The following is a 45,508-nucleotide window of genomic DNA, read 5'->3' as shown; positions in this document are numbered from 1 at the left end:
CTTGGTAGAGAAAACGGTATTGATGCCATCAAAGAATACTTACAAGTAAAAACAGTATGGATTAACAATGGGGCAGTAAGTGGCAACCCCTTTGTGATGAGATGATGAAAGGGTAGTTTTAAGCCTTAGGGTCCTTATTAATAATTATTCGATCTTAGGATAATCCATTAGATAAAAAGCCCCTTTTAGGGGCTTTTTCTTCTCCACAAAATCGTTCTAACTATTCCTAATTAATCCTAAGCTACTTGCGCTCAAGGTATTTTCATTGATTTTATTACTATACTTGTGAACTTCAGTACTCCTGTAGTATAGTAAAGTTACTGGGAGAGTAAATGAAGCAACAAATAGCAAAAACACAAATAGCCCTTGAATACATAGGGAAGGGGATGACTGCTGCCCAAGCAGCTCGAAAACTAGAGATATCGGAATCTGGTGTGTATGCGGCATTAAGAAAAACCAAGGCTAAAGATCTTGGTTGTTGTCCAACATGTGGATATAAATTAAGGAAATAAGATGAAAAAAACTTTATTGGCCATTGCTTGTATTTCTGTAGCGGCATTGGCTTATGCCAATAACGTATCTGACTCCGCAGAGCTCGTTACCCAGCAATGTAAGATCTCAGCTGAAGCAGTGGGGACCTTGAAGCACTTACGATATGGCAATACCGCCATTCGAAAAGATGTTGGAATGTTGATTCATCAGAGTCTTAAAACAGCCGAAAACAGAGAAATTGCCAATAAGACCCTAAACCTGATGGTCGATGACAAGCTGAGTGATGTCCGAAGTCTAGAGGGTAAGTATTGTTCTTGAGCTTATTCAGTGCTGATGGTCAAATTAGTCATTCGGTTTGTATCAATTAAACTCTAGTAGCAATAATTGACAATGCTATATCAGTGATTCCTATTGAAAGAGTAAATGAGTAGTGATTATTTAAAAACAGTAGCGTATGTAACAGTATGAAGTTACTGATTTCTCTGTATTTCTTTATATTAGCCATTATTCAGGCTGGACTACTGCTTGGTGTCTTCTTTTACTATCGCGCAAAACTGACAGTACGTCCTGGACAATTTTGGATACCCTCCTTATTTTTTAGTGTACTAGCACTGACCACCTTTGGCATCGGCATCCTCTGGGTTGAAGATGTGATGAATCCCCAATTTAACTTTACCGTCTCCAATACCCTTTTTTATATCGCTGCAGCTTTACAGGCCTTATTCTTTTCATCTCTGAATAGGGTAGTTTCTAAAAAAGAATTTATTGCTTTTGGTATTTCGGCGCTCATATTTTTTGGTACTTTTGAAGCCATGAGGGTAGCCGGAACTTATGAGAGTCGAACGATATTTCTAGCATCAATAATGTCACTTCTTTTTCTGTGGCAAATTATTCAGCTAAAAATTAAGAGAAAACGCAATCCATCCATTGCGCTTCGCCTATTACAGTATTTAAGTTTTATTGAAATGGCGCTGAACCTTTATCGCATCTTCTTTTTATTTTCATCTTCAACAGTCATCAGCATGGTTTCTGAAATTCCTCAGATATTGATCTTAATCACTGTAGGAATTTTGTTAATTAATACCCTTTCATATATTTTTACTATTGCATATTGGGCTGAACGTATTTCAATCGATAACTATCAAAAGAGGGTTGAAAATACGGAAATTAAATCTCTTTTGGATGAGCGGGAGCTATTAATAGCATCTTTGCTAAAAGCGAATAAAACATCAGTCACTGGTGCATTGTCTGCCTCCATTGCGCATGAGTTAAATCAACCGCTAGCTGCTACTAGTTTAAATATTCAGTATTTGCAGAAGAAATTAGCTGATGGTGATTTAAGCACCGCAACGCAAGTAGAAATTTTAAATACCTTGATGGTTGACAATCAGCGATCTGCAAGCATTATTCGCTCTTTGAAGGGAATTTTTTCAGATAAGAAGGTTGGTGTAGAAAGATTTATCTTCCCCAATCTGATGGAATCCATCGCTAGCATCCTTAAGCCTGAACTTACGGCCCAAAAAATTCAACTGAAACTCAGTTTAGATCCTGAATTTAGAATTCAAGGGAATCGTGACGAGTTGCAGCAGGTCATGTTGAATTTGGTGGGTAATGCGATTCAGGCGCTAAACACCAATAATCAATCTCCAAAGATTATTTCCATTAAAGGGCGGTACATTTCCGAGGGTACTGAAATCTCTGTCACTGATAATGGAATGGGTGTGCCCCTATCATCTCAAGCGCATCTTTTTGATTTGCTTACTGGCAGTAAATCAAAGGGGATGGGTTTAGGGCTTTGGCTTTGTAAACATATTATTACGCGTCATGGTGGTAAGATTTTTTATCAGGATGCAGAAAATGGTGGAGCGCAATTTGTGATACGGCTCTCCTTAAAATCTCCTCTTTAGCCAAGCTCTTTAAGGAGTAAAAGCTCCGCCAGCCTCAAGGGCACTAATAGCCTCAGTTGTGATCCCTAGCTCTGCCAATATCTCACTATTATGTTCACCCAATAAAGGGGGGTGTCTGCGCACCTGTTGAGGGGTGCCATTCATTTTTACGGCAAATCCAATATTGGGGACTTTGCCTTCAATGGGGTGATCGATTTCCATCCGCATTTTGCGATGTTGCCCATGATCACTATCAAATGCCTGAGGATAAGTGTTTATCGGCCCTGCAGGAATACCTGCAGCTAACAACAGATCTACCCATGCTTCACTGGTTTTTTGAATAAAGGTTTTTTCTAATTCAGCAGCTAACTCTAAGCGATTGGCTAGGCGCAATGGATTTGTTATAAAGCGCGCATCCTCAAATAAATCTGGACGATTAATTTTTTCGCACAGGAGCTTCCATAGTTTTTGATTGGTTGCCCCCATCACAAAATATCCGTCAGCAGATTTCATAGCTTGGTAGGGTGCACTCATATGATTTGCAGTACCAAGCTTATAGGGTTCAACGCCAGTACCCCAGTATTGAGCGGTATCCCAAATTGAAAACGCTAATGCAGAGTCAAATAAGGAGGCGTCGATGAATTGACCTTCGCCGGATTTTGTTTTACCGATATAAGCAGACAAGATGCCGTATACCGCAAATAGGGCACAACCAATATCAGCTACTGGAACCCCCGCTTTTACAGGTGGGCCATCAGGGTAGCCAGTCACGCTCATGATGCCTGACATCGCTTGTGCCATTAAATCAAAGCCTGGACGATCTGCCCAAGGTCCAGTTTGACCAAAGCCGGAGATGCTGGCATATACCAAGCCAGGGTTGATGACTTGAAGAGTAGGGTAGTCAATACCCAGTTTTTTCATGACACCAGGTCGATAGTTCTCAACCAAAATATCCGCAGTTTTGACTAATTCAAAAAACACTTTTTTACCGGCGTCAGTTTTTAGGTTCAAGGTAATACTGCGTTTATTGCGGTTCATATTCAGAAAGCCCATGCTATCTGAACCTTTCATCTTGAAACCCATCGCCCCTCGGGTTTGATCTCCTGTACCAGGAGGCTCTACCTTAATAACATCTGCTCCTAGATCGGCTAGGAGCATGCAGCAATATGGCCCTGCCATGACCTGACTGACATCCAATACCCTCACTCCAGCAAGAGGTAATGGTGGTTTTATCTGATTTATAGGTGTTTTCATCATTGTCTCAATGGTTTATATATGTTTAGAATGGTCTTCGAATAGTATCAAACACAATGAAAAAAATTGGAGACTCTATGTTGCTGATTGCGCCGAAGTCCACGGCTCGTATTCTTCTAGCGCTGATGATCAGCGCTTTTCCTTTACTCTCATTTGCACAGACAAACTATCCTACTAAGCCTATTCGTTTAATTGTTGGCTTTGCTCCTGGTGGTGGAACTGATATTGTGGCGCGTGCAATCGCCCCTAAAATGAGTGAGATTTTGGGACAAACTATTGTGATTGAGAATAGGTCAGGCGCCGCAGGAACTATCGGAGCTGATTTAGTCGCTAAATCAAACCCTGATGGATATACCCTTTTAATGGGGCACTCTAATTCCAATGCCATATCGCCTTTTGTTCTCACAAATGTTCCTTATAACCCAGCTACCGATTTCACACCCATTACCTATTTGGGATATGTGCCTAATGTTTTGGTTGTCAAATCATCATTGCCAGTGAACACCGTAGCGCAACTGATTTCTTTGGCTAAATCCAATCCAGGGCAAATGACATACGGTTCATCTGGTATTGGTAGTACGCAACATTTAGCAGGCGCACTATTTTCAAAGATTGCTGGTATTACGATGAATCACGTTCCCTATAAAGGAAGCGGTCAAGCGATTATCGATTTACTCGGTGGTCAAATTACGATGAACTTTGATACCTTGCCACCAAATTTGCAGCAAATTAGGCAAGGTAATTTAAAGGCTTTAGCGATCTCTACACCAAAACGTTTAAGCCTACTGCCCAATGTGCCCACATTTAATGAAGTAGGTATTGTCGGTTTTGATGTTACCAATTGGTATTCCGTGATGGGGCCAAAGAGCATGGACCCTGCAGTAGTCAATAAAATTGACCAAGCAGTTAAAGGTGCAATGAATGATCCTGAGATTAAGAAAACGCTTGATTCACAAGGGTTACAGCCAGAAGGGCCTACAACTCCAGCAGCATTTAGTCTCTTTTTGGCAGGTGAGCTTACTAAATATCAACGCTTGGTGAAAAGTTTAAATATCAAACCTGAGTGAGCCATCATTCATGAGCTCTCAAGAGCATCAGGATAAGCTTGCGCAAGTAGTCTTGGAGGTGCGCGGCAATATTGCCTACATGACCTTTGATCATGTAGTTGCCCGCAACGCTATGACGGTGGGTATGTATCAGAGCCTTCAGACCCTATGCATGGATATTGCGAAGAATCCAGAAATTCGGGTTCTGGTTCTGCGTGGCGCTGGAGGAAAGTCTTTTGTAGCCGGTAGTGATATTGCTCAGTTCGCAGATTTTCAAAGCGGACAAGACGGAATTCACTACGAAGAGAGAATCGATCAATACCTGGCTCCCTTAGCAATGCTGCCCATTCCAACCATTGCGGTGATTGAGGGCATGGCTGTAGGTGGTGGTTTGGCAATCGCCACCTGCTGTGATTTTCGCATTGCTACCCCAGATGCACGCTTTGGAGTTCCGATTGCTAAAACGCTGGGAAATTGTTTATCGGCTAGTAATTTAGCGTGGTTAGTCAGTCATTTAGGTGTTCCGATCGTCAAGCGCATGCTGCTATTGGCAGAAATGATTTCTGCGCCAGAGCTATTGAAGCAAGGATATTTATTCAATATATGTGAAGCGAAAGATCTCGATCAAGAAGTTCATGCATTGGCTGAGCGCCTTAGATCTTTAGCCCCAATCACACAAAAATCCTCAAAGCTCATGCTGGCAAGACAAATTGCTAATCAAGCAACTGATTGTCAGGATTTAATTAGTGAGACCTATGCGAGTGCTGACTTTAAGCATGGCGTCGCATCTTTTTTGAGTGGAGTTGCTCCAAGATGGACCGGAAAGTAAGTTAATCTAAAAATAGTTCTTGAAGATTATTCAGATACCTTAATCCCTGAGGGGTTCCTTTTAGAACTGTGGGATCGGGATCAAGTAGACCCTTTTTGCTCGCCTCATCCAATCCTTTGCTAATCGTATTTAGCGGAAGTCCTGTACGCTCAGTGAAGGTATTAGTAGCTACACCATCCGTTAGCCTCAAGGTGTTGAGCATGAATTCAAAAGGAAGATCAGCCGCAGGAATATCTTTAGACTCTATCAACGCATTGCCTTTTTGTTCGATGGCCTGCATATAGGTTTCTGGATGGCGTTCACGAACCTGACGAGTAATTTTGTCAGGAAAAGAAATTTTTCCATGAGCACCAGCGCCAATACCAATGTAATCACCAAAGCGCCAGTAATTTAAATTATGTTTGCACTCCATACCTGGCTTGGCATACGCAGATATCTCATAACGCTTCAATCCCGCTTTAGTCAGCAGGTCTAGGCTTTGCTCAAAAATAGCATCCACGACATCTTCGCTAGGCAGCTTAGGTGGGAAGTTAGCAAAGTAAGTATTCGGTTCAAGTGTAAGGTTATAAAAAGATAGGTGGGGCGTCTTAAAGGCTAAAGCCGTTTCCACATCCCGTTTGGCATCATCCAAGGTCTGCATGGGTAGGCCATACATTAAGTCTAAATTGACTGATTTGAAATGTTGTAAAGCGATTTCAATAGCACGCTTTGCTTCTGCTCCATTATGAATGCGTCCTAGGGCTTTGAGCTGTGGATCTTGAAAACTTTGAATCCCTAAAGAAACCCGAGTAATGCCAGCTTTAGTAAAACCAGCAAACTTTTCTGTTTCTACTGAACCAGGATTGGCTTCCATCGTGATTTCAGCATCGGGTTCTAGATGGATACGCGCGCGTATGGCAGACAGCAAACTATCCATCCCCTGGGCAGAGAGTAGGCTAGGCGTACCACCACCAATGAAGATGCTGTGAACTTGTCGGCCCCAAATACGAGGAAGCTCAGTCTCTAGATCTGCTATCAATGCATTGATATAGCGCTCTTCATCAAACCCAGATGTAAGGCTTGCACCTTCTTTAATTTGATGCGAATTAAAGTCGCAATAAGGACATTTTTTTTCACACCAAGGAAAGTGAATATACAAAGACAATGGCGGAAGTGCAGTGAGCACAATTTTGTTGGCATTGCTGCTAATCGCCATCACTTGGCTCGATCTTGTAATTGAAAAATTAATTCTCGTAATGCTTTGCCGCGATGACTCAGAAGATTCTTTTGCTCAGGAGTGAGTTGGGCTGCAGTCATTTGAAGATCAGGTAAGAAAAAATGAGGGTCATAACCAAAACCATGAGAACCGACAGTTTCATCTAAAAACAAACCATGCCAACGTGTCTGCATAATCAATGGTTCAGGATCATTCGCGTATTGCACCATCACTAGAGCGCAAACATAATGCGCCGCTCGATCTTCAATGCCATGCAGAACGGCAATTAATTTTTGATTGTTGGCAGCATCATTAGCAGATTCACCTGCATAGCGTGCTGAGAAAACACCTGGCTGACCGCCTAAGGCTTTGACGCAGATGCCTGAATCATCAGCAAGTGCCGGCATACCACTAGCAGCGCTTGCATGACGTGCTTTGGTTAAAGCATTTTCCACAAAAGTATGATGTGGTTCTTCGCTCGCAGGAATCCCTAAATCTCCTTGAGGAATGACCTCAAAATGAAGGGGCGCTAATAGCTCTTGAAATTCTCGCAGTTTGCCGACGTTATTAGAGGCTAAGACTAGTTTTTGCATGCTTTACTGATTATTTTAAGGACTGGATTTGCATTTGGGTTAACTCGCCAATTCCTTGTTCTGCTAGATCCAAAAGAGCATCTAGTTCAGCTCTAGAGAAGCTTGCTCCCTCAGCGGTACCTTGTACTTCAATCATGCCGCCTTGACCTGTCATCACTACATTCATATCAGTATCGCAAGAGGAGTCTTCGGGGTAATCCAAGTCCAGCACAGGAATTCCTTGAAAAATACCAACCGAGATTGCCGCAACACTATCGATGATGGGATCTTTGGTCAGTGCGCCGCTGTTGAGTAATTGGTTTACTGCATCACGTGCAGCAACATAGGCACCAGTAATGGAGGCAGTACGTGTACCGCCATCAGCCTGCAAAACATCACAATCTAAGTGAATCGTGCGCTCACCTAAAATTTTGAGATCAAAGACGCTGCGCATGGCACGCCCAATGAGGCGTTGAATTTCTTGGGTACGTCCAGATTGTTTGCCGCGTGCCGCTTCACGATCACTGCGAGTATGGGTAGAGCGGGGTAGCATGCCGTACTCTGCTGTAACCCATCCTTCACCAGATCCTTTTTTATGGGGAGGCACCTTTTCCAAGATGCTGGCCGTACACAGCACCTTGGTGTCACCAAAGGCAATCAGTACAGAGCCTTCAGCATGCTTAGTAAATGCTCTGGAAATGCTGACAGGGCGTAATTGCTTAGGAAGACGTCCGCTAGGGCGGCTCATATTGGCTGGATTTGTGGCGCTCATGAAATTTGGTCCTATGGGTTAGCTATCAATCTACAATGTTCCTATGATATCGAGCATGACTGGTTATGGCAGCGCTTCCCGCCAAGTCTCCCTAGGAGGTGGTGTGGTTGCTGATCTGCAGGTGGAGTGTCGGGCTGTTAATAGCCGCTTTCTGGATTTAGGCTTTCGTCTTCCGGACGAGTGCCGTGGGGCTGAACCTGCCCTTAGAGAAATGGCGACTCAAGAGTTGTCTCGCGGAAAAGTGGAGTTTAGAGCTGCTTGGCGGGTTAACGCAGGAGCTGCTTCTAGTAGTAAAGCGAACTCACATGTTTTGGGGGCACTTAATAAAGAGCGTCTCGATGCTTTATATACCCTTCAAGAAAAAGCACAGGAAGCTTTTCCGAAGGCAACTGAGATGACGATCTCCGATATCTTGCGCTGGCCTGGAGTCGTTTCAGAACCGCGTGGCGAGGAAGATGGTTGGATTGCTGCCACAGTCGAGGCTGGACGTGCCGCTCTAACTTCATTAATAGAGAGTCGCCGCGCTGAAGGTAAATCCTTGGTTGGCGTGCTCACCAACATCACAGGCAAGATGCGCGATATTGTGGCTGTCATCGAACCTAAAGTACCTCTTTACGTGACGCAGTATCAAGAGAAATTAACAGAGCGCTTGTCTGAAGCCTTAGCCGCTCAAGAGCAATCTAAGGGTGGCCCAGAACTGATGGATCGGATACGACAAGAGGTAGTGCTCTATGCCGTCAGAATCGATGTAGCAGAAGAGTTTGCCAGACTAAAAACCCATTTGGACGCAGTAGATAAAGCCTTGATAGGTAAAGGCCCTGTAGGTAAACGCCTGGATTTTCTGATGCAAGAACTCAATCGCGAAGCCAATACACTGAGCTCTAAGTCAGTATCTGAAGAATGTACTCAAGCTGCATTAGAGCTTAAGCTTTTCATTGAACAAATGCGTGAACAAGTCCAAAACTTAGAGTAATCCTTACAATCACTTTATGACTAGTCCGATTTTGTCTCCCTCCTATCAAGGCAGTATGTTGATGATTGTGGCCCCTTCAGGTGCTGGTAAATCATCGTTGGTTAATGCTTTGCTGCAAGATGACGCTGGTTTGAAATTATCCCTTTCAACAACTACTCGTGCACCTCGCTCAGGAGAAGTCGATGGAAAAGATTATCGCTTTGTCACAAAAGAAGATTTTATACGTGAGCGTGATGCAGGACAGTTTTTAGAGTGGGCAGAAGTGCATGGCCATTTTTATGGCACCTCTCGCCCCTGGATTGAGTCACAGATGATAGCGGGTAGCGACGTCATGCTAGAGATAGACTGGCAGGGAGCTCAGCAGATACGTAAGATCATTCCGTCAACACAGTGGATCTTCATTTTCCCGCCATCAATCGAGGCCCTAGAGGAGCGTTTACGTAAACGGGGTCAGGATGATGAAGCTACTATTGAACGCCGCTTAGCTGCTGCTCATATTGAGCTTGGACATGCCCATGAGGCCGACTTTATTGTGGTCAATGACTCCTTTGAGCAGGCCTTGGCTGACTTAAAGTACATTTTGGCTGCTAGCAGGCTTCGATCTGGACCCAGCATGGCCCGAAACCCAGCGCTTTTGAAGCGCCTTGGGGTGTAATCAGTTATCCTATAGGTATTGAAGCTAAATTAAGTGAGTCCAGCATGGCACGTATTACTGTAGAAGATTGCCTTAAAACCATCCCAAATCGTTTTGAACTAGTCTTGGCGGCAACTTATCGCGCTCGCCAATTGGTTCAAGGTCACTCGCCACGTGTTGAGTCCAGAGATAAAGCCACTGTAGTTGCTTTACGTGAAGTGGCTGCTGGTGTGACTGACCGTGACATGTTGACCAAAGTACCTTTGTAAAAAAGGAGTTCCGGTGTGGAGCTCCCTTTAGGTTCACCAAAATCATCGGAATATTCTGGAGGGGTCTCACCCAATGAGGCCTCTGGTTTAGCAGGGCAAGCAGATCTTTTAGTTGCTGAACCACAAGCGAATAAAAAATCTATCTTAGCCACTTTGTTGGCACACTCTAGTCGTCATTTATTTGGGCCCACCTCTGCTCCCAAGTCGCCGCTAAAACATCAAGTTGTATCGATCGAAGGTTTATTAGCAAAACTAGGCTATCTCAAGCCAGTTGAAATAACGCTCATTAAAAAAGCATTTCAGTTTTCTGATGCTGCACACCTAGGTCAGTATCGACATAGTGGCGAACCTTACATTACCCATCCTGTAGCAGTTGCAGAACTTTGCGCCACTTGGCGCTTAGATGCGCCTTCAATCATGGCGGCCTTATTACATGATGTGATTGAAGATACCGGCTCCTCCAAAGCAGATCTAGTAGAAAAGTTCGGCAATAAAGTAGCAGAGCTAGTTGAAGGTCTTACTAAGCTTGATAAATTAGAGTTTCAGAGTCATGCAGAAGCCCAGGCAGAGAGCTTTCGTAAGATGTTTATGGCGATGGCTAGGGATGTCCGCGTCATCCTAGTGAAGCTGGCTGACCGTACCCATAATATGCGTACCTTAGATGCGGTACCGATGGAGAAGCGTCGCCGAGTAGCCGCCGAAACCATTGAGATTTATGCACCGATTGCTCACCGCTTAGGTTTAAATATTATCTATCGCGATTTACAAGATCTCAGCTTTCGCTTTGCTATGCCGATGCGGTTTAGAGTCATTGAGGGGGCAGTCAAGCGGGCACGTGGCAATCGTAAAGAAATGGTTGAAAAGATTTTGCAAGCCACCGGGATGGCATTTGCAAAAGCAAATTTAGAAGTAGATCTTAGGGGCCGTGAAAAAACCATCTTTAGCATCTATAGCAAGATGCGAACTAAGCACTTAAGCTTTTCACAAGTCTTAGATGTCTATGCTTTTAGGGTAACCGTACATAGTATTGATGAGTGCTACCGCGCCCTGGGCTTATTGCATTCCTTGTACAAGCCGATGCCTGGAAAATTTAAGGATTACATAGCCATTCCCAAGCTTAATGGTTATCAATCACTACACACCACTCTCTTAGGGCCATCCGGTGTTCCTGTTGAGTTTCAAATTCGTACAACAGAAATGCATGCTGTAGCAGAGGCTGGAGTCGCAGCCCATTGGGCTTATAAGGACGGCTCGCCTGATATGAGCGAAGTTCAAAATCGTGCTCATCAGTGGCTGCAGTCTTTGATTGATATTCAGGACAGTAGCGGTGATTCACAAGAGTTCTTAGAACATGTGAAGATTGACCTTTTCCCAGACGCAGTCTATGTCTTTACTCCTAAAGGCCAAATTCGTGCTTTGCCGCGTGGCGCTACTGCACTTGATTTTGCATACTCTATTCATAGTGACTTAGGTAATACCTGTGTTGCTGTCAAGATTAATGGATTGCAGTTGCCTTTGAGAAGTGAATTGAAGAATGGCGACATTATTGAAGTAATCAATTCAGCCAATTCACAGCCTAATCCAGGTTGGCTAGCATTTGTGAGGACGGGCAAGGCACGTGCTTCCATTCGGCATTCCTTGAAAACAAAACATTATGCAGAGTCCTTACAGTTGGGCGAGAGATTGCTAGCGAGTGCATTACGTCAGCAAGGGGTTGATGGGGCATTAATTACCCCAGAAATTTGGGAAAAACTCATGCATTGGACGGGCGATAAAAATCGCGAAGAGGCTTGCGTCAATATTGCATTAGGACGACGGTCTCCCCAAGAGCTTGCTATCCGCTTAAAGATTCTGATTGATGATGAAGGAGGATCTGAGCAGATGCGTCTTGGCGCTGCAGATTGGGTCGCGCCGTCCCAAGAGATCCATCACCACCAAAGGCAAGCTATTTTAGTTGATGGGCGCGAAGGTAATTCGATTAGTTTTCAAACTTGCTGTCATCCCATTCCCGGTGATAGCATCATCGGTTATCTCGGTAAGGGTGAGGGCCTGCAAGTTCACACGAATGAATGCCCAATCGCATTGCGCATGCATTCAAAAGATAGCGATAAGTGGGTTGAGGTTGAGTGGGGTAAAGAGCTCAATCGTGAGTTTGAAGTTGATCTTGCAATAGATACACTGCAGGGCAAAGGTGTTCTCGCTCGTGTCGCTAGTAGCGTTACCGCTGCTGATTCCAATATTATGAATGTTTCAATGGAAGACCGTTATAAAGAAGACTCAGTCACTATACGGTTTACGATTCAAGTGTATGACCGACTCCATTTATCCAAAGTGATGCGAAGCCTGCGGACTAACCCAGACGTGATGAGAGTGATTCGGACTCGGGCAATTTAGGCGCATTGCTCAAAGATACTGGACATTCAGAATTTCAATTTCAGCAGGGCCGGTGGGTGTTTGAATTTTGACGCAATCACCCAGTCTTGCCTTAATTAAAGCCTTTGCAATTGGTGATACCCAGCTTACATGTCCTTTATCTAAATTAACTTCATCGACACCAACAATAGTGATGATGGTTTCCTTGCCAGCTGATGAACCAGCAAGCGGCGAGTAGCTTACTGTGGCACCAAAAAAAACTTGATCAGCATCTGCATCACCTGATTTACGAGCAGAATTATCGACAACTACAGCAAATTCAAGTCGTTGGTTTAAAAACCGAATTCGGCGATCAATCTCTCGTAGACGCTTTTTTCCATAGATATAGTCACCATTTTCGGAGCGATCTCCATTCGATGCAGCCCAATGGACCACCTTGACAACCTCTGGCCGATCGAGGTTTAAGAGCTGTAGAAGCTCTTTTTTAATGCGTTCGTGTCCTGTTGGGGTAATGTAATTCTTCTCTTCCATGGCATAATTATGACTGTTGCGGCTGTAGCTCAGTTGGATAGAGTACTTGGCTACGAACCAAGGGGTCGTGGGTTCAATTCCTGCCAGCCGCACCATTTCATATTGGGAGCCTAGTTTTCACTAGGCTCCCTTCATTTTGAAGCACTTTTTTATGTACTGCCCCAGATCCCTTTATAGTTTGGGTATGGTAATTTCAAAATCTACCCTTATCGCTAAGACCCCGCCAGTTGCCGTATGGAGTCCGATTGATGCTACAAATGCAAAAATCCTCCTAAGCGGAAAAGTCGATGTCTACACGCTTGGAGGAATCTGGACTGAGGTTCAGGAAGCACAAAATGCATGGTTAGCTCAGGGTAATGCCAGTAACAAAACGCTGATATTTGACGCCTCTCAGGTAAGCTCATTAGATGGCGCAGGAATGGCCTTTCTAATTGATATTCAAGAGTCCCAACAAAAAGTTGGTGGCACCTTTACTTTGGTCGGTCTTGATGCTCGCTACCAACCCTTGTTAAAAGAATTCAATCCCATCACCAATTTATTTCCAGTTCCTGCAGTCAAACCGCAGAGAAGTTTCATCGTCAGTGCTGGCATGGCCACGCAAAATTTGTTGGACGACACCAAAGGCTTAGTTACCTTTGCTGGACATTTATCTGCAGATTTGGTCTGGTCACTTATGCACCCACGCCAAGTGCGCTGGGGTGATTTTGTCAATGCAGCAGTACAAGCAGGCATTGCTGCTTTGCCAATAGTGGGCTTGGTTTCATTTCTGATTGGCGTTATTTTGTCTTTCCAGGCTGCTATTGGCATGCAGCAATTTGGGGCAACCTCTTTTGTGGGTCCAATAGCTGCTTTAGGGATTGTTCGTGAAATGGGGCCATTAATTACCGCCATTTTGCTTGCTGGACGTTCTTCTGCCGCATTTGCTGCAGAAATTGGCACGATGACCGTTAATAGTGAGGTTGATGCATTGGTTACTGGCGGATTAAGTCCCATCCGATTTTTAGTGGTGCCGCGTGTTCTTGCAGGAATCTTGGTCATGCCCATTTTGACTTTATATGCTGATATTGTGAGCATATTGGCATCGATGTTGACGATGCTGGCATACGGTATTCCATTTATTAATTTTTACAACGGCATGTTAGCTGCAGTCGGGATCGAAGACGTTGCATCGGGACTGATAAAAGCAACGCTTTTTGGCGTGGTTGTTTCTGCAGTAGGCTGCCTTAGAGGTATGCAGACGGGTACGGGTGCAGCAGCAGTAGGCATTTCTGCAACTAAGGCTGTGGTGAGTAGCATTGTGATGATCGTATTAGTAGATGGCATTTTTGCTGTAATCTCCTATAGGACAGGCTTCTAATGGCGATTGATCATCCAAGCTCCTACGCGATTGACGTACAAAATCTTATGGTTGGATATGGATCCAATGTACTGATGAAGGACCTCAATTTCACAGTTAATAATGGTGAAATTTTTGTAATCTTAGGTGGATCAGGTTGTGGCAAGTCCAGCCTTCTCAAAAATCTATTTGGACTCTATGAGCCGCTCTCTGGGGATGTTTTTATTGAAGGTCTAAATATCACTACAGCCTATGGTGTAGAGCGCCAAAAGATTATGACTAGCTTTGGAGTGATGTATCAGCAGGGCGCTTTATTTGGCTCAATGAATTTATTGGATAACGTCACACTTTTTATGCAGGAATATACCCAGCTTAGCCAAAGTGAAATGGATCTTTTGGCGCGTTGTAAGTTAGATTTAGTGGGCTTGCTTCCTTATGAGTCCTACATGCCTAGTGAAATTAGTGGGGGCATGCAAAAAAGGGCTGCCATTGCGCGCGCGATGGCGCTAGATCCCAAAATCTTATTTTTAGATGAACCTTCGGCTGGTCTTGATCCTATTACTTCAGCGGATCTTGATAGTACGATCATCGATCTATCAAAAAATTTAGGGATTACTTTTGTGATCGTTTCCCATGAATTGGCGAGCATTTATGCTATTGCTGACAAGGTCATTATGTTGGACAAGGGCGCCAAAGGCATTATTGCTGAAGGTGATCCCAAGGTTTTAAGAGATACCAGCAGCGATCCGCGGGTCCATCAATTCTTTAATCGCATTATGAGCAAGGATGTAGCATGAGTAATAACTCTAACCCCAATTATTTTCGTCTCGGTGCCTTTGTGCTTGTCGCAATCGGAGTACTTATCGCAGTCATTTTAACTTTTGGTTCAGGCAAGTTCTTCAAACAAGCTTTTTACTTAGAGACCTATATTAAGCAATCTGTTACAGGCCTAGATGCTGGTGCTGCTGTTCGTTTTAGGGGTGTGAAGATTGGGCAAGTGACTTCAATCGGATTAACAGGAGATACCTATGAAAAAGATCTACCGTTTGATCAAAGAAAGCAGTATGTAGTAGTGCGCATGAAAATTTTTGGAGAAGAGCTGACAAGAGAGCAGTTAAATCATTTCGTAAAGGAAAATCTGCGTGCTCGGGTTAAGTCTATGGGTATTACGGGTGTGAATTATATTGAGTTTGACTTTGTGAAAAACGCCTCAGAATACCCACCGTTACCCTTTACATGGGATCCTTTGTACCCGGTAATGCCAGCCATGCCAAATGAGACTGATGAAATCATTTCTGGTATACAAAAGTTTATCGCCTCAGCAAATGAAATGAATATCGAGCGAACTCAGAAAAAATTGGACGAGGTCTTGATGAATTTAAATACTATGATGGTTGGTGATAGTAAGGGCAATGAAGGATTTGTGCGATCGGTTAAAGACCTCAATCTCTTGCTGTCTCGCATTGCTAAGGTAACCGACAAAGATGAGTTGGATATTTTGATGCGTGAGCTTGTCGGGGCAGTGACCTCTTTACGTCAAACCATCACTAGTATTCAGGGGGATACTGGAGCTACATTAGAAAATCTCAAACAAACCAGCGAAAACCTCAATGAGCTTAGTCGTATTGCAAGCCAGTCGCCTGCGAGTCTGATTTGGGCAGAACCGCCACCGAAGATCGTGTTGCCGATGAATGGTACACAAAGTCCATCAGGAGCTCCAAAATGAAGCGCTTTATTCTGATTACAGTAATGCTGTTGACTCTAGTCGCCTGTTCCTTACCAACACGCGCACCCGTAGCACCTAGTGCATGGATGGTTGCTCCAGAGCGCACAGGAGCACCTTATAAACCTAGGACAGAATACTGGTTAAAAATTGGCGCTATTTCAGTAGCTCCCCCTTTTGATGGAAGGTCTTTGGTATATCGTTTGGGCGATCAGCGCTATGAAAAAGATTTTTATAACGTCTATTCTGCAATTCCTGCAGAAATGATTGCTAGTGCTGAACGTCAATGGTTTAATCAGGCCAATATTTTTTCCCTAACGCTGGGTGAGGGAAATAGTTTCTTCCCTTTTTATTCACTCCAAACAACCATTAATGATTTTTATGGCGATTATCGTGTGCGTCCAGAAGCAGTGGTGTCAATTGAGTTTGTACTAGCTGTTGCTAACGCTGGTAAAGGTAATCCCATTATTGGTGTAAATCGCTATTCGAGGCGGATCGCTCTTAAAGACAATACACCTGAGGCGCTTGTATTAGGTCAGCAGCAAGCGCTTGCCGAGATCTTTAAGGAATATGAGGCGCAGCTTTATCAATATGCAGGTAAATTACCAAAACCACTGGGGCAGTAATTTTATGAAATCGTTTATGTCTTACTCTTACATGATGGCAAATGAGTATCCATGGATTAATGCCAATGGGCCAGAGGTTTTTTCTAAAGAAATTAAAGCGGAGTTCTCAGTTTATAAAGAGTTAGTAGCAAAGCAGACATGACAACTAGATGAAACATAAATAGGCGGGGGATATATGGATTTAGGTATCAAGGGTAAAGTTGCTTTAGTGATGGCTTCAAGCCGCGGCCTTGGACAGGCAATGGCAGTCTCACTGGCTAAGGAGGGGGTAAAGGTTGCTGTTACTGGTCGAAACCCTGAGGGATTAAAGAAATCTGTTGAGCTCATTGAGGCGCTTGGTGGTGTTGCCATTGCTCTCAATTGGGATTTATCCGATCACTCTGTCATTGACGGCTTAGTTTCGAGAGTAGAGCAAGAGCTTGGTCCAATTGATATTTTGATTAACAATACTGGTGGACCGCCTCCAACATCGGCGACTGGACAAGACCCAGCTTTATGGCAAAAAAGTTTTAACGATATGGTACTTTCATTAATTGCCATTACGGATCGTGTATTACCTGGTATGCGTGAACGCAAGTGGGGGCGCATTATTACCAGTACGACTTCAGGTGCGATTGCGCCAATTAAAAACTTGGCGATTTCTAATACACTTCGCGCTGCTTTATCAGCGTGGTCTAAAACTTTGTCAGCTGAAGTGGCTGCAGAGGGTATTACTGTCAATATCATCATGCCTGGACGGGTTGCTACAGAGCGTTTGCGTCAACTTGATGAAGCTCGAGCTAAGCGAGAGTCTATTCCCTATGAAGAAGTGGTGAAATCAAGTTTGCGCTTAATTCCAATGGGGCGCTATGGAGATCCTACTGAATATGGTGATGCAGCTGCATTCTTAGCCAGCCAAAATGCTTCCTATATTACTGGCACTGTCATGCGGGTAGATGGCGGCCAGACACAAGCAGTTTGAGCAAATTTTTATCCCGCCTTTTTAAGGGCTTAAGCCAAGAACTACGATCAACTGAATTAGTTTGGTTGATCGTAGCTTTAACGCTATCCGTTGCAGCTCTATCGAGCGTTAGCTTCTTAGCTGACCGTATGCAAAGAACCTTTGCATTTGATGCGCGCCAACTTCTTGCCTCTGACTTATTACTTGCCTCTGATCAGCCCTTACCTGAGCGCTTTATACAAGAGGCTCAAAACAGACGTCTTCGTATAGCTGATACCGTAGTATTTCCCTCAATGGCAAGCTCAGGGGAGCACAGTAAGCTTGCTTCATTAAAAGCGGTCAGTGACCAGTATCCCTTGCGGGGTGCTTTGCGAGTAGAGCCAGTGAAGCAACAATCTTCTCTTTCAGGGCCACCACCCGGAAGCGTTTGGGTTGATGCTGCAATGCTTGCAACTCTGAAAGCATCAGTAGGCGATCGATTGAAGTTAGGAAACACTCAATTTGTGATTGACGGCGTTTTAACTCAGGAGCTAGATCGTGGTGCAGGCTTTATGAATTTTGCTCCTAGAGTCATGATGTCTCTGAGCGATTTACCAAAAACAGGTTTAGTTGGTCTGGGCAGCAGAGTAACTTATCGACTATTACTGGCGGGCACTGATTCTGATATACGAGCCTATGAACAGTGGGCAACTACTGAAATAGATAAGCAAGGATTAAGAGGTGTCAGGTTAGAGTCTCTGGAAAATGCTCAGCCCATGATGCGCAAAACCTTGGACCGTGCAGAGCGTTTTTTATCACTAATTGCTTTGTTAACAGCAATGGTTTCGGCTGTGGCAATTGCCTTATCTTCTCGCCGCTATGTCCTTAAGCAAGCCGATTCCTGTGCGGTGCTGAAATGCCTAGGGGCTAGTTCCTCCAGTATCTTTAAAAAACAATTACTAACACTATTGAGGCTAGGCCTGATTGCAGCCGTTTTGGGGTCTGCTTTAGGATTCTTAGTACAACAGCTACTTTTATTGGCGCTGGGTAATTTAGTCATTGGTAATTTACAGTCTGTTTCATTCTGGCCTGTGCTGTGGAGCGCTACCTTATCTGGGTTTCTACTAATGGGTTTTGCACTTCCACCACTATTAGGATTAGTAAAAGTTTCACCGGTTCGATTAATTAGAAAAGAGTACGCAGGATTACCGAGTGCTGCAATTTGGATTGCACTTTTTGGACTTGGTGCCTGTCTAGCGCTGATTGGTATTGCAGCACGTGATTGGAAACTGGCTCTATGGACTGCTCTGAGTTTTGGTGCTGCTGTTGCGCTGTTTTCTCTGATATCTTGGTTGGTACTGAGGATGCTATCTCGGATTCGTACGCAGTATTTTGTCTTACGTTTTGTTTTGGTAGCCCAGGGTAGGAGCGTGACTTATGCCATCGTACAAATTACTGCCCTAGGGATTGCAATCATGGCCTTACTCTTGATCTTGTTATTACGCCAAGATCTACTCAGTGCATGGCAGGGCAATACCCCTATGAATGCGCCTAATCGCTTCATGATTAATGTTCAAGAAAATCAAAAACAAGGTATTGATCAATTATTAATTGATGCGGGGGTTGGTAAGCCAGATTTTTATCCAATGGTACGGGGGCGGTTGATTGATATTAATCAGCAGACCATTTCACCAAATGCCTATCAGGATGAGAATGCGCGCCGTTTAGTGGATCGTGAATTCAATCTCTCCTATACCAATGAATTACCAAGCGGCAATAGAATACTTTCTGGAAAATGGTTTGAGGGCGATGAACCTCAGGTCTCGATTGAGATCGGAATTGCTAAAACCTTAAAATTAAAACTGGGTGATCGGCTCACTTTTGAAGTGGCTGGAGAAAAAGTAACTGCCCCAATTACTTCTTTTCGAAAGCTAGATTGGGGATCTATGCGGGTCAACTTTTTTGTGATTATGCCGCCTAGCTCATTAAATCAGTTGCCACAATCATGGATTACCTCTTATTACCAAGACTCAAATCGTAATAATCTGGATTTTCGTTTAAGTCAAACCTATCCGAACCTGACTGTGGTGGATGTCACGGCATCTTTACAACAGATTCAAGAGGTTTTAAACAGACTAACGGCAGCATTAAGTTTGTTATTTGCATTTACAGTGCTGGCAGCAGTCTTAGTTTTAATTGCTGCTATCTCAGCTACTCAAGATGAACGCTTTAGAAATGCAGCGCTACTTAAGGCGCTAGGCGCTTCACGTCAGGTGTTGGCACGTATCGCTACTACCGAGTTGATATTGATTGGCGCAATCGCTGGTACGCTCGCTGGTATAGCTGCTGGAATGGCAGCTTGGGCTCTAGGGCGTTATGTTTTAGAGATTGAGTTTCATTCGTTTTTTCAATCGCTCATAATGGGCCTTGCGTTTGGCGTTTCGTCCTGCTTATTAGCTGGATACCACTTTCAGAAAAGAATACAAAAGGCTACTGCAGTTGAATGCCTGCGCGCTATTTGAGTGTTACCAGATTTTTGGGAAGCTCGACTAAGCGGGTGCCTGCTAATCGATCAGGTAATCCTTGGCGTAATGCCTTATCCTTGCGATCAAAAAAGATGGATAGTGGCCAAAGAAAAAGGACCACTGCAAATAACATCTCAATGATGAGCCACTTTTCCAGATGAAAAATAGCTTGTAACGCAACACAAGGAAAAATCCACAGAGAGCCAAACATATAACGCCAAGAAGCCTGGCGTCGATTCAAGGTGTGACCATCTTTGCCAATGATTCTTATTCGCCAAGTTTGCATGGCTAAGGTTTGTCCAGACTTAGTCCAATACCAAACGAAATAGATGCCAAGTACCATATATAGGTAGAGAAAAGTAAGCCAACTCGGTAGTGCGATTCCAAAGAGGACGCCTAAGCCCAGATTGGGCAATAGAAAGATAAGTGCGATGACACCTAGCAACACTAATTGCTCATATAAGCCACAGAAGACACGTCGCCAAAAGCTGGGTGAAGGCAAAGCTTTTAATTCAGCAGGTGTCATATAGCTGCTTAGTCATCGTTGGTAAATAAGGGTTAGTTATTGCTGGTACTACTTTCAGAGCTGCTACTTGGTGTAGGAGATTCTGCTGGTGGACTAGCTAAGATAACAGGCTTTTGCCTATTTGGTTGCTGTTGTAAAGTAGGGGCACTTGTAGCAGTAGGTTTTTTCTTGGCCTCAGATTCTGCTAATTTCTTTTTTTGTTCATCGCTCAGTTTTTGATAGGCACTCCAAGCCTCAGCCTTTTTATCAGCAGGAAATTTGAGGCTACTCAGATAGTTGTCACGCGCAAGACGGCGCTCTTTCTGTGAGAGGTTAGACCAGCTCGCCATTCGAGACTGAAGGCGCTCTTGATCCTGTGAGCTCATTTTTGGGTAGATGTTAGACACCTGCGTCCATTTTTTGCGGCTATCAGGCAGCATGTAGTCCCAGTCGCTTTCAAGTGGCGCCAGAATTTTTTGTTGACTGGGTTTTAAACTTTCCCAAGTGCCGTCTGGTTTTTTTTCTGGAATACCGCTCGCTCTACTATGGGCACTGCTGACGCTGCTTGTCGTCTGTGCTAGAGCAAGATTTGATGTAATGGGAACCAAAGCAATAGCTAGGCAAACGCTAGCAAAAAAAGACTTTAGGTGAAAAGACATTCGACTGAACTCTTTAATTATTTACTTTGTATTGAATCAGTCGAGTCACTATTTGAGTCAGAAAGCGGGCCATTTTTTAAGAAGGCCATAAAGCCTCTGTCAGCATAAGCGTCAGGCGGCACTTCATCACTTAAAAGTGCAGCATCCACTTCAGCAATATCATTGATTCTTGAATCACCTTGCCATTCTGCAATACCAATAAGGCCAAAAACTAAAACCACGAGAGGCGCAAGCCAGCCAATGGTGTCCCATATCGGATTAGAAGATCTAGAACTCCAGTTCCCACTGGAACTTACCAAAGCATGTTTACGAACCCGAAGTTTTTCAGGTTTTTTAAGAGAAATAGCCTTCATACGGGCTGCATAAAGACGGTCTTTGATTTCTTTTGGCAGGGTGCCACTGCGTAGCAAGGCAGCACTAGCCAGGCCAAATTGGTCGTCTTGCTTCTGGCTTAGTTGATCTTCGGAGTGTTTCACAGCGTAATTCCTTTTAATTTCAATGCTTTAGCTAGGGCTTGGGTTGCCCTAGAACAATGCGTTTTGACGCTGCCTTCACTACAACTCATTGCTTTGGCAGTTTCAGAAATGCTAAGCTCATCCCAATAACGCATTAGGAAGGCTTCTCGTTGACGTACAGGTAATTTTGATATTTCTGACTCTAGGGCCTGTAAAAGCTGACTTTGCTCTAGTTTTTTAGCAGCATCTTGGTGAATGACGCTATCGTCAGGCGCCGAAAGTGACTCTAGGGGGTCAAAATCATCACTTTTACTTGATTTATTACCCATATTCGAAAATAGAGTGACCCAGGTATTTCGGACCTTTTGACGTCTGAACCAGTCATGAATCCGATTTTGCAGGATTCGAGTGAACACCAATGGGAGCTCAGCAGCAGGTCGATCACCATATTTTTCAGCTAACTTAATCATGGCATCCTGAACGATATCGAGGGCAGCGTCATCGTCACGGACAGCGTAGACCGCTTGCTTAAAGGCGCGCTGCTCAATGCTGCTCAGAAAGTCAGATAGTTCTTGGGCTGATGCCATGCAGTCGATTAGACCTGAATCGGTGATAAATGATCTATTTTAGGGGATTGCTATAGAATATAGCGCTTACTACCTAGATTCTCATTTACGAAGTGGTTTTTTCTGGTAGCAGCGCCGTTCGAACTCGGGCCATAAGCAAGAGACAGAACAGACCAATCAATTTTTTGCCGAAAATTGCAAAGGACGAAAGAAAATGAATACAAGCAGCGCCGAATTTTTAGCTACTAAAGCTAACAAAGACTCAGCAAATCCAAATACCGCAGCAGCACCTATAGAAATGATTGGTGCTGAAATGCTGGTGACAGCATTGCATAAAGAAGGGGTTGAATACGTTTGGGGTTACCCAGGCGGCTCAGTGCTCTTTATATATGATGAAATTTTCAAGCAGGATAAGTTTGAGCATATTTTAGTTCGTCATGAACAGGCAGCAGTTCATGCGGCTGATGGTTACGCACGCGCAACAGGAAAAGTTGGCGTTGCCTTAGTAACATCTGGCCCCGGAGTAACCAATGCCGTAACTGGTATTGCTACTGCTTATACCGATTCCATTCCGATGGTGATCATTAGCGGAAATGTTCCGACATATGCTATCGGTGAAGATGCTTTCCAAGAAGCGGATACCGTTGGTATTACGCGACCAGTTGTGAAGCACAATTTCCTGGTTAAGGATGTGAAAGATCTACCATTGGTTTTGAAAAAAGCCTTTCATATTGCACAGACGGGACGTCCTGGCCCAGTATTGATTGACATCCCTAAAGATGTCTCAGCGGCTAAGGGTCTGTTTGTTTATCCAGAAACTTTAGAGATGCGTTCTTACAATCCCGTAGTGAAGGGGCATAGCGGGCAAATCCGTAAAGCAATTTCTCTACTGCAAGAAGCACAGCGTCCCTATATCTATACCGGTGGCGGTGTGATTTTGGCCGATGCTGCTCCTGAATTAAAAGAGTTTGCTGACCTACTGGGCTATCCCGTAACTAATACCTTGATGGGTCTTGGTGGTTTTCCAGGTTCCAGTCCACAGTTTGTCGGAATGCTAGGAATGCATGGAACATATGAGGCCAATATGGCGATGCAACATAGCGACGTATTAATTGCGATTGGAGCTCGTTTTGACGACCGCGTGATCGGTAATACAGTTCACTTTGCAAGTCATCCACGCAAAATTATTCATATTGATATTGACCCTTCCGTGATTTCTAAACGCGTGAAGGTAGATGTTCCGATTGTTGGCAATCTCAAAGAAGTACTACAAGAGATGACTGCGCAACTCAAAGCTGCCGCCCCCCGTAAAAACGGTGAGAAAGTTGCCGCATGGTGGGAGCAGATTAATGAATGGCGTAAAAAAGATTGCTTAAAGTACGACGAAGCTTCCCAAATTGTGAAGCCGCAGTATGTTGTTCAAAAGTTATATGAACTAACAGGTGGTGATGCTTTCATTACGTCTGATGTAGGTCAACACCAAATGTGGGCTGCCCAGTTTTATAAGTTTGATAAGCCACGTCGTTGGATCAACTCTGGTGGTCTTGGCACAATGGGAGTAGGTTTACCTTATGCCATGGGAATCAAAAAGGCATTCCCTGATAAAGATGTTTTTGCGATCACTGGTGAAGGCTCTATTCAGATGTGTATTCAAGAGCTGTCTACTTGTAAGCAATACAACACCCCAGTCAAGATCGTGTCTTTAAACAACCGCTACTTAGGTATGGTGCGTCAATGGCAGGAGCTTACTTATAACAAGCGCTATTCCAGTTCATATATGGATTCTTTGCCTGATTTTGTAAAGTTAGCTGAAGCATATGGCCATGTTGGGATGCTGATCGAGAAAAAGTCAGATGTTGAAGGGGCACTCAAAGAGGCTATTCGCCTAAACGATCGCACTGTATTTATGGACTTTCAAACTGACCCAGAAGAAAACGTTTGGCCTATGGTTCAAGCGGGTAAAGGTATTACCGAAATGCTGTTGGGCAGTGAGGATCTCTAATGCGACACATCATTTCTATTTTGATTGAGAATGAACCGGGTGCTTTATCTCGGGTGGTGGGTCTTTTCTCTGCGCGTGGTTACAACATTGAAACCTTGAGTGTTGCGCCGACTGAAGATCCTTCTCTATCTCGTATGACAATTGTTACTGTCGGATCTGATGATGTGATTGAGCAAATCACAAAGCATTTAAATCGCTTAGTTGAGGTTGTCAAAGTATTTGATTTGACTGAGGGGCCTCACATTGAGCGTGAACTCATGATGATTAAAGTTCGCGCTGTAGGAAAAGAGCGTGAGGAATTAAAACGTACCACTGATATCTTCCGCGGCCGCATTATTGATGTGACTGATAAAAGCTACACCATTGAACTGACTGGTGATAGCGCCAAAATAGATGCTTTTATTGATTCTATTGATCGCGCATCAATCCTAGAAACTGTTCGCTCGGGTGGTTCTGGTATTGGGCGTGGTGAACGAATTTTGAAGGTCTAATTTTTTTAACTGATTTATTAAGCAACAAAACATTTTCAATACAAGGAAAGAGCATGAAAGTTTTTTACGATAAAGACGCGGATTTGTCCCTGATTAAGGGTAAAAAAGTGACTATCATTGGCTATGGTTCACAGGGTCACGCACACGCATTGAACCTTAAAGACTCTGGCGTTAATGTCACTGTGGGTTTACGTAAGGACGGCGCTTCCTGGAGCAAAGCTACCAATGCAGGGTTGGCAGTAAAAGAAGTGGCTGAAGCAGTTAAGGATGCTGATGTTGTGATGATGCTATTACCTGATGAGCAAATCGGTGATGTGTACAAGCAAGAAGTGCACGGCAATATTAAGCAAGGTGCTGCCTTAGCTTTTGCCCACGGTTTTAATGTTCACTATGGTCAAGTTCAGCCACGTGCTGACTTAGATGTGATCATGATTGCGCCTAAGGCACCCGGACATACAGTGCGCGGCACTTATTCTCAGGGCGGAGGCGTTCCTCATTTGATCGCTGTATATCAAGATAAATCTCGCTCAGCTCGCGATGTTGCTTTGTCTTACGCTACTGCTAACGGCGGTGGTCGGGCCGGAATTATCGAAACAAATTTCCGTGAAGAGACTGAAACTGATTTATTCGGTGAGCAAGCTGTTCTGTGTGGTGGCGCTGTTGAATTGATTAAAGCCGGCTATGAGACTTTAGTTGAAGCGGGCTACTCCCCTGAGATGGCCTACTTTGAGTGCTTGCATGAGCTCAAGTTAATCGTTGACTTGATCTATGAAGGTGGTATCGCGAATATGAACTACTCCATCTCTAATAATGCAGAGTATGGTGAGTATGTGACTGGTCCGAAAATTGTTACGGAAGATACGAAGAACGCCATGCGTCAGTGTTTGAAAGATATTCAGACTGGTGAGTATGCTAAGAGCTTCATCTTGGAAAACAAAGCAGGTGCTCCTACATTGATTTCACGTCGTCGCTTAAATGCGGAGCATGAGATTGAAGTGGTTGGTGCTAAATTGCGTGCCATGATGCCTTGGATTGCAAAGAACAAATTAGTTGACCAGACCAAGAACTAAGAAGTACATCAATCGCATTACATAAAAGGCTCAGAACAGAATGATGTATCCACACCCCATTATTGCAAAAGAAGGCTGGCCGTATTTAGCGCTAGTGGGGATCATTGCTTTATTGGTTCACTATCTAGGTGGATTAGTTTGGTCTTGGCCGCTTTGGATTATTTTTATTTTTGTTCTACAGTTCTTTCGTGATCCACAGCGAATTTCAGCCTTAGGTCGCGATTTAGTTTTATCTCCAGCTGATGGACGGATTGTTGTGGTTGCAAAAGCGACTGATCCTTATGCTGGTCGTGAAGCGCTCAAAATTAGTGTGTTCATGAACGTATTTAATGTGCATTCGAACCGAAGTGCGGTTAATGGCTTGGTAAGAGAAATTCAGTATTTTCCAGGCAAGTTTGTGAACGCTGATCTAGATAAAGCTTCTACCGAAAATGAGCGTAATGCAGTCGTTATTGATGCCAATGGTCAAATCGTGACCTTGGTACAAGTGGCTGGGTTAATAGCGCGCCGAATTCTTTGCTATATCCATGTAGGTGATCGACTTAAAGCGGGAGAGCGTTATGGCTTTATTCGTTTTGGTTCTAGAGTGGATGTTTATTTGCCGCTCACTGCAGAACCCATGGTAAGTGTTGGCGATAAAGTTTTTGCAACAAATACTGCCCTGGCTCGTTTGCCAGGCCTAGATTAATTAGATTTCACTTTTACTAGGACGATTTTGCCAACTTTTCGCCGTCGTGGCCGTATCGATCGTAGTCGCTTATCTCAATCTCGCTCAGATCGCCCATCAAGTGATTGGGCAGATGAAGTTGGGGACGGCGTTGATTACGAAGTAGAGGAGCTGCATCCTCAAAAGCCTCGCTTACGTAGCAAAGGAATTTACTTACTCCCCAACGCTTTCACTACAGCAGCATTATTTTGTGGCTTCTTTGCCATTGTGAATGCAATGAACCATCAGTTTGAGGTTGCTGCGATTGCGATCTTTGCTTCTTTAGTCTTAGATGGTATGGATGGGCGCATAGCTCGCATGACAAATACCCAAAGTGCCTTTGGTGAACAATATGACTCGCTGGCAGATATGGTTTCTTTTGGTGTTGCTCCAGCATTGGTTGCTTACGAATGGGCGCTAAAAGATTTGGGCAAATGGGGTTGGTTAGCTGCCTTTACCTACTGCGCTGGTGCCGCCCTGAGATTGGCGCGCTTTAATGTGAATACCGGTGTTGTTGATAAGAAGTTCTTTCAAGGTTTACCAAGCCCAGCAGCCGGTGCCTTAATGGCTGGATTTATTTGGCTTGCTGATGACAATAAGATTCCTGTACGTGACACCGCCATCCCTTGGATTACCTTCTTCATTGCTGTCTATGCTGGCCTGACCATGGTCTCAAATGCCCGCTTTTATAGCGGTAAAGCCCTCGATGTACGCTATCGTGTGCCATTTGGCGTGATGGTCTTGATGATTTTGACCTTTGTGCTGATTTCTTCAAATCCACCCTTAACCTTATTTGGTGTTTTTGTGGTCTATTCGATCTCAGGATATGTCATTTGGGCCTGGGAGCGCCTCAGCGGGAAGCGTTTTAGCTAATTTCGGAATTTTCGGGTATATTAATTCTATGTTGATAAAGTTTTCACCTTTAACAGGTCTCCTTCTGCTAGCACTTAGCCTTGAGCTTGGGGCGGGTAAGGCCTGAGTTGATGAGATCTCAATAAATCATTAACCACCTCATACCAGCCCCAGCAAATTGCTGGGGTTTTTGTTTTGTAAGACTGAAATTGTGCAACAAATGAATGAAGCATTAAAAATTGGAGAGTAGTGATGAGCGATAAAGTAATTATTTTTGACACCACCTTGCGCGATGGAGAGCAATCTCCCGGTGCGTCGATGACTAAAGATGAAAAAGTTCGCATTGCTCGTCAACTGGAGCGCTTGAAAGTCGATGTGATTGAAGCTGGATTTGCAGCAAGCTCAGAGGGTGACTTCCAGGCAATTTCTGCGGTTGCTGCTGCAGTCAAGGATTCGATTGTGTGTTCCTTAGCGAGAGCGAATGATAAGGACATTACTCGAGCAGCAGATGCATTAAAGGCTGCAAAAGCTAAACGCATCCATGCATTTTTAGCAACCAGCCCCTTACATATGGCCGTGAAATTACGCATGTCTCCTGAGGAAGTATTAGAGCAAGCGAAGCGTTCTATTCGTTTTGCTCGAAATTTGGCTGATGATGTTGAATTTTCTGCTGAAGATGGTTATCGCTCAGAGATGGATTTTTTATGTCGCGTAGTAGAGGCGGTCATTAAAGAGGGTGCATCGACTATCAATATTCCCGATACTGTCGGTTATGCAACTCCAGAGTTATATGGTGATTTCATTAAGACTTTACGGACCCGTGTCCCTAATTCCGATAAGGTAGTTTGGTCAGTACATTGCCATAATGACTTGGGCATGGCAGTAGCAAACTCCTTAGCTGGCGTAAAGATAGGCGGGGCTCGGCAAATTGAGTGCACCATCAATGGCTTGGGTGAACGTGCTGGTAACACTGCGTTAGAAGAGATTGTGATGGCCTTACGAACTCGTAATGACTATTTCAATTTAATTTGCGATATTGATGCCAGTCAAATTGTTCCAGCCTCTAAGATGGTCTCGCACATCACTGGTTTTGTAGTGCAACCAAACAAAGCAGTTGTTGGTGCCAACGCATTTGCTCACACCTCTGGCATACATCAAGATGGTATTTTGAAAAATCGCGAAACCTATGAAATTATGCGTGCAGAAGATGTTGGTTGGGCTGCAAATAAAATTGTCTTAGGTAAATTGTCAGGCCGTAATGCCTTTAAACAACGTTTGCATGATCTCGGTATTGTGGTTGAGGCTGAAGCCGATATCAACGAGGCTTTTACGCGCTTCAAAACCTTAGCTGATCAAAAAACAGAAATTTTTGATGAAGATATTCTTGCCATCATGTCAGAAACTGCTTCAGCGGAGCAGGGTGAGTACTACGAATTCATTTCGATGAGCCAACATTCCGAAACCGGCGAACGTCCAAAATCACGCATTACCTTACGTATGGGCGAAAAAGAAGTGAGTTCAGAAGCGGAGGGCAATGGGCCAGTTGATGCAAGTTTGAACGCGATTGAAGAGGTCGCCAAAAGTGGCGCTGAGCAGTTGTTGTATTCAGTCAATGCCATTACCTCGGGGACTCAATCTCAAGGTGAGGTTACTGTGAGATTGGCAAAGGGAGGTCGAATCGTTAACGGCGTTGGAACTGATCCGGACATCATCGCAGCTTCTGCAAAAGCCTACTTGGCAGCCTTAAATAAGCTGCACGATCCTAGCCAGGCGAAGCTCAACGCTCAGATGACACCCTAAACTAGTGATAAGTGATTGTTTTTAAAGAAAAACCTTAAAAACTCCTGAAAGACCCACTTTTTGACTGTTTTTAGGCATTCATGCTGCGTAGGCGAGATCTGATACAATTCGAGGGCTTTGATTTATAAAGCTTTTTTGTTTTATTTTGTTAATAACGCACGACACATTCAGGGTGAAAGCTCTTGTGTTCGCAAGTAAGGAGTATCAAAAATGGCAGTTGCTGATATCAAAACGGCGGAAATCGTCAAAGATAACGCGCGCAGCGCAAACGATACGGGTAGCCCTGAAGTTCAAGTTTCATTGCTAACAGCCCGCATCAATGAATTAACCCCCCATTTCAAGGCTAACGCTAAGGACCATCACAGCCGTAGAGGTTTGTTGAAGATGGTTTCACGTCGCCGTCGCCTCTTGGATTATCTCAAAGGCAAAGATTTGGATCGTTATCGCGCATTGATCGATAAATTAGGTCTCCGTAAGTAATTCTTATCAGTATTGCAATGCCATCTCACTTAAGCCTGTTTCTTTTTGAATGCAGCCTTAGGAAGGTGGCATGTTTTTTGAGCGGTTTTCGATTATTTGTGTAGGGGATCGTGTCATTCCAATGAGCTTCTGAGAGTAATTCAGAGTCTCTCTGGAATGGCATCCCTTTTGATCTTAAAGCGCTCCAGTGTTGTCGTGACACTGCTTTATCCCACGACAAACGTATGACTCATGTGAGTTTTGCGTGAACAATTTGGAGAAGATCAATATGACTATGTTTAAAAAAGCAGTAAAAAGTTTTCAATGGGGTAATCATCAAGTTACGATGGAAACAGGTGAGATCGCTCGCCAATCTGGTGGTGCCGTCATCGTTAACGTAGATGACACCGTAGTAATGGGTACTGTGGTTGCCTCTAAGTCTGCAAAGCCAGGCCAATCCTTTTTTCCACTGACAGTTGATTACTTAGAAAAGACCTACGCAGCAGGCAAGATCCCTGGTGGCTTCTTTCGTCGTGAAGGCCGTCCATCTGAAGGTGAGACTTTGATCTCCCGTTTGATTGATCGCCCATTACGCCCATTATTCCCAGAAGGATTCTTGAACGAAGTTCAAGTAGTGATTCATGTCTTGTCTATCAATCCTGACGTTCCTGCGGATATCCCTGCGTTAATTGCAGCCTCTGCAGCCTTGGCTATTTCTGGCATTCCTTTTGCTGGTCCTGTTGGTGCAGCTCGTGTTGGTTATGCAAATGGCCAATATCTATTGAATCCAACACGTACAGAACAAGCAACTAGTGAACTCGATTTGATTGTTGCTGGTACACAAGCTGCAGTATTGATGGTGGAGTCAGAAGCAAACCAACTTTCCGAAGAAGTCATGTTGGGTGCAGTTGTGTATGGTCATGACCAAATGCAAACTGCCATTAACGCAATTAATGAATTAGTGATTGAAGCAGGAAAACCAGATTGGGATTGGACTGCTGCTCCTAAGAATGAGCCATTTATCGCTAAGGTGAATGCATTAGCTGAAGCACCATTGCGTGAGGCTTATCAGATTCGTCAAAAGGGCGCTCGTTCAGACAAGCTGAAAGAAATCTCTAAAGAAGTAATGGCTAAGTTATCCGAAGAGGGTGAGGTTGACGCCGTTGCCGTAAGCGACATTATGTTTGAAATCGAAGCAAAGATTGTTCGTAGCCAGATTTTGAATGGTGAGCCACGCATTGATGGTCGTGATACTCGCACTGTGCGCCCAATTGAAATTCGTAACGGTGTACTACCACGCACACACGGTTCTGCATTGTTTACTCGTGGCGAGACCCAAGCTCTCGTTATTGCTACTTTAGGTACTGCACGTGACGAGCAAATTATTGATGCGCTTGAAGGCGAATACCGTGATCGTTTTATGTTCCACTACAACATGCCTCCATTTGCCACTGGCGAAACTGGTCGTGTAGGTAGTCCAAAGCGTCGTGAAATTGGTCATGGTCGTTTAGCTAAACGCGCCTTAATTCCTGTATTACCTAGCCCAGAAGATTTCGCATACAGTATTCGTGTTGTTTCAGAAATTACTGAGTCAAATGGCTCATCTTCTATGGCTTCCGTTTGTGGCGGCTGCCTTGCAATGATGGATGCTGGCGTTCCTGTTAAGGCGCACGTTGCTGGTGTTGCAATGGGCTTGATTCTTGATGGCAACCGTTTTGCTGTGTTGACCGATATCTTGGGTGATGAAGATCACTTAGGCGATATGGACTTCAAAGTAGCTGGTACTGCTAATGGTATTACTGCACTCCAGATGGACATTAAGGTACAGGGTATTACCAAAGAAATTATGCAAGTAGCCTTAGCGCAAGCTAAAGAAGGTCGTTTGCACATCTTGAGCAAAATGCAAGAAGCCATGGGTTCAGTTCGTACAGAATTGTCAGCTCATGCCCCACGCATGGTGTCATTCAAGATTCATCCAGATAAGATTCGTGAAGTGATTGGTAAGGGCGGCGCAACGATTCAAGCTTTGACCAAGGAAACTGGTTGCAGCATCGATATTAAAGATGACGGTACCGTAACGATTGCTTCTACTAGTGCTGAGGGCATGGCAGAAGCAAAGGCGCGCATCGAAGGCATTACTGCAGAAGCTGAAGTAGGCAAGATCTACGAAGGCCCAGTAGTGAAGTTACTTGAGTTCGGCGCTTTGGTCAATATTCTCCCTGGTAAAGACGGTCTCTTGCATATCTCTGAAATTTCGAATGAGCGTGTGAAAGAAGTAAAAGACTATTTGCAAGAAGGCCAAGTTGTGCGCGTGAAATTGCTCGCCGCTGATGAGCGCGGTCGTCTACGTTTATCTCTCAAAGCTGCTATGGCAGAAGAGGGTGGCACGATTTCTCCTTTAGCCGGTGCTAGTGAGTCTGTAGCTGAAGTAGCCCCTGCTTCTGACGAAATAGCTTAAGTCAACTACCTCTACTACTGCGAGAAGCCCTTATGCGCGTAATGGAAATTAAAGATTATGGCGCACCAGAAATGTTGGTGCTTGCCACTCGTCCAGACCCAGCCGTTCCAACTGCTGGTTCAGGTGAGATATTAATTAAGGTTCTTGCAGCAGGCATTAATCGTCCTGATGTTTTGCAACGTAAAGGCTTTTACCCAGTGCCTGCTGGCGCATCTGATATTCCTGGTCTCGAGGTTGCCGGCGAAATCATTGGTGGTGATTTATCTCATGCAGATAATCAATTTGGTTTAAAGATTGGTGACAAGGTCTGTGCCTTAGTTCAGGGTGGAGGATATTCTGAACTATGCACTGCGCCGATTGCGCAGTGCTTGCCTTATCCTAAAGGTTTTTCAGATCAAGAAGCAGCTGCCTTACCTGAAACGTTCTATACAGTGTGGAGCAATGTTTTCATGCGGGGTCAGCTCTCTGCTGGCGAAACACTTTTAGTGCAAGGTGGCTCAAGTGGTATTGGTGTGGCCGCCATTTTGATTGCCAAAGCTCTTGGGTTTAAAGTGTTTGTTACTGCTGGCACTGATGAGAAATGTGCTGCCTGTCTAAAGCTTGGTGCTGACCTAGCAGTGAATTACAAAACTCAAGATTTTGTTGAAGAAGTCGAAAAGGCTACTAATGGCAAAGGTGTCAATGTCATTTTAGATATGGTCACAGGTGATTATGTTCAGCGTGAGATCGATTGCCTTGCAGATGATGGCCGCATTGTCATTATTGCTATTCAGGGTGGCTCAAAAGCAGAAGTGAGTACCAATCAAATCTTACGTCGACGTCTTACTATTACTGGTTCTACTCTTCGTCCAAGACCAGTGGCATTTAAAAAACAAATTACTGAACAGCTTTACACCAATATTTGGCCATTGTTAAATAGTGGTCAATTGAAGCCCGTCATTTATAAAACATTTTCTCTTGATCAGGCTTCTGATGCACATCGCTTAATGGAGTCATCAGAACATGTTGGCAAGATTGTGTTGACGGTTTAATCTTTTCAAGAAAACTATGCGCCCACTGATTGTTATTGGCAACTGGAAAATGAACGGCAGTCTTGCAAGTAATCAAGATTGGATCAAGACCGTTGCTCGGGGAATGGAACGAGGTATGCCTGCGGGACGTCAGTTCGTTGTATGCCCATCGTTTCCATACCTAGCTCAATGTGACGCTTTAATCAAAGAACATTCACTGGCATTCTTAAGTCTTGGGGCGCAAGATGCTTCGGCATATGCTTCGGGTGCCTATACAGGTGAAGTTGCTGCCTCAATGTTGAAGGAAATAGGTTGCAGCTATGTCATTGTTGGTCACTCAGAACGTCGACAAATACACCATGAAGTTGACGAAGTCGTTGCATCTAAAGCCTTACAAATATTAGATAACGGCATGACTCCTGTGATTTGTGTTGGCGAGATAGCGGATGAGCGTAATTCTGGTAGGGCTAGAGAGGTTGTTTGTTCGCAAGTAGCAAAGCAAGTCAATGTACTCCAAGATCGTTTGGCGGATTGTTTAATTGCTTATGAGCCCGTTTGGGCAATTGGAACCGGAAAAGTAGCTAGCGCTCAAGTTGCGCAAGATATGCATCGTGCTATTCGTCTGCAATTGGCAGAATTTAATGAAGATGTCGCTTCACATGTGGGAATTTTGTATGGCGGTAGTGTCAAACCTGACAATGCCGTCGAATTGTTTGCTATGCCAGATATCGATGGTGGATTAGTGGGTGGAGCATCATCCAATCCTCAGGATTTTTTAGCTATTTGTCAGGCATAGTTTTTTATTTGGAGATACGCTGTGGAATTATTGAAGACATTGTTAATCGTATTGCAGGTAGTTTCAGCTGTGGCTGTAATTGTTTTGGTTTTATTGCAACAGGGCAAAGGGGCTGATATGGGGGCTGCTTTTGGATCTGGATCTTCAGGTAGCTTGTTTGGCGCTAGCGGTTCTGCTAACTTTTTATCCCATACTACGGCCATTTTTGCGGCCCTCTTCTTTATCAGTACTCTAGGAATTACTTGGATTGGTAATAAGAAAGAAGTTAGCCCAGGGGTTCTTTCTGGAACTGTAGCTCCAGCTGCAGCACCTACCGCTCCTACTGCCCCAGTTCAAGATCCAACGAAACCGGCAGTTCCTAAGTAAAAAGTAGGATTTTACAGATTTACCCGTCTCCAATGAGGGGGTTTTTAAGTGGTGCAATGCGGTAGAATTAACATGTTTTGCAAGATGCCGACGTGGTGGAATTGGTAGACACGCTATCTTGAGGGGGTAGTGGCTTAGGCTGTGCGAGTTCGAGTCTCGCCGTCGGCACCATAACAAAGAATGTATATGTTTTTGCTTTACCAGACGATCGAATTAGGACCATTTTGAATCTCGCTATTTACTTTCCTGTTTTGTTATTTATCCTAGTGGGCATAGGTGTAGGACTAGTCCCTATGTTGCTTGGTAAAATTGTGGCCCCTTCAAAGCCCAACGCCGAGAAATTATCCCCATATGAGTGTGGTTTTGAGGCATTCGAAGATGCTCGTATGAAGTTTGACGTGCGTTATTACCTGATTGCCATTCTTTTTATCTTGTTTGATCTTGAAACTGCATTCCTGTTTCCATGGGGTGTAGCGCTTCGCGATATTGGTTGGTATGGCTACGCCTCCATGGTGATCTTCCTTTTGGTATTCATTGTGGGATTTGTTTATATTTGGAAAAAGGGCGCTCTCGACTGGGAGTGATGGATATGGCGTTAGAAGGCGTTCTTAAAGAAGGATTTGTTACTACGACTGCGGATCAGTTAATTAACTGGACGCGAAGCGGTTCTTTATGGCCCATGACTTTTGGTTTGGCCTGCTGTGCTGTTGAGATGATGCATGCTGGTGCATCTCGTTATGATTTAGACCGGTTTGGCGTTGTATTTCGCCCATCACCACGTCAATCTGACTTGATGATTGTGGCTGGCACCTTGTGCAATAAGATGGCCCCAGCGTTACGTAAGGTTTACGATCAAATGCCAGAACCTCGTTGGGTGATTTCAATGGGCTCTTGTGCTAATGGTGGTGGTTACTACCATAACTCTTATTCAGTTGTACGCGGTTGCGATCGCATTGTGCCAGTTGATATTTATGTTCCTGGCTGCCCTCCGACAGCAGAAGCATTGATCTATGGAATTATTCAATTGCAATCTAAGATCGCTCGCACCAGCACGATTGCACGGAAGGCTTAATCATGTCAGATCGTTTAATTCAGCTAGTCGCTAATTTAGAAAAAGTACTTGGTACCCGCGCACAATCGATTCATACCGCCTTAGGCGAAGTTACAGTAGTTGTTAATGCTGAGACTTATTTTGAGACTGCGGTGCTTTTGCGTGATGATCCTATTTTAGCGTTTGAACAGCTCATCGATTTGTGTGGTGTTGACTATCAAGAATTCCGTGATGGCAGGTGGAGTGGCCAACGTTTTGCTGTTGTAAGTCACTTGCTTTCTATAGAGCACAACTGGCGTTTACGTGTTCGTGTATTCGCATCAGATGATAGCTACCCTTTGGTTTCCTCAATTACACCCGTATGGAATTGTGCCAACTGGTTTGAGCGCGAAGCATTTGATTTCTATGGCATTATTTTTGATGGTCATGAGGACTTGCGTCGTATCTTGACCGATTACGGTTTTATTGGCCATCCATTCAGAAAAGATTTCCCAATCAGTGGCCATGTAGAAATGCGCTATGACCCAGAGTTAAAGCGTGTTGTTTATCAGCCTGTCACGATCGAAGCACGCGAGATTACACCCCGTATTGTGCGCGAAGAGCAGTACGGAGGTCCGGCTTAAGTCATGGCTCAAATTAAGAACTACACCCTCAATTTTGGTCCTCAGCATCCCGCAGCTCATGGCGTATTACGTCTTGTACTTGAGCTTGATGGTGAAGTGATTCAACGCGCTGACCCACACATTGGTTTATTGCATCGCGCTACCGAAAAATTAGCTGAAACACGTACCTGGATTCAAAATGTGCCTTATATGGATCGTTTGGACTATGTATCCATGATGGCCAATGAGCATGCCTACGTATTGGCTATTGAAAAGTTATTACAGATAGACGTGCCCTTACGCGCTCAATATATTCGCGTGATGTATGACGAGTTAACTCGTTTATTGAATCATTTGCTTTGGATTGGTTGTCATGGCCTTGATGTTGGTGCAATGGCTGTATTCCTCTACGCGTTCCGTGATCGTGAAGATATCTTTGATATGTATGAGGCGGTGTCAGGGGCTCGAATGCATGCCGCTTACTATCGACCTGGTGGTGTTTATCGTGATTTGCCAGATCAAATGGCTCAATTTAGTCAGTCTAAGGTACGTAGCACTTCTGCTGTAAAACGCTTAAATGAAAACCGCAGTGGTTCATTGCTTGATTTTATTGACCAATTTACGCACGGTTTTGATGCTAACGTTGATGAGTATTGCAATCTGCTAACTGATAATCGTATCTGGAAGCAGCGCCTAGTCAATATTGGTATTGTGACCCCAGAGCGTGCTTTACAACTAGGCTTTACTGGCCCAATGTTGCGGGGATCTGGAATTGAATGGGATTTACGCAAGAAGCAACCATACGAAACTTACGATAAATTAAATTTTGATATTCCAGTTGGCGTCAATGGTGACTCTTATGATCGTTACTTGGTACGCATGGAAGAAATGCGTCAGTCCAATCGCATCATCAAGCAATGTGCTGCCTGGTTGAAATCCAACTCAGGTCCTGTAATGAGTGATAACCATAAAGTTTCACCACCAAAGCGTGTGGATATGAAGACCAATATGGAAGAGTTGATTCATCACTTTAAGCTCTTTACCGAAGGTATGCATGTACCTGATGGTGAAGCGTATTCAGCGGTTGAGCATCCAAAAGGTGAGTTTGGTATTTATTTAATTTCAGATGGCGCTAATAAACCATATCGCCTGAAAATTCGTGCACCAGGTTTTGTGCACTTATCGGCAATGGATGAAATGTCACGTGGTCATATGTTGGCTGATGCGGTCACCATTATTGGTACTCAAGATATTGTGTTTGGGGAGATTGACCGCTAATAGCGTTCTATAGATTATTTAATGTCAACAGCTCTTCAACTATCCGATAAGACACTGGCAGATATTGCCCATAATGTCGCGAAATACCCCCAAGAGCACAAGCAGTCCGCTGTAATGGCTGCTTTGATTGCGATCCAAACCGAATTGGGTTGGGTTTCATCTGAGGCGATTGCAACCGTTGCGCAAATTCTTGAGATGCCTACGATAGCGGTTGAGGAAGTAGCTACTTTTTATAATATGTACAACACCAAACAGATTGGTAAGTACAAATTAGTCATCTGCACAAACTTGCCTTGTCAGTTAACCCATGGTGAAACAGCTGCGAACTATTTAAAAGAGACATTGGGCATCACTTATAACGAAACTACCCCCTGTGGCACATTTACCCTGAAAGAGGGAGAGTGTATGGGTGCTTGTGGAGATTCTCCAGTCATGTTGGTGAATGACAAACGGATGTGTAGCTTTATGAGTAAAGAAAAGATCGATACTCTATTAAACGAGCTTCGTGCAGAAGGGAAGTCGCCATGACTAGCCTGCACGATCGCCATATTAAACCTCTGATTCTTGCGGGGTTGAATGGAAATAATTGGCGTTTAAAGGAGTATGAGAGTCGAGGTGGATATCAGCAATTACGTCGTTTACTGAATGATAAAGTTGCTCCCGAAGCCATCATTGCAGAATTAAAGGCCTCATCACTTCGTGGTCGCGGCGGTGCCGGTTTCCCAACGGGATTGAAGTGGAGCTTTATGCCCCGCCAGTTCCCTGGACAAAAATACTTAGTTTGTAACAGTGACGAAGGTGAGCCTGGCACTTTTAAAGACCGTGACATTATGCGTTATAACCCGCATGCTTTGATCGAGGGCATGATCATTGGCGCTTACACCATTGGTATTGGTACTGGATATAACTATATTCATGGTGAAATCTGGGAAGTGTATTCACGTTTTGAGGAGGCCTTGGAAGAGGCTCGTGCAGCTGGATATCTAGGCGATAAGATTTTAGGTAGCGATTTTTCCTTTCAGTTACACGCTACTCCTGGTTGGGGTGCTTATATTTGCGGTGAAGAAACTGCTTTATTAGAATCCCTAGAGGGTAAAAAAGGGCAGCCTCGCTTCAAGCCACCATTTCCAGCAAGCTTTGGTTTGTATGGCAAGCCAACCACGATTAACAATACAGAAACCTTTGCCGCGGTACCGTTCGTATTAGCGATTGGTGGCCAAGCTTATCTTGACCTAGGCAAGCCCAATAATGGTGGTACGAAGATTTTCTCCGTTTCTGGTGATGTTGTACATCCTGGTAATTATGAAATTCCATTAGGTACACCATTTGCTGAGTTATTAAAGTTGGCTGGTGGCATGCGTGATGGGATAGCTCTCAAAGCAGTTATTCCTGGTGGATCTTCTGCGCCGGTTGTGCCGGGTGTGCAAATGATGGATATCACTATGGATTACGACGGTATTGCTAAAGCAGGCTCAATGTTGGGATCTGGCGCTGTCATCGTAATGAATGACACCCGTTGTATGGTTAGGGCCCTAGAGCGCTTATCGTATTTCTATCATGAAGAATCTTGCGGTCAATGCACGCCTTGTCGCGAAGGAACCGGCTGGTTATGGCGAATTGTGCATCGTATTGAGCACGGCCAAGGCCGTCCAGAGGATATGGATTTACTGAATGATGTTGCGGCTAATATTCAGGGCCGAACAATTTGCGCTTTAGGTGATGCTGCAGCAATGCCAGTACGGGGCATGTTAAAGCATTACATGGATGAATTTGCATATCACGTAGAACATAAGCGCTGCTTAGATTCTACGCAACCTTTATAAAGTTATAGAGCACGGGACATCTTCAAGTGAGCATGGTTGAAATTGAACTAGATGGTAAGACAGTAGAAGTTCCGCAAGGTTCGATGGTGATGCACGCCGCGAATAAATTGGGTACCTATGTACCTCATTTTTGCTATCACAAGAAATTATCCATAGCTGCTAACTGCCGTATGTGTTTAGTTGAGGTTGAAAAGGCTCCGAAACCTTTGCCAGCTTGTGCTACTCCTGTTACCCAAGGCATGAAGGTATTTACGCATTCTGCTAAAGCAGTTGAAGCACAGCGTTCTGTTATGGAATTTTTGCTGATTAACCATCCACTTGATTGTCCGATTTGTGATCAGGGTGGTGAGTGTCAATTACAAGACTTAGCTGTTGGCTATGGCAAGTCTAATTCGCGCTATGAAGAAGAAAAGCGTGTGGTATTTCATAAGAATGTAGGCCCATTAATTTCAATGCAAGAAATGAGCCGCTGTATTCATTGCACTCGATGTGTCCGTTTTGGCCAAGAAGTGGCTGGTGTGATGGAGCTTGGAATGGTCAACCGTGGTGAACATTCTGAAATTACTACTTTTGTAGGTCAGACAGTTGACTCAGAGCTTTCTGGAAATATGATTGACTTGTGCCCAGTGGGTGCATTAACTAGTAAGCCATTTCGCTACGGAGCACGTACTTGGGAATTAGGTCGCAAACGTTCAGTGAGTCCGCACGATAGCCTGGGTGCAAACACTACAGTGCAAACGAAAGCAAATAAGGTAATGCGAGTTGTTGCTTTAGAGAATGAAGCTATTAATGAATGCTGGATTAGTGACCGTGATCGTTTCGCATACGAAGGACTCAATAGCGCTGATCGAGTGACTACGCCCATGGTGAAGCAGGGCGGTCAATGGATTGAAACGGATTGGCAATCAGCTCTTGATTATGTTGCGCACTCATTGAAAACCATTGCTGCGGAAAGTGGACCGGAATCTATTGGAGCATTAGCTCACCCGATTTCAAGTACGGAAGAATTGCACCTCTTACAAAAGATCATTCGTGGTCTTGGTTCCAATCAAATTGATACTCGTTTACGTCAAACTGATATCAAGGGCGCTGCTAGCGCCGCCTGGCTAGGAATACCAATCAGTCAATTAAGCGAGTTAGACCGCGTATTAATCATTGGCAGCTTTTTGCGAAAAGATCAGCCGCTCGTTGCAGCGCGTTTTCGTACTGCTGCCAAGCGTGGCCTTCAAGTACTACGGATTGATGCAGGTGGTGACGACTGGCTTATTCCAAGCCTTGGAGTCGCCGTAAGCCCGAGTGCGTGGGTCAATACTCTTAGTGAAGTAGCATTGGCGATAGCAAAAGCAAAATCAGTTTCTGCGCCAACAGGTGTAGCTAATCTCTCTGTATCGGAATCAGCTCAAAAAATTGCTGATAGCTTGCTTTCTGGTTCTTCAAACGCTGTATTGCTAGGCTCTGCTGCAGTTGCTCATCCAGCATCATCTAACTTACATCTATTGGCACAATTTATTGCTGATAACACTGGCGCTACATTAGGTTTCTTGCCAGTAGGGGGTAACGCAGTTGGTGCAGCTCTCGTCAATGCAAATGGTGCTGGGATTGAGTCGGTACTCTCTGGCGATCGACGTGCAATGATTTTGATGAATATTGAACCCGATGCCGATTTACCTAATCCTGAGCAAGCGCGCGCTGCATTGGCACAATCAAATACCGTCATTGCCTTCAGTGCTTATAAGAGCGCTGATCTGCTTGAAGTAGCAGATGTTCTTTTACCTATCTCAACTTTTACTGAAACAATGTCAACATTTGTTAATGCAGAAGGTCGTGTACAAACCATTCAACCCTCTGTTAAGCCATTAGCTGACTCGCGTCCTGCTTGGAAGGTATTGCGCGTGCTTGGTGGTCTTTTGAGTCTAGAGGGTTTCTTATTGAATATGCCTGAAGAAGTATTGGGTGAAGCATTAAGTGAAAACTATTGCTCAAAATTAGATAATCGCTCTCATCTGAGCGCGCTGAGTAATGATCATCAGTTACCTTTGAGCGGTCTTGAGCGTCTGACAGATGTCAATATCTATGCTGGTGATCAAATTGTGCGTCGTTCATCTGCATTACAACTGACACGAGATGCTAAGCGTGGCAATCAAGTTGGCTTGGACAAGAAATTGTTTTCACAATTGGGTCTGAATGAAGGGGATCTAGTGAGCGTGACCCAAGGTAAACAGACCGTCAATATGTCGGCAACACTAGAAGCGAATTTAGCCTTAGGCGCTGTCAGAATTTCTGCTGGTACAGAGATAAGCGCCCAATTAGGTCCAATGTTTGGCCCATTAACGGTTAGTAAGGCATAAAGTAAGAGATGGATCATTTCTTGAGCCTTATTACCACTCAGGGCGAGTCTATTTTCGGCTCTCTTTGGCCACTTGTTTGGGCATTAATCCGAATTGTTGTCATCGTATTACCAATGTTTGCATGTGTAGCTTATCTAACCCTTTGGGAGCGCAAGCTTATTGGTTGGATGCATATTCGTCTTGGGCCAAATCGTGTCGGCCCCTTAGGTTTATTACAACCTATTGCAGATGCCTTGAAGCTGTTGATGAAAGAAATTATTGCCCCTACTAAGGCTAGCAAGGTTTTATATTTTATCGCTCCGATCATGGTTATCATGCCCGCATTTGCGGCATGGGCAGTGATTCCATTCCAGGCCAAGATGGTGTTAGCTGATGTCAATGCTGGGCTTCTTTACATCATGGCAATATCTTCTATTGGCGTATACGGTGTTATTTTGGCTGGATGGTCTTCTAATTCAAAATATCCATTCTTAGGTGCAATGCGGGCATCGGCACAGATGATCTCTTATGAGATAGCGATGGGTTTTGCTTTAGTAACTGTTTTACTGACCTCTGGATCATTAAACCTCAGTACGATCGTTAGCTCACAAGGGCAGGGCTATTTTGCTGATATCGGATTGAATTTTCTGTCATGGAATTGGTTGCCATTGCTGCCAATGTTATTAATCTACTTTATCTCTGGCGTTGCAGAAACAAATCGTCACCCATTTGATGTTGTAGAGGGCGAGTCTGAGATTGTTGCAGGGCACATGGTGGAGTATTCAGGGATGTCTTTTGCAATGTTCTTCTTAGCTGAATATGCCAATATGATTTTGATTGCAGCCGTAGCTTCCATTATTTTTCTGGGTGGCTGGCTTCCAATTTTGGATTTGCCTATCTTGCGTGATATTCCTGGCTTTTTCTGGTTATTTGCTAAGACATTCTTCCTTTTATCATGCGTTATATGGTTACGCGCTACATTACCCCGTTATCGCTACGACCAAATTATGCGTTTAGGCTGGAAGATCTTTATTCCCATCTCAGTATTCTGGGTGGTTGTTATTGGTGCATGGGTTGTTTCACCATGGAATATTTGGAAATAAGATGATCAATCATGTTTAAGAAAATTTCCCAATTTCTCGATAGTTTGATGCTAAAGGACATTCTTACTGGATTGTCGATTACTGGCCGCTATCTCTTTAAGCCAAAAATTACCATTCAGTACCCAGAAGAAAAAACGCCTTTATCTAGTCGTTTCCGTGGTCTGCATGCTTTGCGCCGTTATGAGAATGGTGAAGAGCGTTGCATTGGTTGCAAGCTATGTGAAGCAGTATGCCCAGCTTATGCAATCACTATTGAGACTGCGGAGCGTGATGATGGTACAAGGCGTACTAGTCGCTATGACATTGATTTAACTAAATGCATCTTCTGTGGTTTTTGCGAAGAGGCTTGCCCAGTAGATGCAATTGTTGAAACAAACATTTTCGAATATTTTGGCGATAAGCGCGGTGACTTATATTTCACAAAAGACATGCTCTTAGCAGTAGGTGATAAGTATGAAAAAGAGATTGCTGCGAGCCGTGCTGCTGATGCACCTTATCGCTAGTAGAATGGTGCATACGTAATTTGACATTCGATCCCTCTACATTATTCGCACTCTTTTTCTATGGCTTTGCGGGTCTATTAGTGATATCCGCTTTGCGTGTGATTACTGCACGAAATCCTGTTCATGCCGCACTATTTTTAGTTTTAGCTTTCTTCTGTGCTTCCGGTCTCTGGATGCTACTGAAAGCAGAGTTCCTGAGCTTGGCACTGATTTTGGTTTACGTTGGGGCTGTAATGGTTTTATTTCTGTTCGTGGTGATGATGCTAGACCTGGATATAGAGCACTTACGCCGAGACTTCAAAAAATACTTACCGGTTGCCTTCTTGATGGGTGCCGTCATTGTTCTTGAGCTTTCTATTGTCATCATCCGTAGTTTTATTGGGACTAACTCACCTGTTCAGCCGATGCCTGAAGAGATGATGGCAAATAATACCCAGGCCTTAGGCATTTTGATCTTTGTGGATTATGTATATGCTTTTGAAGTCGCCGGAGTCATTCTTTTAGTTGCGATTATTGCTGCGGTTGCATTGACTTTACGAAATCGTAAGGACTCTAAGTCTCAAAATATTCACGAGCAAGTGAATGTTGTTGCTGCAGATCGGATGCGCATTGTCAAAATGGATACAGACATGGCGGCTAAGCAAGATAGCAGGGGGGAGAAAAAATGAATATTACGCTAGCCCACTATTTAGTTCTAGGTGCAATCTTATTTGCTGCAAGTGTTGTTGGTATTTTCTTAAACCGTAAGAATGTGATCATATTGTTAATGGCAATTGAGCTTATGCTACTTGCAGTCAATATGAACTTTATCGCTTTCTCACATTATTTAGGTGATATGGCAGGTCAAGTTTTTGTATTCTTTATTTTGACTGTGGCAGCTGCTGAATCAGCTATCGGTTTGGCAATTTTGGTTGTGCTCTTTCGTAAGGTAGACACCATTAACGCCGAAGATCTTGACCACCTAAAAGGCTAGTCATGCAATTGACCCTCAATATTCCTATTCTCTGTGCCATTCCATTGGCACCTTTATTCGGTTCAATGATTGCTGGTTTTTTTGGTACAAAATTAGGTGGCAATTTGATTGGTCGTGGAGCCTGCCAATTTGTAACTATTTTGGGTGTCGCAATCGCATTTGCTCTATCTTGTAATGTATTAGCGCAAGTGATGGATGGTTTTTATTTCAATGGCACCGTATATCGCTGGATGGAATTAGGAGAGCTTAATTTAGATATTGGCTTCTTGATTGACCCTCTAACTGCAACCATGATGTGTGTGGTGACCTTTGTATCATTGATGGTTCATATCTATACCATTGGTTATATGCACGGTGAGGAGGGGTATAACCGCTTCTTCTCCTACATTTCCTTGTTTACTTTTGCTATGTTGATGTTGGTGATGAGTAACAATCTTTTGCAACTCTTTTTTGGTTGGGAAGCCGTTGGAGTGGTTTCTTATCTGTTGATTGGTTTTTACTATGAACGTCAATCTGCAGTATTTGCTAATATGAAAGCCTTCTTAGTGAACCGAGTTGGTGACTTTGGCTTCATTCTTGGTATTGGTCTATTGCTAGCCAGCACTGGCTCTATGCAATATGACGTTATTTTTTCTCAAAATACAGCTCTTGCGGCACAAACATTGCCTGGTACCAGCTGGAATTTGCTCACGGTAGTCTGTATTTGCCTCTTTATTGGTGCTATGGGTAAATCAGCTCAGTTTCCATTGCATGTTTGGTTGCCTGACTCTATGGAAGGCCCAACTCCTATTTCAGCATTGATTCATGCTGCCACCATGGTGACAGCAGGCATCTTCATGGTTTCTCGGATGTCGCCATTATTTGAGCTGTCCGATGTCGCTTTGAGCTTTATCTTAATTATTGGTTCGATTACAGCACTCTTTATGGGCTTCTTGGGTATTGTCCAAAACGATATCAAGCGGGTTGTGGCCTATTCAACCTTATCTCAATTAGGTTATATGACCATTGCATTGGGTGTTTCAGCTTACCCAGTAGCCATCTTTCATTTAATGACCCATGCATTCTTTAAAGCACTCTTATTCCTTGCTGCAGGTAGCGTAATTTTGGGAATGCATCATGAGCAAGATATGCGCAAGATGGGTGGGCTGTGGAAATATATGCCAATTACCTGCTTAATGATGTTGCTTGGTAATTTAGCTTTAATAGGTACGCCATTTTTCTCGGGCTTTTACTCTAAAGATTCCATTATTGAGGCAGTGGCTGCTAGTAATATTGCAGGTTCTGGCTTTGCTTATTTTGCGGTGATGGCCAGCGTCTTTGTTACTGCTTTATATTCATTCCGTTTGTATTTCTGGGTATTCCACGGCAAAGCGCGCTGGGGTCAGTCCCATGCTCACGATCATCATGACTATCATGCACAGCAGGGTGATGATCATGCCCATCATGGATTAGCCCCTGGTGAAAAGCCGCATGAGTCTCCATTTGTAGTGACCTTACCTTTAATTCTCCTAGCAATTCCCTCGGTCATTATTGGGTTTTACACTATTACGCCATTATTATTTGGCACCTTTTTTGGGGACTCAATCTTTATAGACATTGCACGTCACCCCGTGATGAAGGAGCTGGAGGATGAGTTTCATGGCCCTGTTGCAATGGCGCTACATGCATTTACCTCTCCAGTATTACTATTATTGGTGC

At 44.1% G+C, this 45,508-nt stretch carries 48 protein-coding genes and 2 tRNA genes (1 of these 50 running past the window's edge); 41 read left to right on the top strand and 9 right to left on the bottom strand.

Going from position 1 to position 45,508, the window contains the following annotated elements; translation table 11 throughout:
* Window positions 1-332 precede the first annotated feature (332 nt).
* From ABWP14_RS08370 to ABWP14_RS08360, 3 genes are all read left to right on the top strand, one after another.
* Window positions 333-512, top strand: a complete 180-nt coding sequence (locus ABWP14_RS08370) for a hypothetical protein (protein WP_353202514.1) — start codon at window positions 333-335, stop codon at window positions 510-512.
* A gap of 1 nt (window position 513) precedes the next feature.
* Window positions 514-810 carry a hypothetical protein gene (locus tag ABWP14_RS08365; protein WP_353202513.1) on the top strand — a complete coding sequence of 99 codons (297 nt, stop codon included), beginning with the start codon at window positions 514-516 and terminating at the stop codon, window positions 808-810.
* A gap of 146 nt (window positions 811-956) precedes the next feature.
* Window positions 957-2,399, top strand: coding sequence for a sensor histidine kinase (locus tag ABWP14_RS08360; protein ID WP_353202512.1), 1,443 nt, complete (start codon window positions 957-959; stop codon window positions 2,397-2,399).
* A gap of 9 nt (window positions 2,400-2,408) precedes the next feature.
* Here the strand turns inward: ABWP14_RS08360 and ABWP14_RS08355 are convergent, their stop codons facing one another.
* Complete coding sequence (locus ABWP14_RS08355; protein ID WP_353202511.1) at window positions 2,409-3,635, bottom strand: CaiB/BaiF CoA transferase family protein; 1,227 nt, start codon at window positions 3,633-3,635, stop codon at window positions 2,409-2,411.
* A 53-nt stretch (window positions 3,636-3,688) separates the two neighbouring features.
* On the opposite strand from ABWP14_RS08355, the gene ABWP14_RS08350 reads away from it, so the two are divergent.
* Together ABWP14_RS08350 and ABWP14_RS08345 are read left to right on the top strand one after the other, a co-directional pair.
* Window positions 3,689-4,699, top strand: a complete 1,011-nt coding sequence (locus ABWP14_RS08350) for a Bug family tripartite tricarboxylate transporter substrate binding protein (protein ID WP_353202510.1) — start codon at window positions 3,689-3,691, stop codon at window positions 4,697-4,699.
* 10 nt (window positions 4,700-4,709) lie between these two features.
* The gene (locus ABWP14_RS08345) at window positions 4,710-5,507 is read left to right on the top strand and encodes an enoyl-CoA hydratase/isomerase family protein (protein ID WP_353202509.1); all 798 of its coding nucleotides are present in this window, start codon (window positions 4,710-4,712) and stop codon (window positions 5,505-5,507) included.
* A 1-nt stretch (window position 5,508) separates the two neighbouring features.
* Here the strand turns inward: ABWP14_RS08345 and hemW are convergent, their stop codons facing one another.
* From hemW to rph, 3 genes are read right to left on the bottom strand one after another with little or no spacing between them, the layout of a single operon-like run.
* A complete protein-coding gene (gene hemW / locus ABWP14_RS08340) occupies window positions 5,509-6,735 on the bottom strand; it encodes a radical SAM family heme chaperone HemW (protein WP_502930161.1) in 1,227 nt (408 codons plus the stop codon).
* Window positions 6,702-7,295, bottom strand: a complete 594-nt coding sequence (rdgB, locus tag ABWP14_RS08335; RefSeq protein ID WP_353202507.1) for an RdgB/HAM1 family non-canonical purine NTP pyrophosphatase — start codon at window positions 7,293-7,295, stop codon at window positions 6,702-6,704. Before rdgB ends, hemW begins: the two co-directional genes overlap by 34 nt.
* 10 nt (window positions 7,296-7,305) lie before the next feature.
* Window positions 7,306-8,046 (bottom strand): ribonuclease PH, encoded by a 741-nt coding sequence (gene rph, locus ABWP14_RS08330; RefSeq protein WP_353202506.1) that lies wholly within the window; start codon window positions 8,044-8,046, stop codon window positions 7,306-7,308.
* 43 nt (window positions 8,047-8,089) lie between these two features.
* Here rph and ABWP14_RS08325 point away from each other — a divergent pair, with 43 nt between their 5' ends.
* From ABWP14_RS08325 to ABWP14_RS08310, 4 genes are read left to right on the top strand one after another with little or no spacing between them, the layout of a single operon-like run.
* Window positions 8,090-9,019, top strand: a complete 930-nt coding sequence (locus ABWP14_RS08325) for a YicC/YloC family endoribonuclease (RefSeq protein WP_353202505.1) — start codon at window positions 8,090-8,092, stop codon at window positions 9,017-9,019.
* Window positions 9,020-9,035: 16 nt separating this feature from the next.
* Window positions 9,036-9,674, top strand: coding sequence for a guanylate kinase (gene gmk, locus ABWP14_RS08320; RefSeq protein WP_353202504.1), 639 nt, complete (start codon window positions 9,036-9,038; stop codon window positions 9,672-9,674).
* Window positions 9,675-9,718: 44 nt separating this feature from the next.
* A complete protein-coding gene (gene rpoZ, locus ABWP14_RS08315; protein ID WP_011902918.1) occupies window positions 9,719-9,922 on the top strand; it encodes a DNA-directed RNA polymerase subunit omega in 204 nt (67 codons plus the stop codon).
* 15 nt (window positions 9,923-9,937) lie between these two features.
* Window positions 9,938-12,316 carry a RelA/SpoT family protein gene (locus tag ABWP14_RS08310; RefSeq protein WP_502930160.1) on the top strand — a complete coding sequence of 793 codons (2,379 nt, stop codon included), beginning with the start codon at window positions 9,938-9,940 and terminating at the stop codon, window positions 12,314-12,316.
* Between the two features lie 9 nt (window positions 12,317-12,325).
* On the opposite strand, the gene greB is transcribed toward ABWP14_RS08310, so the two are convergent.
* Entirely contained in the window at window positions 12,326-12,826 is a 501-nt protein-coding gene (gene greB / locus ABWP14_RS08305; protein WP_353202503.1) for a transcription elongation factor GreB, read from the bottom strand.
* 18 nt (window positions 12,827-12,844) lie between these two features.
* Here greB and ABWP14_RS08300 point away from each other — a divergent pair.
* From ABWP14_RS08300 to ABWP14_RS08265, 8 genes are all read left to right on the top strand, one after another.
* A tRNA-Arg gene (locus ABWP14_RS08300) sits at window positions 12,845-12,921 on the top strand.
* Between the two features lie 89 nt (window positions 12,922-13,010).
* On the top strand, window positions 13,011-14,183 hold the full coding sequence (locus ABWP14_RS08295) for an ABC transporter permease (RefSeq protein WP_353202502.1): 1,173 nt from the start codon (window positions 13,011-13,013) through the stop codon (window positions 14,181-14,183).
* A complete protein-coding gene (locus tag ABWP14_RS08290; RefSeq protein ID WP_353202501.1) occupies window positions 14,183-14,959 on the top strand; it encodes an ABC transporter ATP-binding protein in 777 nt (258 codons plus the stop codon). The genes ABWP14_RS08295 and ABWP14_RS08290 overlap by 1 nt, the downstream gene beginning before the upstream one ends.
* Complete coding sequence (locus tag ABWP14_RS08285; protein ID WP_353202500.1) at window positions 14,956-15,888, top strand: MlaD family protein; 933 nt, start codon at window positions 14,956-14,958, stop codon at window positions 15,886-15,888. The genes ABWP14_RS08290 and ABWP14_RS08285 overlap by 4 nt, the downstream gene beginning before the upstream one ends.
* Window positions 15,885-16,511 carry a PqiC family protein gene (locus ABWP14_RS08280; protein ID WP_353202499.1) on the top strand — a complete coding sequence of 209 codons (627 nt, stop codon included), beginning with the start codon at window positions 15,885-15,887 and terminating at the stop codon, window positions 16,509-16,511. The genes ABWP14_RS08285 and ABWP14_RS08280 overlap by 4 nt, the downstream gene beginning before the upstream one ends.
* A 16-nt stretch (window positions 16,512-16,527) precedes the next feature.
* Entirely contained in the window at window positions 16,528-16,653 is a 126-nt protein-coding gene (locus ABWP14_RS08275; protein ID WP_353202498.1) for a hypothetical protein, read from the top strand.
* Window positions 16,654-16,686: 33 nt separating this feature from the next.
* On the top strand, window positions 16,687-17,472 hold the full coding sequence (locus ABWP14_RS08270) for an SDR family oxidoreductase (protein ID WP_353202497.1): 786 nt from the start codon (window positions 16,687-16,689) through the stop codon (window positions 17,470-17,472).
* Window positions 17,469-19,952: an ABC transporter permease gene (locus tag ABWP14_RS08265; RefSeq protein WP_353202496.1), complete on the top strand. Its 2,484-nt coding sequence runs from the start codon at window positions 17,469-17,471 to the stop codon at window positions 19,950-19,952. The genes ABWP14_RS08270 and ABWP14_RS08265 overlap by 4 nt, the downstream gene beginning before the upstream one ends.
* Here ABWP14_RS08265 and ABWP14_RS08260 read toward each other — a convergent pair.
* The 4 genes from ABWP14_RS08260 to ABWP14_RS08245 are packed head-to-tail and all read right to left on the bottom strand — an operon-like array spanning window position 19,945 to window position 22,161.
* Complete coding sequence (locus tag ABWP14_RS08260) at window positions 19,945-20,481, bottom strand: RDD family protein (protein ID WP_353202495.1); 537 nt, start codon at window positions 20,479-20,481, stop codon at window positions 19,945-19,947. The two genes, ABWP14_RS08265 and ABWP14_RS08260, sit on opposite strands and share 8 nt — an antisense overlap.
* Before the next feature lie 32 nt (window positions 20,482-20,513).
* Window positions 20,514-21,119 (bottom strand): DUF3106 domain-containing protein, encoded by a 606-nt coding sequence (locus ABWP14_RS08255; protein WP_353202494.1) that lies wholly within the window; start codon window positions 21,117-21,119, stop codon window positions 20,514-20,516.
* Between the two features lie 17 nt (window positions 21,120-21,136).
* Complete coding sequence (locus ABWP14_RS08250) at window positions 21,137-21,595, bottom strand: DUF3619 family protein (protein ID WP_353202493.1); 459 nt, start codon at window positions 21,593-21,595, stop codon at window positions 21,137-21,139.
* Window positions 21,592-22,161, bottom strand: a complete 570-nt coding sequence (locus ABWP14_RS08245) for an RNA polymerase sigma factor (RefSeq protein WP_353202492.1) — start codon at window positions 22,159-22,161, stop codon at window positions 21,592-21,594. The genes ABWP14_RS08250 and ABWP14_RS08245 overlap by 4 nt, the downstream gene beginning before the upstream one ends.
* A 193-nt stretch (window positions 22,162-22,354) precedes the next feature.
* Here ABWP14_RS08245 and ABWP14_RS08240 point away from each other — a divergent pair, with 193 nt between their 5' ends.
* The 24 genes from ABWP14_RS08240 to nuoL form a co-directional block, all read left to right on the top strand.
* The gene (locus ABWP14_RS08240) at window positions 22,355-24,142 is read left to right on the top strand and encodes an acetolactate synthase 3 catalytic subunit (RefSeq protein WP_353202491.1); all 1,788 of its coding nucleotides are present in this window, start codon (window positions 22,355-22,357) and stop codon (window positions 24,140-24,142) included.
* The gene (ilvN, locus tag ABWP14_RS08235; protein WP_353202490.1) at window positions 24,142-24,633 is read left to right on the top strand and encodes an acetolactate synthase small subunit; all 492 of its coding nucleotides are present in this window, start codon (window positions 24,142-24,144) and stop codon (window positions 24,631-24,633) included. Before ABWP14_RS08240 ends, ilvN begins: the two co-directional genes overlap by 1 nt.
* A gap of 53 nt (window positions 24,634-24,686) precedes the next feature.
* Complete coding sequence (gene ilvC / locus ABWP14_RS08230) at window positions 24,687-25,703, top strand: ketol-acid reductoisomerase (RefSeq protein ID WP_353202489.1); 1,017 nt, start codon at window positions 24,687-24,689, stop codon at window positions 25,701-25,703.
* Window positions 25,704-25,743: 40 nt separating this feature from the next.
* Window positions 25,744-26,391, top strand: coding sequence for a phosphatidylserine decarboxylase (locus ABWP14_RS08225; protein WP_353202488.1), 648 nt, complete (start codon window positions 25,744-25,746; stop codon window positions 26,389-26,391).
* Window positions 26,392-26,418: 27 nt separating this feature from the next.
* Complete coding sequence (gene pssA / locus ABWP14_RS08220; RefSeq protein WP_353202487.1) at window positions 26,419-27,282, top strand: CDP-diacylglycerol--serine O-phosphatidyltransferase; 864 nt, start codon at window positions 26,419-26,421, stop codon at window positions 27,280-27,282.
* 231 nt (window positions 27,283-27,513) lie between these two features.
* Complete coding sequence (locus ABWP14_RS08215) at window positions 27,514-29,061, top strand: 2-isopropylmalate synthase (protein WP_353202486.1); 1,548 nt, start codon at window positions 27,514-27,516, stop codon at window positions 29,059-29,061.
* Between the two features lie 210 nt (window positions 29,062-29,271).
* The gene (rpsO, locus tag ABWP14_RS08210; RefSeq protein WP_353202485.1) at window positions 29,272-29,541 is read left to right on the top strand and encodes a 30S ribosomal protein S15; all 270 of its coding nucleotides are present in this window, start codon (window positions 29,272-29,274) and stop codon (window positions 29,539-29,541) included.
* Between the two features lie 268 nt (window positions 29,542-29,809).
* A complete protein-coding gene (pnp, locus tag ABWP14_RS08205; RefSeq protein WP_353202484.1) occupies window positions 29,810-31,978 on the top strand; it encodes a polyribonucleotide nucleotidyltransferase in 2,169 nt (722 codons plus the stop codon).
* A 32-nt stretch (window positions 31,979-32,010) separates the two neighbouring features.
* Window positions 32,011-33,009 (top strand): NAD(P)H-quinone oxidoreductase, encoded by a 999-nt coding sequence (locus ABWP14_RS08200; protein ID WP_353202483.1) that lies wholly within the window; start codon window positions 32,011-32,013, stop codon window positions 33,007-33,009.
* A gap of 16 nt (window positions 33,010-33,025) precedes the next feature.
* Entirely contained in the window at window positions 33,026-33,784 is a 759-nt protein-coding gene (gene tpiA / locus ABWP14_RS08195; protein ID WP_353202482.1) for a triose-phosphate isomerase, read from the top strand.
* Window positions 33,785-33,805: 21 nt separating this feature from the next.
* The gene (gene secG, locus ABWP14_RS08190; protein WP_353202481.1) at window positions 33,806-34,150 is read left to right on the top strand and encodes a preprotein translocase subunit SecG; all 345 of its coding nucleotides are present in this window, start codon (window positions 33,806-33,808) and stop codon (window positions 34,148-34,150) included.
* Window positions 34,151-34,236: 86 nt separating this feature from the next.
* Window positions 34,237-34,321 (top strand) — tRNA-Leu (locus tag ABWP14_RS08185).
* A 53-nt stretch (window positions 34,322-34,374) separates the two neighbouring features.
* On the top strand, window positions 34,375-34,734 hold the full coding sequence (locus ABWP14_RS08180) for an NADH-quinone oxidoreductase subunit A (RefSeq protein WP_353202480.1): 360 nt from the start codon (window positions 34,375-34,377) through the stop codon (window positions 34,732-34,734).
* A 5-nt stretch (window positions 34,735-34,739) separates the two neighbouring features.
* Window positions 34,740-35,222: a NuoB/complex I 20 kDa subunit family protein gene (locus tag ABWP14_RS08175; protein WP_216255318.1), complete on the top strand. Its 483-nt coding sequence runs from the start codon at window positions 34,740-34,742 to the stop codon at window positions 35,220-35,222.
* A 2-nt stretch (window positions 35,223-35,224) separates the two neighbouring features.
* A complete protein-coding gene (locus ABWP14_RS08170) occupies window positions 35,225-35,824 on the top strand; it encodes an NADH-quinone oxidoreductase subunit C (protein WP_353202479.1) in 600 nt (199 codons plus the stop codon).
* Window positions 35,825-35,827: 3 nt separating this feature from the next.
* The gene (locus ABWP14_RS08165) at window positions 35,828-37,081 is read left to right on the top strand and encodes an NADH-quinone oxidoreductase subunit D (RefSeq protein ID WP_353202478.1); all 1,254 of its coding nucleotides are present in this window, start codon (window positions 35,828-35,830) and stop codon (window positions 37,079-37,081) included.
* A gap of 21 nt (window positions 37,082-37,102) precedes the next feature.
* Window positions 37,103-37,609 (top strand): NADH-quinone oxidoreductase subunit NuoE, encoded by a 507-nt coding sequence (nuoE, locus tag ABWP14_RS08160; RefSeq protein ID WP_353202477.1) that lies wholly within the window; start codon window positions 37,103-37,105, stop codon window positions 37,607-37,609.
* Window positions 37,606-38,904: an NADH-quinone oxidoreductase subunit NuoF gene (gene nuoF, locus ABWP14_RS08155; protein WP_353202476.1), complete on the top strand. Its 1,299-nt coding sequence runs from the start codon at window positions 37,606-37,608 to the stop codon at window positions 38,902-38,904. The genes nuoE and nuoF overlap by 4 nt, the downstream gene beginning before the upstream one ends.
* A 32-nt stretch (window positions 38,905-38,936) precedes the next feature.
* Window positions 38,937-41,252, top strand: a complete 2,316-nt coding sequence (gene nuoG / locus ABWP14_RS08150; protein ID WP_353202517.1) for an NADH-quinone oxidoreductase subunit NuoG — start codon at window positions 38,937-38,939, stop codon at window positions 41,250-41,252.
* An 8-nt stretch (window positions 41,253-41,260) separates the two neighbouring features.
* Window positions 41,261-42,334 carry an NADH-quinone oxidoreductase subunit NuoH gene (gene nuoH / locus ABWP14_RS08145; RefSeq protein ID WP_353202475.1) on the top strand — a complete coding sequence of 358 codons (1,074 nt, stop codon included), beginning with the start codon at window positions 41,261-41,263 and terminating at the stop codon, window positions 42,332-42,334.
* A gap of 11 nt (window positions 42,335-42,345) precedes the next feature.
* Entirely contained in the window at window positions 42,346-42,837 is a 492-nt protein-coding gene (gene nuoI / locus ABWP14_RS08140; RefSeq protein ID WP_353202474.1) for an NADH-quinone oxidoreductase subunit NuoI, read from the top strand.
* A 20-nt stretch (window positions 42,838-42,857) separates the two neighbouring features.
* The gene (locus ABWP14_RS08135; RefSeq protein WP_353202473.1) at window positions 42,858-43,505 is read left to right on the top strand and encodes an NADH-quinone oxidoreductase subunit J; all 648 of its coding nucleotides are present in this window, start codon (window positions 42,858-42,860) and stop codon (window positions 43,503-43,505) included.
* Window positions 43,502-43,810, top strand: a complete 309-nt coding sequence (gene nuoK / locus ABWP14_RS08130; RefSeq protein ID WP_353202472.1) for an NADH-quinone oxidoreductase subunit NuoK — start codon at window positions 43,502-43,504, stop codon at window positions 43,808-43,810. Before ABWP14_RS08135 ends, nuoK begins: the two co-directional genes overlap by 4 nt.
* 2 nt (window positions 43,811-43,812) lie before the next feature.
* Window positions 43,813-45,508, top strand: partial view of an NADH-quinone oxidoreductase subunit L gene (gene nuoL, locus ABWP14_RS08125; RefSeq protein ID WP_353202471.1) — the 5' portion only. Its footprint extends 359 nt past the window's final position; 1,696 of the gene's 2,055 nt are visible here — the first part of the coding sequence; the start codon lies at window positions 43,813-43,815; the stop codon falls past the right edge of the window.

The organism is Polynucleobacter sp. (assembly GCF_040400325.1).
GTDB lineage: Bacteria > Pseudomonadota > Gammaproteobacteria > Burkholderiales > Burkholderiaceae > Polynucleobacter.
This window is presented reverse-complemented; position numbering and strand designations above follow the sequence as displayed.

Bases quoted from the DNA above. Each gene is read 5' to 3' on its own strand.
- ABWP14_RS08370 (WP_353202514.1), top strand. From the start codon at position 333: ATGAAGCAACAAATAGCAAAAACACAAATAGCCCTTGAATACATAGGG.
- ABWP14_RS08365 (WP_353202513.1), top strand. From the start codon at position 514: ATGAAAAAAACTTTATTGGCCATTGCTTGTATTTCTGTAGCGGCATTG.
- ABWP14_RS08360 (WP_353202512.1), top strand. From the start codon at position 957: ATGAAGTTACTGATTTCTCTGTATTTCTTTATATTAGCCATTATTCAG.
- ABWP14_RS08355 (WP_353202511.1), bottom strand. From the start codon at position 3,635: ATGATGAAAACACCTATAAATCAGATAAAACCACCATTACCTCTTGCT.
- ABWP14_RS08350 (WP_353202510.1), top strand. From the start codon at position 3,689: ATGAAAAAAATTGGAGACTCTATGTTGCTGATTGCGCCGAAGTCCACG.
- ABWP14_RS08345 (WP_353202509.1), top strand. From the start codon at position 4,710: ATGAGCTCTCAAGAGCATCAGGATAAGCTTGCGCAAGTAGTCTTGGAG.
- rdgB (WP_353202507.1), bottom strand. From the start codon at position 7,295: ATGCAAAAACTAGTCTTAGCCTCTAATAACGTCGGCAAACTGCGAGAA.
- rph (WP_353202506.1), bottom strand. From the start codon at position 8,046: ATGAGCGCCACAAATCCAGCCAATATGAGCCGCCCTAGCGGACGTCTT.
- ABWP14_RS08325 (WP_353202505.1), top strand. From the start codon at position 8,090: ATGATATCGAGCATGACTGGTTATGGCAGCGCTTCCCGCCAAGTCTCC.
- gmk (WP_353202504.1), top strand. From the start codon at position 9,036: ATGACTAGTCCGATTTTGTCTCCCTCCTATCAAGGCAGTATGTTGATG.
- rpoZ (WP_011902918.1), top strand. From the start codon at position 9,719: ATGGCACGTATTACTGTAGAAGATTGCCTTAAAACCATCCCAAATCGT.
- greB (WP_353202503.1), bottom strand. From the start codon at position 12,826: ATGGAAGAGAAGAATTACATTACCCCAACAGGACACGAACGCATTAAA.
- ABWP14_RS08295 (WP_353202502.1), top strand. From the start codon at position 13,011: ATGGTAATTTCAAAATCTACCCTTATCGCTAAGACCCCGCCAGTTGCC.
- ABWP14_RS08290 (WP_353202501.1), top strand. From the start codon at position 14,183: ATGGCGATTGATCATCCAAGCTCCTACGCGATTGACGTACAAAATCTT.
- ABWP14_RS08285 (WP_353202500.1), top strand. From the start codon at position 14,956: ATGAGTAATAACTCTAACCCCAATTATTTTCGTCTCGGTGCCTTTGTG.
- ABWP14_RS08280 (WP_353202499.1), top strand. From the start codon at position 15,885: ATGAAGCGCTTTATTCTGATTACAGTAATGCTGTTGACTCTAGTCGCC.
- ABWP14_RS08275 (WP_353202498.1), top strand. From the start codon at position 16,528: ATGTCTTACTCTTACATGATGGCAAATGAGTATCCATGGATTAATGCC.
- ABWP14_RS08270 (WP_353202497.1), top strand. From the start codon at position 16,687: ATGGATTTAGGTATCAAGGGTAAAGTTGCTTTAGTGATGGCTTCAAGC.
- ABWP14_RS08260 (WP_353202495.1), bottom strand. From the start codon at position 20,481: ATGACACCTGCTGAATTAAAAGCTTTGCCTTCACCCAGCTTTTGGCGA.
- ABWP14_RS08255 (WP_353202494.1), bottom strand. From the start codon at position 21,119: ATGTCTTTTCACCTAAAGTCTTTTTTTGCTAGCGTTTGCCTAGCTATT.
- ABWP14_RS08245 (WP_353202492.1), bottom strand. From the start codon at position 22,161: ATGGCATCAGCCCAAGAACTATCTGACTTTCTGAGCAGCATTGAGCAG.
- ABWP14_RS08240 (WP_353202491.1), top strand. From the start codon at position 22,355: ATGAATACAAGCAGCGCCGAATTTTTAGCTACTAAAGCTAACAAAGAC.
- ilvN (WP_353202490.1), top strand. From the start codon at position 24,142: ATGCGACACATCATTTCTATTTTGATTGAGAATGAACCGGGTGCTTTA.
- ilvC (WP_353202489.1), top strand. From the start codon at position 24,687: ATGAAAGTTTTTTACGATAAAGACGCGGATTTGTCCCTGATTAAGGGT.
- ABWP14_RS08225 (WP_353202488.1), top strand. From the start codon at position 25,744: ATGATGTATCCACACCCCATTATTGCAAAAGAAGGCTGGCCGTATTTA.
- ABWP14_RS08215 (WP_353202486.1), top strand. From the start codon at position 27,514: ATGAGCGATAAAGTAATTATTTTTGACACCACCTTGCGCGATGGAGAG.
- rpsO (WP_353202485.1), top strand. From the start codon at position 29,272: ATGGCAGTTGCTGATATCAAAACGGCGGAAATCGTCAAAGATAACGCG.
- pnp (WP_353202484.1), top strand. From the start codon at position 29,810: ATGACTATGTTTAAAAAAGCAGTAAAAAGTTTTCAATGGGGTAATCAT.
- ABWP14_RS08200 (WP_353202483.1), top strand. From the start codon at position 32,011: ATGCGCGTAATGGAAATTAAAGATTATGGCGCACCAGAAATGTTGGTG.
- tpiA (WP_353202482.1), top strand. From the start codon at position 33,026: ATGCGCCCACTGATTGTTATTGGCAACTGGAAAATGAACGGCAGTCTT.
- ABWP14_RS08175 (WP_216255318.1), top strand. From the start codon at position 34,740: ATGGCGTTAGAAGGCGTTCTTAAAGAAGGATTTGTTACTACGACTGCG.
- ABWP14_RS08170 (WP_353202479.1), top strand. From the start codon at position 35,225: ATGTCAGATCGTTTAATTCAGCTAGTCGCTAATTTAGAAAAAGTACTT.
- ABWP14_RS08165 (WP_353202478.1), top strand. From the start codon at position 35,828: ATGGCTCAAATTAAGAACTACACCCTCAATTTTGGTCCTCAGCATCCC.
- nuoE (WP_353202477.1), top strand. From the start codon at position 37,103: ATGTCAACAGCTCTTCAACTATCCGATAAGACACTGGCAGATATTGCC.
- nuoF (WP_353202476.1), top strand. From the start codon at position 37,606: ATGACTAGCCTGCACGATCGCCATATTAAACCTCTGATTCTTGCGGGG.
- nuoG (WP_353202517.1), top strand. From the start codon at position 38,937: ATGGTTGAAATTGAACTAGATGGTAAGACAGTAGAAGTTCCGCAAGGT.
- nuoH (WP_353202475.1), top strand. From the start codon at position 41,261: ATGGATCATTTCTTGAGCCTTATTACCACTCAGGGCGAGTCTATTTTC.
- nuoI (WP_353202474.1), top strand. From the start codon at position 42,346: ATGTTTAAGAAAATTTCCCAATTTCTCGATAGTTTGATGCTAAAGGAC.
- nuoK (WP_353202472.1), top strand. From the start codon at position 43,502: ATGAATATTACGCTAGCCCACTATTTAGTTCTAGGTGCAATCTTATTT.